The 57,039-nt window shown below is 59.4% G+C and carries 50 protein-coding genes and 4 pseudogenes (2 of these 54 running past the window's edge); 36 read left to right on the top strand and 18 right to left on the bottom strand.

Features of this window, described 5'->3' with window-relative positions:
- The 8 genes from BS300_RS17710 to htpG form a co-directional block, all read left to right on the top strand.
- Positions 1-228: the final stretch of a type VI secretion system tip protein VgrG gene (locus BS300_RS17710; protein WP_071914353.1), read on the top strand. 1,860 nt of this gene lie to the left of the window's left edge; 228 of the gene's 2,088 nt are visible here — the last part of the coding sequence; the start codon falls outside the window, past its left edge; the stop codon is at positions 226-228.
- Positions 204-1,016 carry a DUF4123 domain-containing protein gene (locus BS300_RS17705; protein WP_071914351.1) on the top strand — a complete coding sequence of 271 codons (813 nt, stop codon included), beginning with the start codon at positions 204-206 and terminating at the stop codon, positions 1,014-1,016. Before BS300_RS17710 ends, BS300_RS17705 begins: the two co-directional genes overlap by 25 nt.
- Positions 1,016-4,114 carry a hypothetical protein gene (locus BS300_RS17700; RefSeq protein WP_071914349.1) on the top strand — a complete coding sequence of 1,033 codons (3,099 nt, stop codon included), beginning with the start codon at positions 1,016-1,018 and terminating at the stop codon, positions 4,112-4,114. Before BS300_RS17705 ends, BS300_RS17700 begins: the two co-directional genes overlap by 1 nt.
- A complete protein-coding gene (locus tag BS300_RS17695) occupies positions 4,111-5,127 on the top strand; it encodes a sel1 repeat family protein (RefSeq protein ID WP_071914347.1) in 1,017 nt (338 codons plus the stop codon). Before BS300_RS17700 ends, BS300_RS17695 begins: the two co-directional genes overlap by 4 nt.
- Before the next feature lie 76 nt (positions 5,128-5,203).
- Positions 5,204-6,190 carry a sel1 repeat family protein gene (locus tag BS300_RS17690; RefSeq protein ID WP_143241843.1) on the top strand — a complete coding sequence of 329 codons (987 nt, stop codon included), beginning with the start codon at positions 5,204-5,206 and terminating at the stop codon, positions 6,188-6,190.
- A gap of 96 nt (positions 6,191-6,286) precedes the next feature.
- Positions 6,287-7,309 carry a sel1 repeat family protein gene (locus BS300_RS17685; protein WP_071914344.1) on the top strand — a complete coding sequence of 341 codons (1,023 nt, stop codon included), beginning with the start codon at positions 6,287-6,289 and terminating at the stop codon, positions 7,307-7,309.
- A 298-nt stretch (positions 7,310-7,607) separates the two neighbouring features.
- Positions 7,608-8,210, top strand: a complete 603-nt coding sequence (gene recR / locus BS300_RS17680) for a recombination mediator RecR (protein WP_005346280.1) — start codon at positions 7,608-7,610, stop codon at positions 8,208-8,210.
- Between the two features lie 165 nt (positions 8,211-8,375).
- Positions 8,376-10,289 (top strand): molecular chaperone HtpG, encoded by a 1,914-nt coding sequence (htpG, locus tag BS300_RS17675; protein WP_071914342.1) that lies wholly within the window; start codon positions 8,376-8,378, stop codon positions 10,287-10,289.
- A 105-nt stretch (positions 10,290-10,394) separates the two neighbouring features.
- Here htpG and BS300_RS17670 read toward each other — a convergent pair whose 3' ends face one another.
- The 6 genes from BS300_RS17670 to pspF all read right to left on the bottom strand — a co-directional run bounded on the left by BS300_RS17670 (position 10,395) and on the right by pspF (position 16,821).
- The gene (locus BS300_RS17670; protein WP_033114706.1) at positions 10,395-11,180 is read right to left on the bottom strand and encodes an ABC transporter ATP-binding protein; all 786 of its coding nucleotides are present in this window, start codon (positions 11,178-11,180) and stop codon (positions 10,395-10,397) included.
- Positions 11,181-11,212: 32 nt separating this feature from the next.
- Positions 11,213-12,211 carry an oligopeptide/dipeptide ABC transporter ATP-binding protein gene (locus BS300_RS17665; RefSeq protein ID WP_041210364.1) on the bottom strand — a complete coding sequence of 333 codons (999 nt, stop codon included), beginning with the start codon at positions 12,209-12,211 and terminating at the stop codon, positions 11,213-11,215.
- On the bottom strand, positions 12,211-13,104 hold the full coding sequence (locus BS300_RS17660; RefSeq protein WP_033114661.1) for an ABC transporter permease subunit: 894 nt from the start codon (positions 13,102-13,104) through the stop codon (positions 12,211-12,213). Before BS300_RS17660 ends, BS300_RS17665 begins: the two co-directional genes overlap by 1 nt.
- 35 nt (positions 13,105-13,139) lie before the next feature.
- The gene (locus BS300_RS17655; protein WP_041210362.1) at positions 13,140-14,099 is read right to left on the bottom strand and encodes an ABC transporter permease subunit; all 960 of its coding nucleotides are present in this window, start codon (positions 14,097-14,099) and stop codon (positions 13,140-13,142) included.
- A 2-nt stretch (positions 14,100-14,101) separates the two neighbouring features.
- Positions 14,102-15,697, bottom strand: coding sequence for an ABC transporter substrate-binding protein SapA (sapA, locus tag BS300_RS17650; protein WP_071914339.1), 1,596 nt, complete (start codon positions 15,695-15,697; stop codon positions 14,102-14,104).
- An 83-nt stretch (positions 15,698-15,780) separates the two neighbouring features.
- Positions 15,781-16,821, bottom strand: coding sequence for a phage shock protein operon transcriptional activator (pspF, locus tag BS300_RS17645; protein ID WP_043850261.1), 1,041 nt, complete (start codon positions 16,819-16,821; stop codon positions 15,781-15,783).
- A gap of 196 nt (positions 16,822-17,017) precedes the next feature.
- On the opposite strand from pspF, the gene pspA reads away from it, so the two are divergent.
- The 15 genes and pseudogenes from pspA to BS300_RS17570 all read left to right on the top strand — a co-directional run bounded on the left by pspA (position 17,018) and on the right by BS300_RS17570 (position 27,242).
- Positions 17,018-17,692 carry a phage shock protein PspA gene (gene pspA / locus BS300_RS17640; RefSeq protein ID WP_071914337.1) on the top strand — a complete coding sequence of 225 codons (675 nt, stop codon included), beginning with the start codon at positions 17,018-17,020 and terminating at the stop codon, positions 17,690-17,692.
- Between the two features lie 3 nt (positions 17,693-17,695).
- A complete protein-coding gene (pspB, locus tag BS300_RS17635; RefSeq protein WP_041210358.1) occupies positions 17,696-17,932 on the top strand; it encodes an envelope stress response membrane protein PspB in 237 nt (78 codons plus the stop codon).
- Positions 17,929-18,333, top strand: coding sequence for an envelope stress response membrane protein PspC (gene pspC / locus BS300_RS17630; protein ID WP_041210357.1), 405 nt, complete (start codon positions 17,929-17,931; stop codon positions 18,331-18,333). Before pspB ends, pspC begins: the two co-directional genes overlap by 4 nt.
- A gap of 171 nt (positions 18,334-18,504) precedes the next feature.
- Positions 18,505-19,911 carry a YcjX family protein gene (locus BS300_RS17625; protein ID WP_071914336.1) on the top strand — a complete coding sequence of 469 codons (1,407 nt, stop codon included), beginning with the start codon at positions 18,505-18,507 and terminating at the stop codon, positions 19,909-19,911.
- Between the two features lie 53 nt (positions 19,912-19,964).
- The gene (locus BS300_RS17620) at positions 19,965-20,999 is read left to right on the top strand and encodes a TIGR01620 family protein (protein ID WP_043850257.1); all 1,035 of its coding nucleotides are present in this window, start codon (positions 19,965-19,967) and stop codon (positions 20,997-20,999) included.
- 394 nt (positions 21,000-21,393) lie between these two features.
- Positions 21,394-22,188, top strand: a complete 795-nt coding sequence (gene phhA, locus BS300_RS17615; RefSeq protein WP_071914333.1) for a phenylalanine 4-monooxygenase — start codon at positions 21,394-21,396, stop codon at positions 22,186-22,188.
- Positions 22,189-22,241: 53 nt separating this feature from the next.
- Positions 22,242-22,580, top strand: a complete 339-nt coding sequence (locus tag BS300_RS17610; RefSeq protein WP_071914331.1) for a 4a-hydroxytetrahydrobiopterin dehydratase — start codon at positions 22,242-22,244, stop codon at positions 22,578-22,580.
- Positions 22,581-22,611: 31 nt separating this feature from the next.
- Positions 22,612-22,701 (top strand): annotated as a pseudogene (locus tag BS300_RS17605) (4a-hydroxytetrahydrobiopterin dehydratase); the annotation flags it as partial.
- 31 nt (positions 22,702-22,732) lie between these two features.
- Positions 22,733-22,822: pseudogene (locus tag BS300_RS17600) on the top strand (4a-hydroxytetrahydrobiopterin dehydratase); the annotation flags it as partial.
- 31 nt (positions 22,823-22,853) lie between these two features.
- Positions 22,854-22,943, top strand: a pseudogene (locus BS300_RS17595) (4a-hydroxytetrahydrobiopterin dehydratase); the annotation flags it as partial.
- 31 nt (positions 22,944-22,974) lie between these two features.
- Positions 22,975-23,064, top strand: a pseudogene (locus BS300_RS17590) (4a-hydroxytetrahydrobiopterin dehydratase); the annotation flags it as partial.
- A 134-nt stretch (positions 23,065-23,198) separates the two neighbouring features.
- Positions 23,199-24,746 (top strand): transcriptional regulator TyrR, encoded by a 1,548-nt coding sequence (gene tyrR, locus BS300_RS17585; RefSeq protein ID WP_042032033.1) that lies wholly within the window; start codon positions 23,199-23,201, stop codon positions 24,744-24,746.
- A gap of 182 nt (positions 24,747-24,928) precedes the next feature.
- Positions 24,929-25,489 carry a YfiR family protein gene (locus BS300_RS17580; RefSeq protein ID WP_042032034.1) on the top strand — a complete coding sequence of 187 codons (561 nt, stop codon included), beginning with the start codon at positions 24,929-24,931 and terminating at the stop codon, positions 25,487-25,489.
- On the top strand, positions 25,486-26,727 hold the full coding sequence (locus tag BS300_RS17575; protein ID WP_071914325.1) for a diguanylate cyclase: 1,242 nt from the start codon (positions 25,486-25,488) through the stop codon (positions 26,725-26,727). Before BS300_RS17580 ends, BS300_RS17575 begins: the two co-directional genes overlap by 4 nt.
- 26 nt (positions 26,728-26,753) lie before the next feature.
- The gene (locus tag BS300_RS17570; protein WP_071914323.1) at positions 26,754-27,242 is read left to right on the top strand and encodes an OmpA family protein; all 489 of its coding nucleotides are present in this window, start codon (positions 26,754-26,756) and stop codon (positions 27,240-27,242) included.
- A gap of 78 nt (positions 27,243-27,320) precedes the next feature.
- Here the strand turns inward: BS300_RS17570 and BS300_RS17565 are convergent, their stop codons facing one another.
- Positions 27,321-28,055, bottom strand: a complete 735-nt coding sequence (locus BS300_RS17565; RefSeq protein ID WP_041210344.1) for a TerC family protein — start codon at positions 28,053-28,055, stop codon at positions 27,321-27,323.
- Between the two features lie 108 nt (positions 28,056-28,163).
- Here BS300_RS17565 and BS300_RS17560 point away from each other — a divergent pair, with 108 nt between their 5' ends.
- The 3 genes from BS300_RS17560 to BS300_RS17550 all read left to right on the top strand — a co-directional run bounded on the left by BS300_RS17560 (position 28,164) and on the right by BS300_RS17550 (position 31,419).
- On the top strand, positions 28,164-29,279 hold the full coding sequence (locus tag BS300_RS17560) for an ATP-NAD kinase family protein (RefSeq protein WP_071914321.1): 1,116 nt from the start codon (positions 28,164-28,166) through the stop codon (positions 29,277-29,279).
- A 99-nt stretch (positions 29,280-29,378) separates the two neighbouring features.
- On the top strand, positions 29,379-29,657 hold the full coding sequence (locus BS300_RS17555) for a YfcL family protein (protein WP_041210342.1): 279 nt from the start codon (positions 29,379-29,381) through the stop codon (positions 29,655-29,657).
- A 97-nt stretch (positions 29,658-29,754) separates the two neighbouring features.
- Positions 29,755-31,419 carry an AMP-binding protein gene (locus BS300_RS17550; protein ID WP_071914319.1) on the top strand — a complete coding sequence of 555 codons (1,665 nt, stop codon included), beginning with the start codon at positions 29,755-29,757 and terminating at the stop codon, positions 31,417-31,419.
- 112 nt (positions 31,420-31,531) lie between these two features.
- Here BS300_RS17550 and BS300_RS17545 read toward each other — a convergent pair whose 3' ends face one another.
- From BS300_RS17545 to BS300_RS17535, 3 genes are all read right to left on the bottom strand, one after another.
- On the bottom strand, positions 31,532-32,695 hold the full coding sequence (locus BS300_RS17545; RefSeq protein ID WP_071914317.1) for a PLP-dependent aspartate aminotransferase family protein: 1,164 nt from the start codon (positions 32,693-32,695) through the stop codon (positions 31,532-31,534).
- A gap of 139 nt (positions 32,696-32,834) precedes the next feature.
- The gene (locus BS300_RS17540; protein ID WP_071914315.1) at positions 32,835-33,878 is read right to left on the bottom strand and encodes a 2-oxoglutarate and iron-dependent oxygenase domain-containing protein; all 1,044 of its coding nucleotides are present in this window, start codon (positions 33,876-33,878) and stop codon (positions 32,835-32,837) included.
- Positions 33,879-34,335: 457 nt separating this feature from the next.
- Complete coding sequence (locus BS300_RS17535) at positions 34,336-34,974, bottom strand: NAD(P)-dependent oxidoreductase (protein WP_071914313.1); 639 nt, start codon at positions 34,972-34,974, stop codon at positions 34,336-34,338.
- 101 nt (positions 34,975-35,075) lie between these two features.
- Between BS300_RS17535 and BS300_RS17530 the strand changes: the two genes are divergently transcribed.
- Complete coding sequence (locus tag BS300_RS17530; RefSeq protein WP_071914311.1) at positions 35,076-35,960, top strand: LysR family transcriptional regulator; 885 nt, start codon at positions 35,076-35,078, stop codon at positions 35,958-35,960.
- Between the two features lie 28 nt (positions 35,961-35,988).
- Here BS300_RS17530 and BS300_RS17525 read toward each other — a convergent pair whose 3' ends face one another.
- From BS300_RS17525 to BS300_RS17515, 3 genes are read right to left on the bottom strand one after another with little or no spacing between them, the layout of a single operon-like run.
- Positions 35,989-37,215, bottom strand: coding sequence for an MFS transporter (locus BS300_RS17525; RefSeq protein ID WP_143241840.1), 1,227 nt, complete (start codon positions 37,213-37,215; stop codon positions 35,989-35,991).
- The gene (locus tag BS300_RS17520; protein ID WP_071914309.1) at positions 37,212-38,111 is read right to left on the bottom strand and encodes a pirin-like C-terminal cupin domain-containing protein; all 900 of its coding nucleotides are present in this window, start codon (positions 38,109-38,111) and stop codon (positions 37,212-37,214) included. The genes BS300_RS17525 and BS300_RS17520 overlap by 4 nt, the downstream gene beginning before the upstream one ends.
- 59 nt (positions 38,112-38,170) lie before the next feature.
- A complete protein-coding gene (locus BS300_RS17515; protein WP_041210334.1) occupies positions 38,171-38,908 on the bottom strand; it encodes an isochorismatase family protein in 738 nt (245 codons plus the stop codon).
- A 192-nt stretch (positions 38,909-39,100) separates the two neighbouring features.
- On the opposite strand from BS300_RS17515, the gene BS300_RS17510 reads away from it, so the two are divergent.
- Positions 39,101-40,036, top strand: a complete 936-nt coding sequence (locus tag BS300_RS17510; protein ID WP_071914307.1) for a LysR substrate-binding domain-containing protein — start codon at positions 39,101-39,103, stop codon at positions 40,034-40,036.
- Positions 40,037-40,042: 6 nt separating this feature from the next.
- Here the strand turns inward: BS300_RS17510 and BS300_RS17505 are convergent, their stop codons facing one another.
- On the bottom strand, positions 40,043-40,951 hold the full coding sequence (locus BS300_RS17505; protein ID WP_071914305.1) for a LysR substrate-binding domain-containing protein: 909 nt from the start codon (positions 40,949-40,951) through the stop codon (positions 40,043-40,045).
- 305 nt (positions 40,952-41,256) lie between these two features.
- Here BS300_RS17505 and metE point away from each other — a divergent pair, with 305 nt between their 5' ends.
- Together metE and BS300_RS17495 are read left to right on the top strand one after the other, a co-directional pair.
- Entirely contained in the window at positions 41,257-43,521 is a 2,265-nt protein-coding gene (gene metE, locus BS300_RS17500; protein ID WP_071914303.1) for a 5-methyltetrahydropteroyltriglutamate--homocysteine S-methyltransferase, read from the top strand.
- Between the two features lie 176 nt (positions 43,522-43,697).
- Entirely contained in the window at positions 43,698-44,447 is a 750-nt protein-coding gene (locus tag BS300_RS17495) for a transporter substrate-binding domain-containing protein (RefSeq protein WP_071914301.1), read from the top strand.
- A 98-nt stretch (positions 44,448-44,545) separates the two neighbouring features.
- Here BS300_RS17495 and BS300_RS17490 read toward each other — a convergent pair whose 3' ends face one another.
- Positions 44,546-45,661: a glycosyltransferase family 9 protein gene (locus BS300_RS17490; protein ID WP_071914299.1), complete on the bottom strand. Its 1,116-nt coding sequence runs from the start codon at positions 45,659-45,661 to the stop codon at positions 44,546-44,548.
- 70 nt (positions 45,662-45,731) lie between these two features.
- Entirely contained in the window at positions 45,732-46,613 is an 882-nt protein-coding gene (locus BS300_RS17485) for a LysR family transcriptional regulator (protein ID WP_071914297.1), read from the bottom strand.
- Between the two features lie 157 nt (positions 46,614-46,770).
- Here BS300_RS17485 and BS300_RS17480 point away from each other — a divergent pair, with 157 nt between their 5' ends.
- From BS300_RS17480 to pflB, 4 genes are all read left to right on the top strand, one after another.
- On the top strand, positions 46,771-48,204 hold the full coding sequence (locus tag BS300_RS17480) for a glycoside hydrolase family 1 protein (protein WP_021231363.1): 1,434 nt from the start codon (positions 46,771-46,773) through the stop codon (positions 48,202-48,204).
- A gap of 201 nt (positions 48,205-48,405) precedes the next feature.
- Positions 48,406-50,166 carry a 30S ribosomal protein S12 methylthiotransferase accessory factor YcaO gene (gene ycaO / locus BS300_RS17475; protein ID WP_071914295.1) on the top strand — a complete coding sequence of 587 codons (1,761 nt, stop codon included), beginning with the start codon at positions 48,406-48,408 and terminating at the stop codon, positions 50,164-50,166.
- A 392-nt stretch (positions 50,167-50,558) separates the two neighbouring features.
- Positions 50,559-51,407 (top strand): formate transporter FocA, encoded by an 849-nt coding sequence (gene focA / locus BS300_RS17470; RefSeq protein WP_041210327.1) that lies wholly within the window; start codon positions 50,559-50,561, stop codon positions 51,405-51,407.
- Positions 51,408-51,453: 46 nt separating this feature from the next.
- Positions 51,454-53,736 carry a formate C-acetyltransferase gene (gene pflB / locus BS300_RS17465; protein ID WP_033114694.1) on the top strand — a complete coding sequence of 761 codons (2,283 nt, stop codon included), beginning with the start codon at positions 51,454-51,456 and terminating at the stop codon, positions 53,734-53,736.
- Between the two features lie 277 nt (positions 53,737-54,013).
- Here pflB and BS300_RS17460 read toward each other — a convergent pair whose 3' ends face one another.
- Positions 54,014-54,448 (bottom strand): YcgN family cysteine cluster protein, encoded by a 435-nt coding sequence (locus BS300_RS17460; protein ID WP_042032055.1) that lies wholly within the window; start codon positions 54,446-54,448, stop codon positions 54,014-54,016.
- Positions 54,449-54,703: 255 nt separating this feature from the next.
- Entirely contained in the window at positions 54,704-55,189 is a 486-nt protein-coding gene (locus BS300_RS17455; protein WP_071914293.1) for a cell division inhibitor, read from the bottom strand.
- A gap of 230 nt (positions 55,190-55,419) precedes the next feature.
- On the opposite strand from BS300_RS17455, the gene BS300_RS17450 reads away from it, so the two are divergent.
- Both BS300_RS17450 and BS300_RS17445 read left to right on the top strand, forming a co-directional pair.
- Positions 55,420-55,617, top strand: coding sequence for a DUF4250 domain-containing protein (locus BS300_RS17450; RefSeq protein ID WP_043852128.1), 198 nt, complete (start codon positions 55,420-55,422; stop codon positions 55,615-55,617).
- Between the two features lie 377 nt (positions 55,618-55,994).
- Positions 55,995-57,039 carry the beginning of a glycogen/starch/alpha-glucan phosphorylase gene (locus BS300_RS17445; protein ID WP_071914291.1) on the top strand. Its footprint extends 1,430 nt past the window's final position, so only the first 1,045 of its 2,475 coding nucleotides appear in the window; the start codon lies at positions 55,995-55,997; the stop codon falls past the right edge of the window.

Genomic DNA, 57,039 nt, shown 5'->3' with positions numbered 1-57,039 from the left:
AACTCCGGCGGCAGTCCTGGCTCGGGCTCAGGGTGGGCGGGTCAGATGCCCGGCCTGCCGGGGGCGGTCAAGGCGCCACCCTATCTTGCGCCGCCAAGGCCAGATATGCTCGAAGCGCTGCTGAGGTCGGCCAAGGCCGGGGTCGTCTCTATCCCCATGTGCGGTAAAAAAAGCGATGGCAGCTGTGGTCGGGGGGATTGCCCATGCAAATCGACTGGCAACGCTTGAGTAACGACAGCACCCTTTCGCAAGAAAAGGGCGTGCTCACCCATTTGCTGATAGATCAGGGGTGCTGGCCAGAGATCCAGCAATATCTCTATGAACATCTGGAACACCCCGAATTTAGTCTGCTGTTTGCCACCACATGCCATGAGCCTCTGTTAGCCGCATCCCCCCTGTTGTTGCAGTTGCCTGCAAACGAGGGGGTATGCCAAGAACTGATGCTGGAAATGGCGACGCGCCTCGCCGGGGTTGGTTTGAACAGCTCACGCCCCCTGGCGGAACTGGCCGCGCACTTCAGAACGTTCTTGACCGTGGCGGACGCGGCGGGAGAGAGCTACTTGCGTTTCTATGATCCCGCTATTTTCGCAGCCCTGTGGCTGAGCAATATGTGCGCTGCCTTGGGGCACGGCGTGGCGACCTGGTGGTTGCCGGACTGGGGCAGGAAGGGGTGGCGCCTGTTTTCCGTCCCCCCAACCATTGGGGATGAAATGATGCCCCGCATTACCGCTGAACTTGAGGAGCACGCCACGTTTGTCCGCCTGCTTTACCTGACGCCTCCACAGCCATTTGTTGATCATGCATGGTTGGCGCTCTGCACCATGCAGGTGATCAAAAGCGGATTGACCGAACATTGGGAGTGGCACCCCTGGTATCTGGTTTTGGCCAAACATGTGGCACATTTACCGGCCATCTGGCCCCATTTAACCGAGGATATCGTATTGCAGTCAGACCCGGAGTCAGCGCTGGCCTCTCTGTTAAATGCCCACCCTGTGAACGATGAGGTCGTATCCTGATGAGCTCTTCCACTTCCTCTGTCAACCAGCTGGTTGACACCCGTCTTTGTGATGATCCGCTCCTTTTGCACTCTGCCGAGCCAATGGAGCCCACACCGGCTGATTCGTTTGCCAAGGCAGCTCACCCCTGTCAGGCCAAGGAGTTCAAAGATATTTTCTATGTCAGCGGCAGCAACTGTTTCTGGCTGGTGCCCGAGAAAGCCTTCAAGAAGATCAAGCATGCCGTGACGATCTTCGAGACCAAGGTGCTCAAGGCCAGTAACAAACTGGCAGCCCTGTCACTGCAAGATATTCAGCTCGACTCACTGATGGTCAGCCCCTCGGTCAGCCACTTTTTTACCCCGGAGCAGCAGGCTGAGTGGCAGCAACTTGAGGCGAAAGTACGGGCTTTTAACGATGACCCGACGAGTTATAGGGCCCCTATCGATTTTGCTCGGGCTGTAAATGAAAACGAGCTGCTGGCTGCGCGGATGCAGAAACTCAAAGAGCAAGCCATCAAGCAGGCCAAAGAGCAGAAGTATGAAGTCGATGCCGCTGGTCGCTTCTATGATCCGCGCCAGGTCAAGATCCGCTCCCTGCTTGCGCAGTACAAGAAGGCCAGGAGCGCCTTTGTCGAGACATCTCCCCCCGCCAGCCAGATAGAGGCGCTGCGCCGCGAACTCCAACAGATCCAGACCCTGATGCAGGAACATAGCATGAGTCTGGCATGGCCAGCCCCCAGCTATTTCGAAGAGAAGCGGCAACGGCTGGAGAACATGGAGAAGAGTGTGCAGGAGCTCCTGCAGGTGATCGAGCAGCTGGCGGCGCTGGGGATCGCGGTCCCTGAGTGGGCCCTCACTGGCCAGAGTGGCTGTGTCGACGGCGCCAGCTGTTACGCTAACTGGTTTGCCTATCTGGACGAGAAGGCGAAAGCGGAAGCGGAGCTCAAGCGCACCATCGAGGCCTTCCTGATGGCGCTGGGGAGCGGCTACGCCACCACAAAAAACGAGCAGGCTCCCAAGCCTCCGCGTCAAGTATTCAAGCCTGCACTGGCGGCCATCGAGCAGGCCGAACAACAGGCCGTCGCCATTGAGAAACTGGCCCGGCAAGCGGCATCCCGGCTGGTGCCGCCCCGCATTCTGGCATGGGGGGGAGAGTACGAACTACGCCCCATGGATGCGCTCACCAAGGGTGACTATCCGCTGCGGGAGATCTGCTCGGCAGCCCTCTCTGCCGAGCGCTTCTGCTACTTCAGCCTATGGCAACTGCCGGTGGAGCAGACCGAGCGGTCAGGGGATCTGCTCAAGCTGGATCAGGATCCGGTGCTGCTCGCCCTGCTGGCGCAGGATGGCATTGTCCGCCTGCCCCTTGAGCCGGGCTGGTTTATCAAAGAGAGCGGCGCCCTGCGTTTTGACAAAGTGGAGGAGACGCTGGCACAGCGCGGCTGGCAAGTCGACTCCCTCCTGACTCACCGCTCCCGTTTCGAGAAACATCTCTCCACCATGCTGTTGCGACTGGACAAAGAGAGCCCGACCGGGCTGCTTGATGAGAGCCCCCAGGCCCAGCTGATGCGATTGATGAGTTACTCCACCTGGTCTGGCAAGCTGAGCAGCCAGGCGGGGGTGGAGCATGAAAAGCTATTCCTGCAGATGGGTGATACCAAGGTTAAGAGCAGTGCGACCACTCTCAATGCCTCGCGTCCGCTCACGGGGGGAGGTGGTAAACAGAGCGGGTTGAACCAGCGTTCGGTGGCTTCGGTATCGGTGGATGCAGAGTACTATCCCCTGCGCGGGGAGATAGACCTCTTTCGGGTCAAGCTGCCGCAGGCGCCAAGCGAACTGACGATCAAGGTGAAGGGGCAGCGCAGCGGCAAGCTCTACGATTTTAATCTGGGGGCCTGGTCACTGTTGCTCCATGCCAAGGCGTGGGGCAAGGCGGGGGCCATGATGGCTGCGGGGCGCGAAATCAGCCTCAGTCATACTCTGGGTGGGGTGAGCCTGAGCGGCAAGGATTGGGTGAGCAAGGTGGAGCAGAAGGGCAAGTTCGAGGGCGAGGTGGGCATTGAAGTGGGGGCCAGCGTCAGCGGGGCGCTGCTCTGGCGCCCGTCGCGGCTGAGCTGTCAGCAGCTGGATATCTCCGGTGAAGGGAAGCTGCCGCTGCAGCTCTGCAAGGCGACCACGGGGCTGAAGGCGTCGCTCAAGAAGTCGTTCGAGTCACCCATCGTGCTGAGCTGGCGCGGCAAGTGGCTGCGTCTGGGCATTCGGGCCGGTTGCTTTGGTGGTGCGGCCTCAGCCAACGCCTATCTGGAGTTTGAGCTGGACTGGCAAGGGGCGGGCTATGTGGTGGCCCTGTTCCAGCAACTGCTGCGCGACTGCCAGTATGAGCGGGTCGACCTCTTTGCCGATGACGAAAGCTATCAGCGCCTCTCGCGGGCCAGCCAGCTGGCGCTGGTGTTGGGGCTGGAGCTCGGTCAGGTGGTGGCCACCGGCAAGGACTTTGTCGACCGGGTCTATGGCCAGCTCAACCAGAGTACCAATGCCGGGCTGATTGCCTGGACCCTCTCCGGCCACCGTTTGCCCCGTAGTGATAATCCATCAGTCAATGTGGCCGCCATCTCGCCGGGGGAGGCCCGGGAGCTAGAGGTCAAACTGCAGGAGTGGGTGGATCAGCTGCTGCCGGAGGCGCTGGGCTCTTTGCTGGAGACCATGATTGCCAGGCCGTCAAAATTGTCTATGGACAGATTGAACGTCAGGCTGGATGAAAAGCAGGTTCATGCTTTACAGCAAATCACCATTGCCCGCCTGCTGGGCTGGCTTAATCAGCGCGACTACTCGGCGCTACAGCGCAATCGCCATAAGTTGACCGAGGCGGTGGTCAGAATGCACTCGCTGGAGGTACACGATAAAATCGCTGCCTATCTGAGCAACCTTAAAGAGTTGAATATGTTTATGGAACAACCTGCCATAAATAATCCAGTAGTGAGGGCCAGTCTGACACAATATCATCAGGCGCGCGACGCATTACTTGAACACTCTTACTGGGAAGCTCGGCGTGTTTTAGGTGAAAGTGGCAAAGATTATCCCAAGGTAGTTCCTACAGACTGGAGTTCTTCAGAATGAAAACACTCTTTTTAACTGCCCTGCTGCTCGCTACTCCGGTATGGGCAACCCAAGAGCGCGCCCAAGCGCTCTATGATTTGGCTGTTATTCCTTGGGAGCAGGGAAAAAAGGAAGGCTGGGAGGCAATGTTAAACGCGGCTGAAGCGGGCCATGTGGAAGCGCTTTGCACGATTGCCCGAGCCTATCAAGGAACCTCGTTGATTGTCTCGGAAAAGGCTGATGAATATTTTGAAAAGGCCGCTGAGCGCAATGGTTTATGTGGCATGCTGGCGCTTGCCAATATCGGAAGTGGCCCTATATTGAGCAATAATTTAGGCGCGGTAAAAACACATACCGACTGGCGACAAAAGGTGGTGGAATTAGCCAAGTCTCAGGCGGAGCAGGGCGATATCTATGCTATCAAGACCTATGCCTTTATACAGGGAGCAACGGGTAGTGATAACGGTTATTGTCAGTGGATGGAGAAAGCGGCCAAATTGGGTGATGCCGATGCGATGAAGCAGCTGGCTTCAGCCATTGAAGATGGTTGTGGCTGGTATCTGATCCCCGGAGCTCGTCACAAGGCTGTGCGTTACTGGATGGAACAGGCCGCGATCCATGGGCACCCGGACGCTATAGCTGACATGGCGCTTAAGCAATGCGAGAAAAATGATTATGAAGGTTTTTTTAAGTGGTTTAACAAGGCTATTGATATGGGGGACTACTCTGCGTTAGATACAATGAGCTCTGTGTTAAGGGGCGATAAAGACTTGGCCGTGTGTGTAGTTCCTGAGCAATATTTGGATAAAGTGAGGGCATACTCCTATATGTATGCACTACATAAACAGGTTCCAGAGTTAGAAAAAAGTAGGGCAGCACTTCTAAATGAGGAGTTTAGCAATCCTTACCTAATGTCAAAACTTGAAAAAGAATTAACCATAGAGCAGGTCAACAGCGCTAAAGAGTGGGCGAAGCAGTGGATGGAGAATCATCAGATCCGTACATATGGTCTGGTTTTTCATCGTTTTTTGTAGAAAAAAGTGGCTCACCACCTAATGTACCGGTTATTAAGCATTCTTAATAATGCATTTGAGGGGGAGCCTTCTTGAAATGAAAACACTATTTTTAACCGCTCTGCTGCTCACCCCCCCGGTATGGGCAACCCAAGAGAGAGCCCAAGCGCTCTATGATTTGGCTGTTATTCCTTGGGAGCAGGGCACCAAAAAAGGGGCCGATCTGATGTGGCAGGCAGCGGATGCAGGGAATGCCAGGGCGCAATGTTTGATTGCCAAGAGCAACCTGACATCGGTGTGGGTATGGTCTGATATCTCATATAAATATTTTAAAATGGCGGCAGATCAAGATGCGCTTTGTGGATTATTGGCGCTCTCCGTCGGGGCTGAAGGCGGCGTGCCCATTATGCGCCCTAAACAATTCGAAACAGATAACATTTCAACTGCCGAATATGAAAAGCGGTTGAATACTATTCTGGCCGAGCAGGTTGCGAGAGGGGATGCCGAGGCGCTGAAACTAAAGGGTTTTCTGAGCGACAATAAAAATGAGGAGTGTGCCCTGTTTGAAAAGGCAGCACAAAAAAATGACCCCGATGCCCAGTTTAGACTGGCCAATAAAATTGAAGATGGTTGTGGCTGGTATCTGATCCCCGGTTCCCGTAAAAAGGCGGTCCACTACTGGATAGAGCAAGCGGCCAACCATGGCAACCCCAGAGCCATGGAAAGAATGGCGAGATTTGCCCATGATGCGGGCGACTTTAAAGGGATGCTGGCGTGGTTTGATAAAGCGATTGCAACCGGCAATGAAAATAGCCTAGCTATGGCGAGCTATTTTTTGATGGAGGATGACATTACATCCATGCCACTTCCCGAGCAGTATCAAGATCCCGTAAAAGCCTACGCCCTTAACTATATTTTATGGCAATACAATCCCAACAATAACGACGAAGATTTTTCACCGTATATAAGTTTAAAAAAACTTGATAAGAGGTTAACCAAGGCAGAAAAAGAGCAGGCTATTACGTGGGCTAAAGAGTGGATGAAAAACCATCAGGTGCGCACCTACGGGCTGGTTTTTAATTGAGGCTTTCATCATCAATGAGCATGAAATGAACAGTCAAATATTCATTATGAAAAAAAACCTCTTTAACATGTATGGATCTCTGGTTCCGGATGGTGAATGTTAAAAGTTAAGCAGTTTTCAATGTTCGTGTTGAACGCACTATTAGCTGCTTCATTTGCAAACGCAGCTGCAGATAAGGTGGTGACAGCAGATGAGCTTTATCAACAAGCGGTGATCCCTTATGAGCAAGGTTGGAATAAAGGGCTTGATTTGATGTGGCAAGCTGCTAATGCAGGAAATATCAAGGCGTTGTGCCTGATTGCCAGAGGTTATCAAGGTACATCTTTGATTGTTAATGTTGATGCACAAACATATTTTAAAAAAGCAGCAGAATTAGGCGGGCTATGTGGCATGCAAGCATTATCTAATCTCGGTAGTGGCCCCATTTTAGATGCGTCATTATCAGATCATTCCGGCGATCAAAATTGGACCGAAGTTTTGCTTGAGACAGCTAAAAAAAGAGCAGACGAAGGTCAGTTGGATGGTCTGCGGTCGTATGCGTTGATACAGGCAGCCAAAGGGAATGGCAATGGTTTCTGTAAATGGATGGAAAAAGCGGCAGATTTAGGGGATGCTGATGCCATGAACCAATTGGCAGGAGCAATTCGTGATGGCTGTGGCGGGTATATGATTCCTGGCTCACGTGATAAGGCTGTGCGTCACTGGATAGAACAAGCCGCCAACAATGGAAATCCAAGAGCAATGGATCAATTAGCTGTCTATTATCAAGAGGCTGGAGATGTAAAATCGATGCTTCATTGGTATGGCATGGGGGCAAACATTGGCAATGTAAACTCCATTTTATTTTATTCTGGTTATTTAATGTCCGCACTTGAGTTAGGTGTTGAGGTTCCCCTTGAATTACAAGATAAAGTAAAGGCCTATGGGTTGTTGAATGCCGTTGTAAGCCAAATTACTGAGGATGATAATGTGTTCTCCGCTTATCATCAAGCTATTGAACGTATGCGTTTTTTAGAGAAAGTTTTGACTGCTGAAGAACTGGATGAAGCGAAAAAGTGGTCCAATGAATGGATGAAAACACATCAAGTAAGAAGTTACTTCCTAGAATTCGGAATGTAACAGAGCTTGTTGTTACTGCAAAAAACACCAGATAGGTGTACAGATCTGGTTATCACAAGACACCGGCCTTAAACCGGTGTATTTTTTACGCTACTTTCATGTTTCATGCGCTCCTCCTTCGGTATCAATTTCAGACCCTTTTTGAACATGTGGGCTGACCACTACAAAGGGTTTTCAGTCTCATCGGATAGCGCGCTGGCGCGGGCTCGGGTATAGTCCTGCGCCAGTTGCGTTATCCAGTTCAGCTGACCTGCGGTTATCCAGAGAGTGGTGCGGGTTGGCCAGTGTGAGGTGTGTTATGAAATTCAGTCCCCTGCTCGACGAGATGATGAAAGCCCTGCAGGTACTGCCGGGGGTGGGGCCCAAATCGGCGCAGCGGATGGCCTTTACCCTGCTCGAGCGCGAGCGCAGCGGCGGTTTGCGGCTGGCCCAGCTGCTATCCCGCGCCCTGACCGAGATTGGCCACTGCAGCCACTGCCGCACCTTTACCGAAAACGATCGCTGCGATATCTGCGCCAATCCCAAGCGGGAAGAGAACGGTCTGCTCTGTGTGGTGGAGAGCCCGGCGGACGTGGCCGCCATCGAGCAGACCGGCCAGTTTTCCGGTCGCTACTTTGTGCTGATGGGCCATCTGTCGCCGCTGGACGGCATCGGCCCTGAGGAGCTGGGACTCGATATTCTGGAGCGCCGCTTGAAAGATGAGGCGATCAGCGAACTGATCCTCGCCACCAACCCCACCATCGAGGGGGATGCCACCGCCTGGTATATCGCCGATATGGCCCGTGCCGCCGGGGTGGAGGTGAGCCGCATCGCCCATGGCGTACCGGTGGGGGGCGAGCTGGAGCTGGTGGATGGCACCACGCTCTCCCACTCCCTGATGGGGCGTCAGCGTCTCAAATAAGGGGCTGGATAGGGCTGTATCATTGCGGCCTGATCAGAAAATCGGCAGTTGAATGGAAAAAGGGGGCGACTGAGCAGGATTGCACATTCGCCCCCTTGATATTTGGATCGCTGTCCCCATCTAGGTTGGGCGTATGTTCAACCCGATGTTTCTGAGGATTGGTCCATGACCCAAAGTGTTCATGCCGAAACCCACGGCTTTCAAACTGAAGTCAAACAACTGCTGAGCCTGATGGCTCACAGCCTCTACTCCAACAAAGAAGTATTCCTGCGCGAGCTGATTTCCAACGCATCCGATGCGGCGGACAAGCTGCGCTTCAAGGCGCTTTCCGATGCCTCTTTGTTCGAAAACGACGGCCAGTTGCGTGTGCGCCTGGTGGTGGACAAAGAGAAGCGTACCCTGACCATCTCCGATAACGGGATCGGTATGACCCGCGATCAGGTGATCGAGCACCTGGGTACCATCGCCAAGTCCGGCACCGCAGAATTCTTCAAAAACCTCTCCGGCGATCAGGGACGTGACTCCCAGCTGATCGGCCAGTTCGGGGTTGGTTTCTACTCCGCCTTTATCGTTGCCGACAAGGTGACCGTGGTTTCCCGCGCCGCCGGTACTGCTCCGGAGCAGGGCGTGCAGTGGGAATCGGAAGGGGAAGGCTCCTTCACCGTCGCTGACGTGACCAAAGAGGGTCGCGGTACCGACGTTATCCTGCACCTGCGTGCCGAAGAGGACGAGTTCCTCGACGACTGGCGTCTGCGCTCCGTGGTGAGCAAATACTCCGACCATATCAGCGTGCCGGTGGAAATGTACAAAGAGGGCACCCCGGATCGTGAAGAGGATGGTGAGACCATCGTCGGCACCCCGGGCGAGTGGGAGCAGGTCAACCGCGCGACTGCACTGTGGACCCGCAACCCGAAAGATATCAAGGACGAGGAGTATCAGGAGTTCTACAAGCACGTCGCCCACGACTTTGAAGATCCGCTGCTCTGGGGCCACAACCGGGTGGAAGGGGCGCAGGAGTACACCAGCCTGCTCTACGTACCGGCCCGCGCACCGTTCGACCTTTACAACCGCGAGCAGAAGCACGGTCTGAAGCTCTACGTACAGCGCGTCTTTATCATGGACGACGCTGAGCAGTTTATGCCGACCTACCTGCGCTTCGTCAAAGGGGTGCTGGACTCCAACGATCTGCCGCTCAACGTCAGCCGTGAAATCCTGCAGGACAACAAGGTGACCGCCTCTCTGCGCAAGGCTTGCTCCAAGCGCGTCCTGACCATGCTCTCCAAGCTGGCGAAAGATGATGCCGAGAAGTACGCCAAGTTCTGGAGCGAGTTCGGTAACGTGCTCAAAGAGGGCCCGGCCGAGGATTACGCCAACCGCGAAGAGATCGCCAAGCTGCTGCGCTTTGCCAGCACCGCTGGTGAGGGCGAAGCCCAGACCGTCTCTCTCGAGGATTACGTTGGCCGCATGAAGGAAGGTCAGCAGAAGATCTACTACATCACCGCCGACTCTTATGCCGCTGCCAAGAACAGCCCGCACCTCGAGATCTTCCGCAAGAAGGGTGTCGAAGTGCTGCTGATGTGGGAGCGGGTGGACGAGTGGCTGATGAGCCACCTGACCGAGTTCGACGGCAAGCAGCTCATCTCCGTCACCCGTGGTGAACTGGATCTCGGCGATCTGGAAGATGAAGCATCCAAGCAGGCGCAAGAAGAGGCCGAAAAAGCCAACGCTGGTCTGGTTGAGCGGGTCAAGAAGAGCCTCGGTGAAGCGGTGAAAGAGGTGCGTGTCACCCACCGTCTGACCGACTCCCCCTCCTGCATCGTGACCGACGCCTACGGCATGAGCACCCAGATGATCAAGCTGATGCGTGCCGCCGGCCAGCCGGTACCGGAGCAGAAGTACATTCTGGAACTCAACCCCGACCATGCGCTGGTGAAGAAACTCGACACCATCGAAGACGAGGCGCTGTTTGGTGAGTGGGTCACCCTGCTGCACGAACAGGCCCAGCTGGCCGAGCAGGGCGGGCTGAACGATCCGGCGAGCTTCGTCTCCCGCATCAACCGCCTGTTGCTGCAAGCTTAAGCCGCGACTCCGATAACAAAAAGCCCACTGCATGCAGTGGGCTTTTTTGATCCTGCCGTGTGAGAACGGCGAAATACAGTGGCAAAGGAGGCGGCCAGCGCCTCTCTATTTGCGATATTCGTTGTTGTAGTTCTGGATGAGACGGCGGGTCACCTCGTGCTGGGGATCGGCAAACACCTTGAGGGTCTTGCCGCGTTCCACCACCCGCCCTTCATGCATTACCAGCACCTCGTCGCTGATATGGCTGACGATACCCAGATCGTTGGCCACCAGCACATAGCTCAGCCCCATGGTCTCCTGCATCTCCAGCAGCAGGTTGATGATCTGGGAGCGTACCGAGATATCCAGGGTGGTGAGCGCTTCGTCGGCCACCACGATTTTGGGGTTGAGGATAAGCGCGCGCGCCAGCGCCACCCGCTGCTGCTGACCGGAGGAGAGCATCTGCGGGTAGAAGAGGGCGTGATCGGGCAGCATGCCCACCATGCGCAGGGTCTGCACCACCTTCTCGCGGCGCTCCTCCTCGGTCATTTCGGTGTTGAGGCGTAGCGGCGTCTCAAGGATCTGGCCAACCCGGATCTTGCGGTTCAGCGAGGTATTGGGATCCTGAAAAATCATCCGCAGCAGCTTGCAGCGAGTCTGGTAATCGCCATGCACCATCAGCTGGCCGTCGATGGCGATGTCGCCGCTGGTGGGCTCAATCATCCCGGCCAGAATGCGGGCCAGGGTGCTCTTGCCGGAGCCCGCTTCACCGACGATGGCCAGGGTCTGGCCCACTTCAAGGTCAAACGAGAGGGGCTTGATCGCCTCCACAGCCTGACGACGGAACAGGCCGGTACGATTCTGGTAGGTTTTGCTCAAGCCCCTCACTTGCAGCAGGGAGGGCTCAATCACATGATCCTCTCTGGCGGGGGCGTTGCTGGTCATCATTTTTTCGGCTCCTCCATGTTCAGCGGGAAGTGGCAGCTGAACTGGTGTCCCTTCACCTTGTTCATCACCGGGGTCTGCACGCACTGCTTCTGGGCATAGGGGCAGCGCGGGCCGAGCCGGCAGCCGATGGGCAGATGCTGCAGCGGCGGGATGACGCCGGGCAGGGTTTCGAGGCGCGATTTGTGGCGCACCAGCTTGTCAAAGTCGGGGATCGACTTGAGCAGCGCATCGGTATAGGGGTGATGCGGTGTCTCGAGGATCTGCTCGCGGGTGCCCACCTCCACCATCTGGCCGCAGTACATCACGTTGATGGTATCGGTCAGGTTGGCGATGGCGGCGATGTCGTTGCTGATGATGAGGATGGTGGTGTTGCCCAGCTTGTTCATCTTGTCCAGCAGCCGCAGGATCTGGGAGTGGGTGGTGGACTCCATGGCACTGGTGGGTTCGTCGGCAACCAGCAGGCGCGGCTGGTTGGCAATCGCCATGGCGATCATCACCTTCTGGCACATGCCATCTGACAGCTCATGGGGATAGGCGCGCATCACCTTGCGGTGATCCTTGACCCCGACCCGGTGCAGCAGGGCTATCGCCCGCTTCTTGCGCCACTGGAAGCGCTGCCAGAACTGCCCCTCGAACGAATCGGTCGGGATCGCCTCTTCCAGCTGGGTGCCAATCTCCTCGGAGGGGTCGAGACAGCTGATGGGATCCTGGAAGATCATGGCGATCTCGCGGCCCATGATGCGGCGCCGCTCGCGGGGCGCCATGGTCAGCAGATCCATGTCGTTGAAGCGCATCCGGTCGGCGCGCACTGTCCAGTTATCCTTTTCGATGCCGACGATCACTTTGGCGATCAGGCTCTTGCCCGAGCCGGATTCGCCGACCAGTCCGCGGATCTCCCCCTCGTTGAGGGTGAGGCTCACCTTGTCTACCGCCTTCACCTTGCCCTGCGGGGTGTCTATCTCGATGGTGAGATTGCGAATATCTAGCAACGGCATCAGTCATTCCCCTCTTTGAGCGCTTCACGGATGCCCTCGCCAACCAGGTTGGTCACCAGCACGCTGAACAGAATGGCGATGCCGGGCAGGGTGACGGTCCAGGGGGCGAGATAGATAAGATCGCTCGAGTCAGCCAGCATGGCGCCCCACTCCGACTGGGGCGTCTGGGCGCCAAGGCCGAGAAAACCGACCGCGGAGATATCGAGGATGGCGGCCGAGAGGGTGCGGGTGGTCTGGGCCACCAGGGTCTCGACGATATTGGGCAAAATGGCCAGCCGCATGATCCGCAAGGGGGGCGAACCGTCGAGCCGGCTGGCGATGATGTACTCCTTCTGCATCTCGGCATGCACCGCGTTGTAGGTAGCCCGGATAAATGGCGGGATCAACGCGAGAGTAATGGCGATCAGGGTGTTGCCAAGGCCTGGCCCCATGATGGCGACCATGATGATGGCCATCAGCAGGGAGGGGATGGAGAGCAGGGTATCGAGCAGATGGTGCAGCACGCTCGATTTGAGCCCCTTGCTCATGCCGCCGAGAATGCCGATGGCAGAACCGACCACCATGGCGATCACCACCACGATGAGGGCGCAGCCGAAGGTGAGCCGCGCGCCGACCACCAGCCGGGAGAGGATATCCCGTCCCAGATCGTCGGTGCCGAGGAAGAAGTCGATATTGCCGTTGTTGGCCCAGGAGGGGGCCAGCAGCAGATGCTCGGCATGCTGCTCATCGATACCGTAGGGCACCACCAGCGGGCCGAACAGGGTGATGATCAGCAGCAGCAAAAAGCCCCACAGTCCTGCCATGGCAAGCGGATTGCGGCTGTAGGAGGCCCATGTCTGCTCCAGCGGCGAGAGGATCTTGAGCTCGGGATAGATGTTCGATTTATCTTGCATAGGGTACCTGGCTCCTGGTCACGCCATGAGCGCGTTCAATCTTGTTTGGCATAGAGCTCTTTGCGCCGTGCCGGATAGATAAGAGTGGTGAGCAGCTCGGTGCTGACACTGATCAGGATGACGAAACTGGCGATGACCAGGGTCGCGCCGCGAATGGCGGCGTAATCCTGCAGGGCGATGCTGCTGACCAGCCAGCGGCCGATGCCATGCCACTCGAACACCACCTCGGTGATCATGGCGGAGGTGAGCACGCTGCCCAGTTGCAGACCGAGCAAAGGCAGTACCGGAGGCAGGGCATTTTTCAGGCCATGGCGCCAGACGATCTGCCACTTGGAAAGGCCACGGCTCGCTGCCGCCCTGATGTAGTTCTGCTTCATCACGTCGATGAGCGAGCTGCGCACATGGCGGATCACCTCGGTCGTCGGTACCACCGCCAGCACCAGCGAGGGGAGGATGAGGTGGCGCAGGGCATCGTGCAGCGCCGCCTGACGCCAGGGCTCCTGACTCAGCAGCACGTCGATGACGGCGATGCCGGTGATGGGCGGCACGTCATAGAGCAGGCTGATCTGGCCTGACGCCGGCAGCCAGCCGAGATCCAGCGAAAATAGCATCACCACCAGCAGCGCCAGCCAGAACACCGGCACCGCATAGCCGATAAGGCCGGCGGTCATGATGGAGAGATCCAGCGGCTTGCCCTGTGACAGGGCGGCCAGGGTACCGAGCGGGATCCCCACCAGCAGCGAGACGGTGAAAGCGGCCAGACAGAGGATCAGGGTTGCCGGGAAGTAGTGGCGAATTTCGTCCAGCACCGGCAGGCCGGAGACGCTGGAGAGGCCGAGATCCCCGGCCAGAATATGGCGCAGGAAGTCGGGATAGCCGCTCCAGAAACTCAGCTGATGGCCGAGCAGGCGATAGTCCAGCAGGTAGGCGACAAAGGTCAGGGCCAGCAGGGTAATGAGCAGCAGGTTGATGCGACGCAAGGTGTATAAAAGCATGCTTACTCCCGGTGAGCCTGATTGAAGGAGGTGCCGCCAAAGGGCATCAGGATCAGCCCCTCGATGTCACTGCGGCTGACCTGGGTGCGCAGGGCATGGGCCAGCGGAATGAGGGGCAGCTGCTCGTTGAGCAGGGTCTGGGCGTAGTAGTAGTTGCGCAGCCGGAAGGCCAGCTGGGGCGTGGTGACCGCATCGTCCAGCAGCTGATCGAAGGCCGGGCTGCACCAGCGGCTGTAGTTGTTGCCGCGCTCGACCGCCGAGCAGCTCAGCAGCTGGCGGAAGAAGTTGTCCGGGTCGGCGTTGTCGGCAATCCAGCCAGAGAGCAGGCTGTCGTACTGACCGGCGGCCAGGCGTTTCTCGATGACGGGCCACGCCTGCTGGACGATCTTGAGCTTGATGCCCACCTTGGCCAGATCGCTTCGCATCAGCTGGGCGGTCTTGAGCGCATCCGGGTTGTAGGGGCGGGCGTCCGGTTGCACCAGCACCTGCATCTCGAATCCCTTCTCGAGCCCTGCTTCCTTGAGCAGCTTGCGGGCCAGCGCCAGATCTGGCTTGCGCATCGGCAGGCTGGGGTTATAGCCCCACGAGAGCGGTGGCAGCAGGCTGTTGGCCGGTAGACCGGTATCGAAATAGACCGCTTGCAACAGGTTGTCGATATTGATGGTGCTGGCAATGGCCTGACGCACCTTGACGTTGTTGAACGGCGGCTTGCGGGTATTGAGGGCCAAAAATGCCACGTTCATCCCCGACTGTACCGAAAGGCTGAGGTCGGGATGTTGCTTGATCACCGAGAGCTGGCTGGCGGCTGGCGTGCTCATCACGTCGCACTCGCCGGTCAGCAGTTTGGCCAGCCGCTTGGACGAGCGCGGGGTGATGTCATAGACCAGTTGCTCGATCCGGGCAGGGCCGTTCCAGTAGCCGGGATGGCGCAGATAGCGGATGAACTCGTTGTGGCGATACTCCTTGAAGCTGAACGGGCCGGTGCCGATGGGGCGGGTATCGAGCAGCGCCGGGGTTCCCGCCTTGAGCATCTGCTCGGCGTATTCGGCGGAGAGGATCACCGCATAGTCGCTGGCCAGGGTCGCGAGGAAGGAGGCGTTGGGCTGGTTCAACTCGAACACCACCTGCTGCGGCCCCTTCTTGTAGACCCGCTTGATGAGCTGATCCTGCCCCAAGCTGTAGAAGAAGGGGTAGTCGCCGCCGGAGACGTTGTGATAGGGGTGGTGCTCGTCGAGTTGACGGGCGTAGGTAAAGACCACGTCATCGGCATTGAGGGTGCGGCTTGGCTTGAACCAGGGGGTGTGGTGGAAACTCACCCCCTTGCGCAGGGTCAGGGTATAGGTGAGGCCATCCTCGCTCACATGCCAGTTGGTGGCGAGCGCCGGCTCCAGTGCCAGAGTATTGGGGTTGACCTCCAGCAGGCGGTCGTAGAGCGGACGAGCGCTGGCATCCAGCGTAACCCCGGTGTTGGAGACATGGGGGTTGAAGGAGAGGGGAGAGCCCTCAGCGCAGTAGATGAGTCCGGTCTTGGAAGCTTCGGATTGCTTGTTGCAGCCGGTGAGCAGAACCAGCAGACCGAGCAGCAAGGGTGTGAGCATTCTCATTGTTGAACCATGTTTTTGATACGCATCTGTTTTTATATGAATGCGCCAGCACTGTGCTGGCTTTGTTGGTGCCGGTGTCAGTCGGACTCTTTCTGGTCTTGTTCCGTATCGTTGTCGCCATCCTGCAACTGATACTTGCGTAGCATGCCACGAAACTGGTGATAGCTTAAGGCCAGCAGTTGGGCGGCTTTGCGCTGATTATACTGGGATTGCTGCATCGCCTGCTTGAGTAAATTAATCTCGAACTCCGCCACAGCCTGCTTGAGATCGAGCGGCAACGCCCCGGTTGTCGCACCTTGCGGCTCGCTTTTACTCTCCTGACTGCGAGCGGCTACGGGCCGCCAGGGGGAATCAAACGGATTGATCACCAGCTCGGCCAGCGGCAACTGGGGGTTGCCCTGGCGGTAGATGCTGCGCTCCACCACGTTTTTCAGCTCCCGCACGTTGCCAGGCCAGGGGTAATCGAGCAGCAGCTGGGTTGCTTTACGCGAGAAACCGGCAAAGAGCGGATAGCCCAGCTCCCGGGTCATGCTGTGGGCGAAGTGCTCCGCCAGCATCAGGATATCTTCCCGCCGCTCCCGCAAGGGGGGGAGGGTAATCACATCAAACGCGAGTCGGTCCAGCAGATCGTGGCGAAACAGCCCCTTGTCGGCCAGTGCCGGGAGATCTTCGTTGGTCGCGCAGACCAGACGCACATCCACCTTGAGGGGCTTGGCCCCGCCCACTCGCTCGAACTCGCCATACTCGATGACCCGCAGCAGCTTCTCCTGTACCCGGGCGCTGGTGGTGGCCAGCTCGTCAAGGAACAGGGTGCCGCCATCGGCCCGCTCGAAGCGGCCTTGATGGCGCTTGGCTGCGCCGGTAAAGGAGCCCGCCTCGTGACCGAACAGCTCGGTCTCCAGCAGACTCTCGCTCAAGGTGGCGCAGTTGATGGTGACAAAGCTTTGATCCCAGCGCGCCGAGAGATAATGTAGGCGGTGGGCGATGAGCTCCTTGCCCGTTCCCCGCTCACCGATGATCAGCACGGGTTTGCGCAGCGGGGCGAGCCGTGAGGCCTGCTCGATGATCTCGAGGAATGCGTTGGATTCCCCCAGCAGGCTTTCCGTGGCCGTGGTCATAGTGATCCCTGTCGGTTGTTAAAGCTGGTCAATCTTACCAAAAGTTGGTGATTTTTATCACCAACTGCATGGCATCTATTGAAACGGGGCAAAGCAGCCCCATATAAATCAACAAGTTAAATTTCGCTCCAGATTGGCACACAAGTTGCCATTGTCAATGGAGAAACAACGCCATGCCATTAACAGGAGTGCAATCATGAGTATTTTTTCCCGTCTGGCCGACATCATCAATTCCAACCTGACGGCCCTGCTCGACAAGGCAGAAGATCCCCAGAAGATGGTGCGCCTGATCATCCAGGAGATGGAGGACGAGCTGGTCAAGGAGCGCTCCAATCTGGCCCGCTTCCTCGCCAGCCAGAAAGAGATTGGCCGTCAGGTCGCCCGCCATCAGGAGCGGGTCGACGAGTGGCAGGCCAAGGCCGAACTGGCCCTGACCAAGGGGCGTGAAGATCTGGCCCGCGCCGCCCTTATCGAGAAGAAGAAACAGAGCGAGTTGTCAGAGACCCTCTACCGCGAGCAGCAGGCGGTCGACAGCGGCATCGAGAAGCTGGGTGAAGAGATCCGCCAGCTGGAAGCCAAGCTGGAAGATGCCCGAGCCCGCCAGAAAGCGATGGCCATTCGCAGCGAAGCGGCCAGCAGCCGTCTCAACGTGCAGAGCCAGGTTGCCCGTGGTGACAGTCAGGCGGTGGTGAGCAAGTTCGAGCGGATGGAGCGTCGCATCGACGAGATGGAGGCTCGCGCCGATCTGGGTCAGTCCGACAAGGCGCTGGCGCAGCAGTTTGCCGAGCTGGAAGTGGACGATCAGATAAGCCGCGAGCTTGAGGCGATGCGCCAAAAGCTGGGTCAGCGTGACGGCCAGCAGGGGGAGTAAGCGATGGAGAGTCTGCTGGGTGTATTGATGGTTCCCATGGTGGTCTTCATGGTGGTGGTGGCACCCATCTGGCTGGTGCTGCACTACCGGGCCAAGGGGCGAATCGGCGCTGGTCTTGCCGATAGCGAGCGGGAACAGCTGCAAGGGTTGCTGGCTCGCACCGAAAAGATGCAGGAGCGAGTCGGTGCGCTGGAATCGATTCTGGATGCGGAAGTGCCCGGTTGGAGGAACAAGGTATGAGCAGTGTCAATCGTGAGGGGCGCAACCTCTATCGCGATCCCCGGCAGGGCAAGATTGCCGGAGTTTGCGCCGGTTTGGCAGAGTATTTCGGGGTAGAGACCTGGATCGTGCGGCTGCTCGCCATCAGCGGCCTTATCTTCGCCGGGTTCATCACCTTCACCGCTTACATTGCCGCCTGGTTTTTGCTCGACAAAAAGCCGGTCACCCTCTATTCCCACGAGGATGCCGATTTTGCCGAGGTGCGGATGAAGGCGCGCAGCTGGCAGGCGGGGGTCACCCCCCAACAGGCGCTGAGCCGTGTCGCGCAGGAACTGGATGCACTGGAGCCCAGAGTTCAGCGGATCGAGAAGCTGGTGACCTCCCGCGAGTTCACCCTGCAGCGGGAATTTCGCAAGCTGTAGTGCTTGCCGAAAGTGCCTGCCAAGCACTCAATGTCGATGGTGGAGCCTTCAGTGATGCCCCATCATCGACGCTACTCAGGCTGATTGACCATCCCGATGCGGATAGCCAGTTTGCCTTGTCGCACGGCCAATCACGCCGGATGCAACCACCAAGGGAGAACGGGTCAAGCCTTGATACTCAATAAACTGGAACAGAAGTTGACTCGCCTGCAGAGCAAGGCGAACGACGTGGTGAACCGGGTGCGGGATCGCCATATCCGGCTGGCGGTGACCGGCCTCTCTCGCAGCGGCAAAACAGCCTTTATCACGGCGCTGGTCAACCAGCTGGAACACGCGGCCATCGATGGCCGTTTGCCGTTGTGGGATGCCCTGCGTCAGGGGCGTATTCTCGGTGCGCGCCGGGTGCCGCAGCAAAATGCCCACATCCCCACCTTTGCCTACGAGCGCGGCCTCGACTCCCTGTTTGGTGATCCGCCGGCCTGGCCCGAGCCCACCCGCGGCGTGGCCGAGGTGCGCCTCGAAATTCGTTATCGCACCCGCCACCCCCTGCGCAAGCATCTGGGGGAGATCTCGACCCTCTACGTGGATCTGGTGGATTACCCCGGGGAGTGGCTGCTCGACTTGCCGCTGCTGGATATGAGCTACGAGCAGTGGAGCGAACAGGTGCGTGATCAGCTGCGCCGCCCCGAGCTGCAGGCGCTCGCCGCCAGCTGGCTGACCCCCGGGTGGCAGGCAACGCAACCTTTTGCCGAGCGACCGGTGGCTGAACTGGCCGAGCGCTACACCGCCTATCTGCACGCCTGCAAACAGGAGCTGGGACTGCACCTGATCCAGCCCGGCCGCTTCGTCTTGCCGGGGGAGTATGCCGGTGCCCCCATGCTGCAATTTGTCCCCTGGGTGTGGGATATGCCCGCCGGCGAGCCCGCCGATGGCACCCTCTACGCCACCCTCAGGCAGCGCTTCGAGCAGTACAAGCAGCATCTGGTGCAGGGTTTTTATGAGCAGCACTTTGCCGGCTTTGATCGTCAGATCGTGCTGGTGGACTGCCTGCAGCCCCTCAACGCCGGGGCGGCCAGCTTTGGCGATATGCAGCAGGCCATCGCCCGCATCATGGAGAGCTTTGCCTACGGCAAGAGCAACTGGTGGCGGCGACTCTTCTCGCCCCGTATCGACAAGCTGCTGTTTGTGGCGAGCAAGGCCGATCACGTCACCCCCGAGCAGCATGGGCCCATGGTCTCCCTGCTCCAGCATCTGGTGCGCAGCGGCCGCGGCCAGGCCCGCTTTGAGGGGATCACCACCGAGTGTCTGGCGCTCGCCGCCATCAAGGCGACCGAGGTGGGCAAGGGGGTGGCCAATGGCCGTGAGTTCCCTGCCATCCGTGGCACTAGCCTGAGCGGTGAGCCGCTGCTGCTCTTCCCGGGGGAGGTGCCGCCCCATATTCCGCCCGCGCAGTGGTGGAACAATCAGGGTTTTGATTTTCAGGCGTTTCGCCCCATGCCCATGAGCGCCCATCAGGCGCTGCCCCATATCCGGCTCGATGCGGCGCTGGAGTTTCTGCTCGGGGATCACCTCGAATAACGGTGTGCGGTCTTGGCACCTGAGCCGAAGGCTGCGCACAGGAGAACAATGCGATGAACGATCAGATAAAAGAGCGGCCACCGTTGCAGGGCAAGGTGATCCTTGAGCCTGCCTTGACGGTGGCCAGTGACGAGCGCCCGCCCGCACCGGCCCAGAGGCTGGAGGAGGCGAGTTTCGAGCGTCTCGACGAGCTGGACGATTTCACCGAGGTGGAGAGTGCCCTCGTCATCAAACCGCGTCGCCGTCATCGGCTACTGGCGTGGGGGCTGGGGGCGGTCGGTCTGCTCTCGTTGGGCCAGTATGGCGCCTTTCTTTACGATCAATTCCTCACGACTCCGCTCTGGGGTAGCGCCTGGCTGGCGGCCTCTGCGCTGGTGGCGGCGGGGACCGCCAGCGTGGTGGGGCGCGAGTGGCTGCGGCTGCGCACCCTCAAGCGGCGTCAGGATGTGCGCTCGCGGGCAGAAGATCTGCTGGCCCATCAGGGGGTCGGGCAGGGGCAGGCCTTCTGCGAAGGGTTAGCGGTCAAAAGTGGCGACAAGGGGCGCGAGGGGTATCAGACCTGGCTGGCCCAGCTCGACGAGAGCCACAGCGATCGGGAGGTGCTGACCCTCTACAGCCAGCTGGTACTCGGCGAGCGCGACAAGCTGGCGCAGGCGCGGGTGGCCAAATGGTCGGGGGAGGCCGCCGTGCTGGTGGCGTTGAGCCCGCTCGCCACCGTCGACATGATGCTGATGCTGTGGCGCAACCTGCGGATGATCGAGGATATCGCCGATGTCTACGCCATCGAACTTGGCTACTGGAGCCGCATACGCCTCATCCGTCAGGTGTTTCGCAACATGCTTTACGCCGGTGCCACCGAGCTGGTGACCGAGGTGGGGATGGACTTGCTGGGGGCCGAGCTTACCGCCAAGCTCTCTGCCCGCGCGGCGCAAGGGGTGGGGGCGGGCCTGCTCACCGCTCGCCTTGGCCTGCGCACCATAGAGGCGTGCCGCCCGCTGCCCTGGTGTGCGGACGAGAAGCCGAAATTGGGCGAGCTGCGCAAGCGGCTGGTGGGTCAGCTGGCCGGTTATCTCAAGGGGACGAGCTAACCCCGGATCGGAGCTCGGCAGTTGGCGCATCCTGATGGGGGCCAGGCATGCCGAGGATCTACATTGTTTTGCTGGTGAAACACGCATCCACTTTTTTCGGCGTTTTTTGCAACAATCTGCGCCGGGCGGATGGGCTATCACGGTATAACGCGGGCAACGGAGCTGCTCCGCTTTTATCCCGTCACCTTCAGGTATTGGGTGTACAAGGGGCAACAAGGGTTTGGCTCACTCTGAATGAGTCAGCTCGCCATCAGGCTTGAATGTCACATTTTATTTACATCTCTCGCCAGCAGCCGACCACAGGGTCGGCTGCTTTTTTTGTTGCCGGTTCGTTACAGTGATCCTGTGACCCAATGGCAAGGCGCCCCAACCGGCGCAGAGGATGGAACCACTTATGGCAACCCTTTATACCGCTCACCAGCCGGATGCCCGGGGGATGATCCACTACTCGGCCGAAGAGCACGGCACCTGGCAGATCCTGATCGAACGCCAGCTGGCGGCGCTTGAAGGCAAGGCGTGTGACGAGTATCTGGCGGGCCTTGAAAGACTGACGTTGCCGCGAGATCGCATCCCCCAGCTGGCGGAGCTCAACGAGGTATTGCTGGCGACCACCGGCTGGTCGGTGGCGGCAGTGCCGGCGCTTATCTCATTTGACCGCTTCTTTGCCCTGCTGGCCAATCGCCAGTTTCCGGTGGCGACCTTTATCCGGCGCCGGGACGAGCTCGACTACCTGCAGGAGCCCGATATCTTTCACGAGATCTTCGGGCACTGCGCCATGCTGACCAACCCCGCCTTTGCCCACTTTACCCACCTCTATGGCCAGCTTGGCCAGCAGGCGAGCAAGGAGGAGCGGGTCTTTCTGGCCCGCCTCTACTGGTTCACCGTGGAGTTTGGCCTCCTGGCCACGGCGGACGGGCTGCGTATATACGGCGGTGGCATTCTCTCCTCCATCGGCGAGACGGCCTATGCCCTTTCCGGCAAGCCGCTGCTGCAACCCTTCGATCTGCTGGAGGTGCTGCGCACCCCCTATCGCATCGACATCATGCAGCCCACCTACTTTGTGCTGCCCGAGCTCGATGCCCTCTACCGGCTGGGTGAGGTGGAGATCATGAACGGGGTGGCGCAGGCGCGCCAGCTTGGCCTGCATGTGCCGCGCTTTGAGCCGGTTGCAGGCAAGCAGGCGAGTTGATTTATCCGTTATTTCACATCAGATATTGCACATTCAAAACAGAGGAGAGACCCATGTCCGAACTGGCCAGCCAGCAGTGTGAAGCGTGCCGCGCCGATGCCCCCAGAGTGAGCGATGAGGAGCTGCGCGAGTTGATGCAGCTTATTCCCGACTGGCAGCCGCTGGTGGTGGCGGGGGCGTTGCAGCTGCGGCGCGAATTTGCCTTTCGCGACTTCAAGGAGGCGCTGGCGTTTACCAATCGCCTGGGGGAGCTGGCGGAGGCGGAGTTCCACCATCCGGCCATTTTGACCGAGTGGGGCAAGGTAACCGTCAGCTGGTGGACTCACAAGATCGGTGGGCTGCATCGCAATGACTTCATCATGGCGGCACGCACGGATGAGCTGTTGAAGTGAAGACGCCATCACTCACCGAGTGGGCGATATGGTAACGGTCAGCTGGTGGACCCACAAGATTGGCGGGCTGCACCGCAACGACTTCATCATGGCGGCACGCACGGATGAGCTGTTGAAGTGAAGACGCCATCACTCACCGAGTGGGCGATATGGTAACGGTCAGCTGGTGGACCCACAAGATTGGCGGGCTGCACCGCAACGACTTCATCATGGCGGCACGCACGGATGAGCTGTTGAAGTGAAGACGCCATCACTCACCGAGTGGGCGATATGGTAACGGTCAGCTGGTGGACCCACAAGATTGGCGGGCTGCACCGCAACGACTTCATCATGGCGGCACGCACGGATGAGCTGCTGAAGTGAAGACGCCATCACTCACCGAGTGGGCGATATGGTAACGGTCAGCTGGTGGACCCACAAGATCGGTGGGCTGCACCGCAACGACTTCATCATGGCGGCGCGAACCGACCAGCTACTCAAATAAGCGGCAACAACTGACTCGGGCCTGCCCGGCGAAAGCGGGGCAGGCCCGCATTTTTGTGGGCTAGCGCTCGCACTGGGGGGATCGAGTCTGTATTATCCGCTCATTCATAGAGTTAGCTAGGAAGTGTGTCCCGAATGCGTCTTGAAGTCAGCTGTGAAGACCGCCTGGGCCTGACCCGGGAACTGCTCGACCGCCTGGTGGAGCACAATATCGATCTGCGCGGCATCGAAATCGATACCTCAGGCATCATCTATCTCAACTTTCCCGAGCTGGAGTTCAGCGATTTTCAGCATCTGATGCCGGAGATCCGCCGCATTCCCGGCGTCTATGACGTCAAGACCATCCCCTACATGCCCTCCGAGCGGGAGCACCACGAGATTGAGGCGCTGCTCAAGGCGCTGCCGGATCTGGTCTTCTCGCTTGATGCTAAGGGCAAGGTGACCCAGGCCAACCAGTCGGCCCTCACCACCCTCGGCTTGCCGGTGGAGGAGGTGCGCGGCGTGGCGCTTGGCTCGCTGGTCAAGGGCTTCTCCTTCAGCCGCTGGCTGGAAGCGAGCGACATCCGGCCGCAAACCTGCAAACTCAGTTTCAATGGCGAAGAGTATCTGGCGGATCTGCTGCCGCTCTTTGTCGATGAACAGAAGGGTAAACAAGCGCTGGCGGGGGCCGTGGTGGTGCTCAAATCGGCCCGTCGGGTCGGTCTGCACTTCAGCGCGCTCCACGCGGTAGAGGCGGAGGGGTTCGAGCATCTGCAGGGCGAGAGCCCCAAGATGAAAGAGGTGCTGGCGCAGGCGCGCAAGCTGGCGATGCAGGATGCGCCGCTGCTCATCGTCGGCGAGACCGGTACCGGCAAGGAGCTGCTGGCTCGCGCCTGTCACGCTGCCAGCCTGCGTTCCAGCCACCCCTTCATGGCCCTCAACTGCGCCGCCATGCCGGATAACGTGGCCGAGAGCGAGCTGTTTGGCTATGCGCCCGGCGCCTTTGGCAACAATACCGAGGGCAAGCGCGGGGTGCTGGAGCTGGCGAGCGGCGGCACCCTGATGCTGGACGAGATCGGCGACATGTCGCCCCATCTGCAGACCAAGTTCTTGCGGGTGCTGCAGGATGGCGTGTTCCGCCGGGTCGGTGACGAGCAGGAGGTGAAGGTCAATGTGCGCTTTATCTGCACTACCCAGAAACAGCTGCTCGATCTGGTCAACGATGGCTCCTTCCGCGAGGATCTCTACTATCGCCTCAACGTGCTGAGTCTGGCGCTGCCGCCGCTGCGCGAGCGCAAGGCGGATGTCATGGTGCTGGCCCAGCAGTTTGTCTCGCGCTTTGCCAGCGAATTGCAGCGTCCGCGCCCGCGCTTTACCCGCAACATGGCAGACTATCTGACTGCTTATCGTTGGCCGGGCAACGTGCGCCAGCTGCGCAACTGCCTCTATCGCGCCATGACGCTGCTGGAGGGGGACGAGCTTGGCCCCGAGCAGATCGATCTGCCGGTAGCGGCCGATAGCGCGCCGCTTATCGACGAGTGGTTCGAGGGCAACCTCGACGATGCGGTGAAGCGCTTCGAGAGCCAGCTGCTGGCCCGGCTCTATCCTGCGTTTCCCTCGACCCGCCAGCTTGCCAAACGACTGGGTGTGTCGCACACCGCCATCGCCAACAAATTGCGGGAGTACGGGATCAGCAAAAAGTGATACCCTGTCCGTTGAGGTGAACAGAGAGCCCGTTGCAAAACGGGCTCTCTGTTTTTATTTACAGCTCTGTCAGCTGAGTCTCACGTCAAGGCTTGTCAGGCTGTTGTCCGGCCACTTACTATCTGAGTTCATGTACCCGAACCGCGCTGCTGCGGTGTTGTAGAGGCGCCTATCCCCTGATCATGTCGTCACACTTCTCATTCCGACTCGTCGTTGCGCTGCTGGTGCTGTTGCCCGGGCTGGCTTGCTCCCGTGCCGCGCTTGCCGACGCGCAGACCACTGCAGAGAGCCGGGCCAATGCGGTCAAAGAGCTGGTGCTCGATATTCTGAGCTACACCCGCTGGCCAAAAGAGCCGCCGGTGCTGCATCTGTGCATCGCCGCGCCCACTGAATATGCCGGTGTGCTCTCCACCATTACCCGGCAGGGCAACGGCCGGCCGGTGCAGGTCAATCGTTATGAGGTGACGGATCCGGCCATTGCCGGCCAGTGTCATGTGCTCTATCTGGGGGTGATGGACGAGTCAACCCGGCTGGCGCTCTTCTCCCGTTTGAAGGGGCATCCTGTTCTCAGCATCAGTGAGCAGAACCCGGAGTGCAGCAGCAGTCCCGTCTTCTGTCTGCAGCCGGACAGCCGTAGCGGGCGGTTGCGTTTCAAAGTGAATCTGGATGCGCTGGCGCTCAGCGGTGTGCGGGTGCACCCGGCCGTGCTCAAGCTGGCCATGGCTGATCGGGGTGTGCCATGACGCCATCGTCCGATCGCCATGACGCGCGGCTGACCCTGCGTCAGAGTCTGGGGCGCACCCATCTGGTGACCGCCTTTACCTCGGCTTGCGTGGCGGGGATCCTGCTGACCCTGACCGCCCTGCTGGTGATGCGTTTTTACGCCGACCACAATCTGGAGCTGGTGGCACGCGCCATCAGTTATACCACCGAGGCGGCCGTGGTGTTTCAGGACGAAGAGGCGGCGGGTGAGGCGCTGCGGGCCATTGCCGAGCGCGAGGAGGTGGCCGAGGCGCGCATCTATCTGCCCGATGGCAAGTTGCTGACCAGCTGGTCGCGCACCATGAACACCCCGATCGCCGAGCTGGAGGGTTATCTTGCCCAGTTGATCCTGCCCGGGCCGGTGCGTGAGCCCATGCTGCGTGGCAGTGAAAAGATCGGCGAGGTCGAGCTGATCGGCCATGGCGAGTCGCTGCTGATCTTCCTGATTGCGGTGCTGCTGGTGATGCTGATCTGCCTGCTCTTGAGCGCCATGGGGGCCCTTTACGTGGCGGGGCGGATGCAGGTCTCCATCATTGGCCCCCTGCGAGAGCTGGCCCGGGTGGCCCACTCGGTGCGCCGCCAGCGAACTCTGGGGATGCGGGCACCGCCCGCCGGTATTGTCGAGCTCAACGAGCTGGGGGATGACTTCAACTCCCTGCTTGACGAGTTGCAGGCGTGGCAAGCCCATCAGGCACGGGAAAATGCCAGTCTGCTTCATCAGGCCACCCACGATGTGTTGACTGGACTGCCCAACAGGGTCTTGTTTGACGCTAGACTGGCACAGGCGATCACCGAGGCTGAACAGGGTGAGGGGGATTTTGCGCTGCTTTACCTCGATTGCGATCGCTTCAAACAGATTAACGATACCCTGGGCCACAACGCCGGTGACGATGTGCTGATCACCCTGGCAAGGCGGGTGGAGCATCAGCTGCGGCCGCAGGATCTGGTGTGCCGTCTGGGGGGGGATGAGTTCGCCATCTTGCTGAGCCCTGTGCATCTTGAACAGGATGTGGAGGAGGTGATCAACCGCATTCAGCAGGCGATGAGTGAAACCGTGGTATTGCGGGATGGGCAGCAACTGGTGGCTGGGATCAGCATCGGTTATGCCATTCATCAATCCGGGGTCAGTGCCAGCGAGCTGTGCGAGCTGGCAGACAAAGCCATGTATTTGGCAAAACGTGCGCGCCGCGAGGAGGTGGATGCCACCGAACCGGCGTGAATTGATGTCGTTAAGGAGACATAACAATGAAAATATCCCTCTCCCTCAAGACCTTGCTGCTGGGGTTGATCTTCTCTCTGCTGGCAGGTTGTCAGAGTGCCCCGAAGGGGCTCACCCCTGAGCAGCTGGCGGTATTGAAGGAGCAAGGTTTTTATCTGACAGACGAGGGTTGGACGCTGGATCTGGCCAACCGGGTGTTGTTTGCCAACAACGTCGGGGAGCTCAATCCCCAAACCCGTCAGACCGTGGAAAAGCTGGGCAAAGCCCTGCTTGGGGTAGGGCTCGACAAGGCGCGGGTTGACGGTCACACCGACAACACCGGCGAGAGCAGCTACAACCAGCAACTCTCCCTGAAGCGGGCCCAGTCGGTGGCGGATGTGCTCATCTCGGTCGGTATGAAGCCTGCCAACCTGGAGGTCCGTGGTCGCGGCGAAACTGCGCCGGTAGCGGACAACAAGAGTGCCGCCGGACGGGCCGAAAATCGCCGGGTGGCCATCGTTATCGCCAACCAGTAAGCGACTGTCCTGCCAAGCGTGCCGTGTGCATAGCAAAAGAGCGCCAAAGAGGCGCTCTTTTTGATCCGGCCGGCGAGCTTATGATTCGCTCTGCTCGTTGGCATCGGTGTGCTTGCGCAGGCGGATGTTGATCATCTCCACCACCAGCGAGAAGGCCATGGCGAAGTAGATGTAACCCTTCGGAATGTGCAGATCCATCCCCTCCGCCATCAGGGCGAAGCCGACCAGGGTGAGGAAGGAGAGGGCCAGCATCTTGATGGTAGGGTGGTTATCGACGAAATCGCCGATCGCCTTGGCGGCAAACATCATGATGAAGACGGCGATCATGATGGCCAGCACCATGACAGGAACGTGATCGGCCATGCCGACGGCGGTGATCACCGAATCCAGACTAAAGACGATGTCGAGAATGGCGATCTGGATCAGGGTGCTGATAAAACCGGAGGCCGCACCAGCCACCTTTTCCGGCTCTGCCGCCCCTTCCAGGGTGGCGTGGATTTCCAGCACGCTCTTGCCGATGAGGAACAGGCCCCCCAGCAGCAGGATGAGATCGCGGCCCGAGATGGCCTCGCCCAGCACGGTAAAGAGCGGAGCCGTGAGACGCATGACCCAGGCCAGCGAGAGCAGCAGCAGGATGCGGGTACCCATGGCGAGGGCCAGACCCAGAATGCGGGCGCGCTGGCGCTGCGCCTCGGGCAGACGGCCGACCAGAATGGAGATAAAGATGATGTTATCGATGCCCAGCACGATTTCGAGCAGGGTCAGGGTGGCGAGCGCTACCCAGGCAGAGGGATCCAGAACCCATTCCAGCATGATTGAACCTTGGTTGAAAAAAAGAAGCGGAACATTTTAGCAGGGGGGAACCGCTTGTCCCAGAGGGGGGAAAAGATAAAAATGGTGGCCATCGCAAGGGAGGCAGGCATGTTTCGATTAGGGTTCATCATTAATCCGGTCGCCGGGATTGGCGGCGCAGTGGGGCTCAAGGGCAGTGACGGCGTGGTTGCCGAGGCGCTGGCCCGAGGCGCTGTGCCCAAGGCGCAGGAGCGGGCGCGGCAAGCCTTGTTGCCACTGTGCGAGCTGAGCGTCCCGTTTGAACTGCTGACAGTAGCGGGAGAGATGGGGGAGGCGGTGGCCCGCGAGCTGGGGTTGCCCTGTCGGGTCATCTATCAACCGGCCGGGGAGAGCACCTCGGCCGATGATACCCGCCACGCCGCCGGGTTGATGCGCGAAGCCGGGGTCGATCTGCTGCTGTTTGCCGGTGGCGATGGCACGGCGCGAGACATCTGCGCCGCGGTGGGGGAGTCCTGCCATGTGCTTGGGATCCCGGCTGGCTGCAAGATCCACTCCGGCGTCTACGGGGTGACGCCCGCCGCCAGCGGGCGGGTGGCGGCGCGGATGATCGCCGGTGAACTGCTCAGCCTTATCGATGCCGAGGTGCGCGATATCGACGAAGAGGCGTTTCGCGCAGGCAAGGTGCGGGCTCGTCACTATGGCCAGCTGCTGGTGCCCGGCGATCTGCGGTACGTGCAGGCGGTCAAGCAGGGGGGGCGGGAGTCCGAAGAGCTGGTGCTGGCGGATCTGGCAGCCGGTGTGGTCGAGCAGATGGAGCCAGATACCCTCTATCTGATGGGCTCTGGCAGCACGGTGGCAGCCTGCATGGCTGAGCTCGGTCTGGAAAATACGCTGCTTGGTGTGGATCTGGTGGAAAATGGCAGGCTTATCGGGCAGGATCTCAGCGCCGCCGAGATCCTGACCCGGATCCGTGGCCGTCGCTGCCGGCTGATCATTACCCTGATTGGCGGACAGGGACATCTGTTCGGGCGCGGAAATCAGCAATTGAGTCCCGAGGTGATTCGGTGTGTCGGGCTGGAGAACATCCAGGTGCTGGCAACCAAGAGCAAGCTGGCTTCCCTGCAGGGGAGACCACTCCTGGTCGATACCGATGAGCCTGAATTGAACCGGGCGTTGAGTGGTTATCTGCGCATAACCACGGGATACAAGGATCAGGTCATCTACCCGGTGGCCAGCCCGGAATAGGACGCCATGGAAGCTGCTGGCCTGGCGCCAGAGAGCTGCAATCAACCGGATTGCGGTTCCATACCCCCGAATTATTTGCCGCAAATGAGGCTGCGTTACATGACGATTCACGATTTTGAGCACAAGTTGTTGGGACTGATCGACGGCATGGTTGCTACCGCGAGCGAAGATGAGCTCTTTGCAGGTGGTTACCTGCGAGGCCATATTTCGCTGGCGGTCGCCCGTGCCGAGCTGGAGGGCAAGACCCTGGTGCGGGATGTCAAAAGCTATGTGTTGCGCAGCCTCAACGAGGCGATTTTGCAAGGCGAGCTCTCCGAGCAGGACGAGCAGCTGGTGCAAGCGATGTGGATTCGTTTGCAGCAACAGGCAGAAGCTTGATCGGATACACATTTCAAACTGAAGTTTGAGTTTATTCTTCCCTGAAGTTAGTGAAAGGTTAATAATAAGTTTCGCCTTTTGTTTCAGGGATTAAACTATGGCTTCAGCCTCACGTATTGCCAAAAAACTGCCGCTCGAGATGCTCTATCACTGGGAGCGGCAGTGTCCTGATCGAACCTATCTGCGTCAAACCATCAACCGCGAATATATCGATTTCACCTGGGGTGAAGTGGCCGATGAAGCGCGGCGCATGGTGACGGCCCTGCGTCATCTGGGGCTGGTTGCCGGCGATAAAGTGGCGCTGCTTTCCAAAAACTGCGCCCAGTGGTTTATCGCCGATCTGGCGATGCAGATGGGGCAGTACGTGAGCGTGCCCATCTACCCGACCGCCAACGTCGATACCATCGAATATGTACTGCGCCACAGCGAGGCCAAGGCGATCTTCGTTGGCAAGCTCGATGACTGGAAGAGTCAGGAGGCGGGGGTGCCTGCCGATCTGCTGCGTATCGCCTTTCCCTACGACACCATGCCGGCCAGCTACCAGTGGGATGATCTGCTGGAAACACACGAGCCCATCCCCGACAGCCCGGTGCAGGAGCCTGATTCCCTGCTGAGCCTGGTCTATACCTCCGGCAGTACCGGCAAGCCGAAAGGGGCCATGCTGACCGTCGAGCGTTATGCGTGGTCGTGCGAGAAGTTGGTGGAGACGGTGAACCTGACCCAGGCTGATCGCGGTTTCTCTTACCTGCCGCTGGCCCACATCACCGAGCGGGTCTACATCTACGGCGGCAGCCTGTTTGGCGGCGCCACCATCGCCTTCCCCGAATCCCTCGACACCTTCGTTGAAGACGTCAAGCGCTGCCGCCCTACCGTATTTATCTCGGTACCGCGGCTGTGGGCCATGTTCCGCATCAAGATCCACGAGAAGCTGCCCCAGAAGAAACTCGAACTGCTGCTCAAGATCCCGCTGGTCTCCAGCCTTATCAAGAGCAAGCTGAAAAAGGGGCTGGGGCTGGATCAGGCACGGGTGTTGGGCTGCGGTTCTGCGCCGGTCTCCCCTGCGCTGCTTGAGTGGTATCTGAGCATCGGTCTCAAGGTGACCGAAGCGTGGGGCATGACCGAGAACCACGCGTTTTCGACCATCAACTACCCGTTTCGCGCCGACAAGATCGGTACCGTCGGCAAGGCGGGGCCCGGGGTGACCATCAAGATCTCCGACGAGGGAGAGATCCTCTGTCGCTGTGAAGGGATGATGGTGGGTTATTACAAGGATCCCGAGCACAGTGCCGAGGCCATCGATGCCGAGGGGTGGCTCCACACCGGCGACATGGGCAAGCTGGACAAGGAGGGTTATCTCACCATCACCGGTCGGATGAAGGATGTGTTCAAGACCGCCAAGGGCAAGTATGTGGCGCCGGTGCCCATCGAAGGGATGCTGGGGCAGGAGCCCATTATCGAGCAGCTCTGCGTGATTGGTTATGGCATGCCCCAGCCTGTCGCGCTGGTGCAGCTGGCCGAGAGCGCAGCCAAAGGAAATCGGGATGAGGTCGTGGCCAGACTGGAGGCTGCGCGGGTGCGGGTCAACGACCAGCTGGAGTCCCACGCCAAGATCCGCGGCATTCTGGTGGTGAAAACTCCCTGGAATATCGAGAATGGCGTGCTGACTCCCACCATGAAGATCAAGCGCCACCTGCTGGAGCAAAAATATGCCCATGTTGGGGAGCGCTGGCCTTCATCGCAAGTGGTGGTGTGGGAGGAGTAAATCCCCCATTTTCCACATCGCGACAAACAACAACGGCCCTTGATGGGCCGTTGTTGTGTCTGGGGGTTATTCACTCGCCGCTGTTTTGTCGGCGAGTAAAAAGCGCGCCCGGTTAGATCTGCGCCAGTGCGGCAGCCAGATCGGCGATCAGATCGTCTGCATCTTCCACCCCGATACTGAAGCGGATGAGGTCGTCATTGACCCCGGCGGCGAGGCGACTTGCCTCGTCCATGGCGGCGTGAGTGGTACTGGCCGGATGGCAGGCAAGACTCTCGAGATCGCCCAGGCTCACCGCCTGCACGAACAGTTGCAGGTTGTCGAGCAGGGTGGCGCAGCGTGCAAACCCTCCTTCAAGTTCAATGCTCACCATGCCGCCAAAGCCGCTGGCGAAGGCGCCGAGGGCATCATGGCCCGGATGGTTGGCAAGCCCCGGGTAGATCACCCTCTTCACCGCCGGATGGGCGGCCAGAAACTCGGCCACTTTCTGGGCATTGTGCAGGTGGGCATCCATCCGCAGCGGCAGGGTCTTGACCCCGCGCTGCAGCAGGTAGGCCTCCTGCGGGCCGATGGGGGAGCCGATATGCTTGAGGGCCACGGTGCGGATGGACTTCATCAGGGCGTGAGAGCCCGCCACCACCCCGGCGATGATGTCGCCGTGGCCGCCCAGATATTTGGTGCCGCTGTGCATCACCACGTCGACCCCGAGCTCCAGCGGGCGCAGCAGGTAGGGGGTGAGGAAGGTGTTGTCACACACTGTGATGGCGCCCACCTTGCGGGCCGCTTCCACCACCAGCCGCGGATCCACCACCTTGAGGGTGGGGTTGGTCAGGGTTTCGAACAGTACCACCTTGGTGGCAGGGCGGATGTTGGCCAGCAGATCCCGATCGCTCTCGTAGGCGGTGACCTTGATACCGGCGCGGCTGAAAGTCTGCTTGAGGAAGGCATCGGTGCCGCCGTAGAGTGGGCCGATATAGGCCACCTCATCGCCGCTGTCGGCCAGCGCATACATGATGGCGCTCACTGCCGCCATACCGCTCGCCACCACCAGCGCCTCATCTGCACCTTCGAGGGCTGCCAGCTTCTGCTCCAGCTCGGCGGTGGTGGGGTTGCCAAAGCGGCTGTAGATAAAGCCGGGGGCTTGACCTGCAAAGCGCTCCTTGCCCGCCTGGGCGTTGAAGTAGCTGAAGGTGCTGCTCTGGTAGAGCGGGGTGGTGAGGGCGCCGGTCTGGGGGTCGATCCGCTGGCCGCTGTGTACGCTCATGGTCTTGAATTTCATCGTGTTGCTCCGTGATGGCCAGGCTCTGGCCATGACTGGTTGTGTTTTGTTGTTCGTTACATGTTGTGTTTTGTCTGGGCGGGTATATCCATGCTGCTTGTGGCTCATGCATATACCCGCCTAGGGATCTTTGCGCTGCTTAGGCCGGTACCGCTTCGCTCTCTGTGCGTGGGAGGCGCGCTGGTTCCACCGGCCCATAGTGACGCGCCGCCACATCCGGGTGGGAGCGCAGCCGCCCTTTCAACACGTTCTCCCCAACCTGATAGAAGAGCGGGTTGGTCGGGTCACTCTCCGGCCCTTTCGCCTGCGCGGCCAGCTCGGGGGAGAGGCTGAGTAGTGGCACGCTGGCATCGAGCCGCGCCGCCATAAAGAAGGCGCAGGAGAGGCGCGAGACGCCGGGCGGCGGGCTTACCACCCGATGCAGGGTCGCCTTGAGATAGCCGTTGGAGGCCAGCTCAAGCAGCTCGCCGATATTGACCACCAGCGCACCCGGCAGGGGGGGCGCGGAGATCCAGCCGTTGGCCGTCTCGACCTCAAGCCCCGAATGATTGTCCTGCATCACCAGCGTCAGGTAGCCGGGATCCTTGTGGGCGCCGACCCCCTGACTGCTGCCGCCCGCCTCTTGCCCCGGGTAATGAATCAGCTTCATGTGCTGGTAGGGGGCGCCGCGGATGCTGTCGTCAAACACGTTGGCCGGTTGCTCCAGCACCTCGGCAAAAGCGGCCAGCAGGGTGAGAGTGATGTCGCTCAGCCGATCCTGCCACGCCAGCAGATGGGCTTTCATCTCTGGCAGGGCGGTCGGCCACTGGTTGGGGCCGATCAGCCGCTGCCAGGGTTCACGGATCAGGGCCGCAGGCAGGGCTTGCGCCTCATTCATGATATCGAACTGCTCCCGCAGATCCGGCCGCGCTCGGGTCAGCTCGGCACCGACCCGGTTGTAGCCGCGAAAGTGGGGGCTGTTGACCATCTGCACTGCCAGCTTCTCCTGCTCCGGCAGGGCAAAGAAGCGCTCTGCCAGCGCCAGAGTCTCTCGCTGCTCGGCGTCACTCAGGCCATGCCCTGTCAGATAGAAAAAGCCGACGTCGCGGGCGGCCGCGGCCAGCCGGGCCAGCATAGGGCGACGCAGGTCGGGTGCCCCGTTGAGGGCAGCCAGATCGATGATCGGCAGTGGTGAATGTTCCATGTGCACCTCCTCACTCTTTCGTTATCTCTGGCGCCATCTCTTCTGCTGCCTCTGGTGCGGGCAGGCTTGATGAGCGGCAAACGGGATGGCGCGACAGTGTGGCGGTATGCGCTTGCGGTGTGGCGCCATCTGGAATGAAGGGGATGCTACTGTTCGGTGTTATAAGACGGAAACAACGAATTATTCTTAGTTATATACAAAATTCGAAATGGAATTCGGCGCTTGATGGGCTGACGGGTTTTTGCGCAGCCATTGCGGGGTAAAGGTGAAATAAAGGTGAAATGATGAGGGGGAGAGTGATAACCAGAGGCAAGCTACCAGCGGCGATAATGACCAAAACAGAAAATGGCCAAAACAGAAGGGAGGCGGATGCCTCCCTTCTGTTTGCGCGGGTGTTCACCTGACCGGGTGCTCAGGCGAGTGACCGCGCATTCTGGCCTTAACCGGTTGCTGGCTCTCAGTAACCCAGGGTAAAGCGCTGGCGCAGGTGAGCCGGTTTTTCCACCTCGTTCAGCACGCCATCGGCCAGATCTCCGGCGGTGATCCCGGCAGGCTGTTCGCCACTAAAGAGCACCTGATCGCCACCAATCCGATAGCCGCCGCGCTTCTCACCCGGCTCCAGGAACACCGGAGGAGAGACAAAGCGCCAGTCGAGGGCGGTTTCACGACGCAGGGCGGTGAGACCGTCGCGGGCCGCCAGCGCCCCCTGTTTCCACTCGGCCGGAAACTCCGGGGTATCCACCAGTTGTACGCCGGGGGCGACCTCCAGACTGCCGGCGCCACCTACTACCAGCAGCCAGCTGTTGGCCGCTTTGGCTGCTGCGACAATCGCGTTGGCACCCTTGAGGTACTGGTCGTAGATATCCGGTGTGGTCCAGCCCGGGTTGTAGGCGCTGATCACCCGATCGTGCCCCTTGAGCACCTCGGCCAATGCCTGCGGGTTTTGGGCATCCACCGCCACGGCGGTGACCTGCGGATGGGCGGCCACCTTGCTGACATCGCGGACGATGGCGGTGACGTGATGGCCACGGTTGATAGCCTCGCTCAGGATGGCTGAACCGACAAAACCACTGGCACCGATCAGGGCAATCTTCATGGGGAACTCTCCTTCACTGTTGGAATGGGGCTATCCTACGCCGCCAGTTATGATTTAATAATCGCCTATAAAATGCATTCACTTGTAAGCTGGATTTAATAATGGAGCAGCTCAGACGTTACGCCATCTTCGCCGCCGTGGTGGAGGCGGGCAGCATGACAGGGGCGGCCAAATCCCTCGGCATGACCCCCTCTGCCGTCAGTCAGCATATCAGCCAGCTGGAGAGCCTGCTCGGGCTGCCCCTGCTCCATCGCTCCACCCGTCGCCTTAGTTTGACCGAGGCGGGAGAGGTGGTGTGGCAAGGGTGCCGAGCGTTGCAGCAGACCCTGAGCGAGACCGAACTGCGCCTCTCGGAGGTGCGCGACGCCCTGCTCGGTGAAGTGCGGATCACCGCCCCGGTGGGGATGGCGGGCCAGCCGCTGGCCCTGGCATTGTCCCCGCTGTTGCAGGCCCACCCCGGCCTCACTATCCAGATCATCGCCGACGACGAGAAACGGGATCTGATAGCCGAGCGGATCGACGTGGCATTGCGGGTCGGCACCTTGCCAGATTCGACCCTGGTGGCCCGCAAACTGGGACAAACCCGGATGCTGCTCTGCGCCGCTCCCGCCTATCTGGCGCGCAAGGGAACGCCGCGCACGCCCGCCGATCTGGCCACCCACGACTGGCTCTGCGGCGACATGCTGGGCAACGGTTTGCTGCTGCTTGACGAGAAGGGGGGTGAGCACAGGGTGAGGTTCAAGGCCAAGGTGCTCTGCAACAACGTGTTGCCCCTGCGCCAGTTTGCGCTGGCGGGGCAGGGGATCTCGCTACAACCGGAGGGAGAAATTGGCGAGGATCTGGCGCAGGGGCGTCTGCTCGAACTGCTGCCCGGTTTTCGGGTTGCGCCGATGGAGATCCACGCCATCACGCCGCAGCGGGAGATCCCGGAGAAGGTGCGGCGGGTGGTGGAGGCGCTGCGCAGCTACTTCGCAGGCGCCTCCTGACACATATCAATGCGGCTTGGCCTGGCTGTCAGTTGGGCTCTTGCCCGCCAACGAACGGGCGGCGCCACAGATAGAGTCCGATTGCCAGCAGCAAGCCGCCCAGAAAGAGCCAGCGAGCGCTCCCCCATTGGCCGTTGTCCGTCATCAGGGCCGCCAGCAACAGGGGGCCAAGCAGCTGACCGAGGTTGGCGAGCTGGACAAAAAATCCCTGCACGATGGCCAGTTGTACCGGCCCCTGACTCACTCCCTGTGCTGACGAGAGGATAGCCGGCGGCGCCATACCACCCGACAGGGAGAGGACGAGGCACAATCCATAGGCCCACCACGGCGACAGGCCGGGCCAGAAGGCGAGCATGCCGCACAGCGCCATCAGACTCAGTGCCCAGCAGATGAGCCGATCTCGCGCCACGCCCCGGCGCAGCAGCCATGCCCCCATCAGGTTGCCGGGAATATTGGCGACCACCGCCAGCGCCGAGAGCAGGGCGATCTGGCTTTGGCCAATCCCGGGAGTGCCTTGCAACATGGTTGGCAGCCAGACAAAGAGCGCCCATAGCATCAGGCTGTAGAGCGTGAACGCCAACCCGTAGCGCCAGAGAGCCTTCTGCCGGAGCACCGTGAGTTGGCGCAGCGGGTGGCCCGAGTTGATCGAGTGTTGGGGTGCCCAGACCCGCAGTTTATCTGCCGAGCGACTGGCGAGCAGAAGCAGCAGGGCCGAGAGTTGCAGAGCCATCAGGATCAGCCAGGCCAGTCGCCAGCCACCTTGCGCCGTGAGCCAGGGGGTGAGCAGCATACCCGCCGCCGCACCGAGGGGCAGGTTGACCGCCCACAGACTCAGGGCCAGTCGCTTATCCTCCTCCCGGGTCACCGCCACGATAAAGGCGGGCATGGCCACCGAGACCAGCAAAAAGCCAATCCCCTCGACAATGCGCGACAGCAGCATCATGGCCAGCCCGGTGGCGGGCAGTGCCAACGCCCCGCCTGCCACGATAACCAGCAGCCCGACAACCCCGGTTTGCCGCCCACTCCAGCGAGTCAGCAACAGGCCGAGAAAGAGGCTGCAGAGGATCGCCAGCGTATTGAAAGCCGAGGCGAGATAGCTGGCTTCAACCAGTGTCAGCCCCAGCTCGCTGCGCAGTATGCCGAGCACGGCGGGCACTTTGCCAAGGCAGAGGGCGCCGCTAGCACCGGCGAAAATGGCGAGGAAGACCAGAGGCCAGCGCGTGCTTTGTGGCTGGTGGCCAGCGAGCGTGTTCATGGCTGAAATTGGCCGTTGTGCAGCCACTCATCGTTGAGCTGGCCAAATTCGCCGCGCTGATAGGCATGCAGCCGATCCGCAATGGCGTCGTGGCTGTTCATCACGAAGGGGCCATGTTTGACCAGGGGTTCATTGAGCGCCTGGCCTGAGAGCAGCACGAAGTGACAGCGCTCGGTGGCTTCAAGCTGCAGAGCCACCGCCTCGCCGCCGTCGGCAGGGAGGCTTATCCCCATCCCGTGACTTGCCGGGATGAGGTGCCGCTCTCCCTCAGCCTGCAGGGTCAGCGATCCGGTCAGGGGATAGATCATGGCATTCCAGCCAGCCGCCAGCAGATGGGTGAAGCGGCTACCTGCCTCGCTATTGCCATCGAGCAGGGTAAAGGGTTGGGGCAGTTCTGCCGAGTGTGGTGCCGTTATGTCGTTGCTGTGGCCTGCGACCACCCGTACTCGCACCCCTTTGCCATGAAATTCGGGGATGGTGGCAGCGGCTGCGTGGACGGCAAAAGGCGACGCCATCTTCTGACGAGCAGGCAGGTTGACGAAGATCTGCAGGGCGTGGACATAGGGCGATTCCCCCTCCGGCTGCTCGGTATGCACGGCCCCGCGCCCGGCCGCCAGCCAATGCAGCGCTCCCGGTTCGATGGGGCCCTGATTGCCGAGGGAGTCGTAGTTGACGTGGGGGCTCGTCGAATCTTCGAACAGATAGGTGACGGCAGAGATCCCGGCATGGGGGTGGGGCTCGAAGGTGGGGGCGGTCATCTGGAAGTGATCCACCATCACCACGGGGTCTATCAGACCGTTGAAAAAATGTTCGCCAAAATGGCGGGCTTCAAAGCCGCTGCCAATGCGCAGCGGTTGGCCCTTGACGGGGTCGGAGAGAGTCAGGCGTCTGGTCATCGATATAACCTCTTGAAGACAAAAGAAGCCTTCGGTCATCTGACCGAAGGCGGGGCGAGTTACGACTTCTTGGCACCCTCTTGCATCTGCCACACCAGGGTGGCGAAAGGCATGTCGAGGGCGCTGTAGACATCGTGCGCCTTGGGGTCGACGTTGCTGCGCAGCATCTCGACCGCGGCGGAGGCGTAGTCGGTGACCGGGATACCGGCCCCCAGCAAGCGTTGCAGCCCAGTGGTGCGCTTGGCTTCGTTGAAGGTGCCGGAAGCATCGAGCACCACCCGGGCATCATAGCCGGCAGCCTTGGCAGAGAGGGCCGGGAAGCTGGCGCAGATCTCGAGGGATACCCCGGCGATGATCAGTTGTTTGCGGCCGGTCTTCTCAATGGCGGCGCGCACGGCAGGATCGTCCCAGGCGTTGATGACGGTGCGGTTGATCACCTTCACATCCGGCAGGGCACTGGTCAGTTCGGGCATGGTGGGGCCCCACATCCCATCGGGCATAGTGGCGGTCACGATCACCGGCACGCCGAGGGCGCGGGCGGCGTTGGCCAGCGCCACCACGTTGTGCTTGAGCTCGCCCACCGTGGTGTCGCGCACGCCGCTCAGCAAACCGACCTGATGGTCGACCAGCAGCAGTACCGCATTGTCTCGGGAGAGCATCTCCAGATAGCGGTTCGGTGATACGGTCGGATGGCTGGCAGCCTCGGCGGCCATGGCCGGTGTCGCTGTGGTGGCCAGCGTGGCGGTCAGGGTCGCCAGACCGAGCAGGGTGGCAGAGCAGATTTGTCGCAGTTTCATGGTGAACTCCTTGTGATATCGGAACAGTCAAACGGCCTTTGCTGGTGGGGCGGATTGCCCGCGCAGCAACCGTCTGATGGGGACAGGGCCATTATGATGGCTGCAAAAATGGCGACAATCTGGTGAAATAGGTTCTTATCGTTCCGCCAATGGAACGATGTGAATGCACCTCACCCTGACCAAGGCAGCCCGATGACACCACTGGAACTTGATTTGAATGATCTCTATCTCTTCACCCATGTGGTGCAGCGGCAGGGATTCACCGCTGCCGCGCGGGCACTTGGCGTACCCAAGTCGCGGATCTCGCGCAGGATCAGGCTGCTGGAGGAACGGCTGGATGCCCGGCTGCTGCAACGTACCTCGCGCCAACTCAGCCTGACCGATGCCGGTGAGGTGCTCTATCGCCACTGTCAGGCGATGCTGGCCGAGGCGCAGGCCGGAGAGGCGGCTGTGCGGCAACGGCAGCAGGAGCCGAGCGGTCTGGTGCGGATCAGCGTGCCCATTACCATTGCCGATGCGCTGCTCGCCCGCTTGCTGCCCGTGTTTATGGCGCAATACCCCAAGGTGAGACTCACCGTGCAAGCCAACAATCGGCAGGTGGATCTGCTGGAGGAGGGGCTGGATGTGGTGATCCGCGGGGTGGCCTTCGAGCAGCCCCCCTCCAGTCTGGTGCAGGTACCGCTCTGTACGGTGCAGTGGGGCGTGCTGGCTGCCCCAACGTGGCTCTCTCGCCACGGTGCATTGATGCATCCGCGCCAGCTGGAGGGAGAGGATGCCCTGCTCTTCAGCTCGCTGGAGCGTCAGGCCGATCTGTTGCGGCTGCGGCACGACAGTGGGGAGAGTGAGGAGGTGGCGGTCAATGTGCTGTTGCGCAGCGACAATATGCAAACCCTCAAGCAGGCGGCGCTGGCGGGGCTAGGAATGGTGGGCTTGCCACTTTACGCCTGCGTGAATGAGCTGGCGGATGGGCGGCTGCAACAACTGCTGCCCGAGTGGCGTCCCAAAGATGGCAAGCTGGTGATGCTCTACCCAGCGCGGCGCGGCCTGTCACCGGCGGTCAGAGCCCTCATCGACTTTATCAAGGCAAAGTTGCCTGCACTGCTCGCAGAGGTCGGCCAGCCCCGCTGAGGAGGGTTATCCCTCCATCTTGGTGCGAATGCGCTCGAACAGGCTCTGCAGGCAGGCTTGATCCCGATCGGCGGCCCGTACCGCGCCATACATATGACGGCGAATACCGCTGCCGAGGGGGCGGGAGCAGAGCATCCCCTGTCTGACAAACTCGTCGCTGGCCCAGCGCGGCAGGGCGGCGACCCCGAGTCCTGCTGCGGCCATCTGCAGCATCACCGAGGTGTTGTCCACCGGCTTGCAGCGGGCGGGCTCCACCCCGGCGGGTTGCAAAAAGCGGCTGAAGATATCTATGCGGCTGCGCTCCACCGGGTAGACCAGCAGCACCTCCGGCACCAGATCGCCCGGCTCGATGCGGCTCTGGTGGCAGAGGGGGTGATCCGGCGCCATCACCAGAGTCAGATCGAAGGAAAACAGCGGCTCGAAGTGGAGATCGCCGCGGGCCTGCACATCGGAGGTGAGCAGCAGATCGAGTTGACCGCCGAGCAGGGCATTGATGGCATCAAAACCCGGCACCGACTCCACCTCCAGATCCACGCCGGGCCACTGGCGGCGAAATTCCGGCAACAGCGGCAGCAGCCACTGGATGCAGCTGTGGCAATCGAGCGCCAGATGCAGCCTGCCCGCATCGCCGCTCTGTAGGGCCTGCAGCTGCTTCTCGGTCTGGGCCAGGGCGGGCAACACCTGACGGGCGAGGGCGAGCAGCTGGCTGCCCGCTGCGGTCAGCACCAGCGGGCGGCTCTTGCGCAGGTAAAGCTCCAGATTGAGACGGGTCTCCAGCTCTTTGAGCTGGTGGGAGAGGGCGGACTGGGTGAGGTTGAGGGTCAGCGCCGCACCGGCCAGCGAGCCCTGTTCGGCCAGCGCGGTCAATGTTTTCAAGTGTTTGATCTCTATCCCTGCATTGCTTGGCACTGCCATAAGATGGCTCCTTGTGAGATTGCGTCTGGCGCTGATAATGCTGTAGGCGGTGGCTTGGCCTTTAGCCTCCTGCGCCTCTTTATCCTGCCTTCTTGCTTGCTCCTGCACTTCTTTGCACATGCAAAATCGGCCTCTGTATCCTCGCGGTGAACCTGTTCGGCGGTCAGTTGAGGATTATTTGAGAGCCACTTGAAGAGGATTCAATAGCCAGCGTCACCTTATCTTGTCATTTTGGATGTGTAAACATCTGGATGGCTAAATCATCCAGTTTCCCATCAGATGAATGAGCATAAGGAAATGAACCTATGACACGAGCACACACCCTGGGCTTCCCCCGTATCGGCGCCAAGCGCGAGCTGAAATTTGCCCTCGAATCCTACTGGCGTGGCGAGACCACTCAGGCCGAACTCGTTGCCGTGGGCAAGACGCTGCGTGAGCGCCACTGGCAGGCCCAGCACGGCGCCGGGGTCAATCTGCTGCCGGTGGGCGACTTTGCCTGGTACGATCAGGTGCTCGGCACCAGCCTGCTGGTGGATGCGGTGCCTGCCCGTCACCGTCATGGCGAGACCGATCTCGACACCCTGTTCCGGGTGGCCCGCGGCCGTGCGCCGACCGGCCCGGCGGCGGCCGCCGCCGAGATGACCAAATGGTTCAACACCAACTATCACTATCTGGTGCCGGAATTCAGCCGTGATCAGCGCTTCAAACTGGGCTGGAGCCAGCTGTTTGACGAGGTAGAAGAGGCCAAAGCGCTGGGGCTGCCGGTCAAGGCGGTGCTGCTGGGGCCGGTCTCTTACCTCTGGCTTGGCAAGGAGAAAGAGAGTGGCTTCTCTCGCCTTGAACTGCTCGATCGCCTGCTGATTGTCTATCAGGAGATCCTGGCCAAGTTGGCCGCCCAAGGGGTGGAGTGGGTACAGATCGATGAGCCGGCGCTGACGCTGGACTTGCCGGACGAGTGGCGCCTCGCCTACCTCAACGCCTACGAGCGCCTCGCGGGCCCCTGCAAGCTGCTGCTCACCACCTATTTCGGCTCGGTGGCCCATCAGCGCGACATTATCACCAGCCTCAAGATAGATGGCCTGCATCTGGATCTGGTGGCTGCCCCCGAGCAGCTGGAGACCCTGGTGCCGCATCTGCCCGCCCAGTGGGTCATCTCCGCCGGGGTGATCAACGGCCGCAACGTCTGGCGTGCCAATCTGTCCAAGCTGGCGCCGACTCTGAAGGCACTGAAAGCCAGACTCGGCGAGCGGCTCTGGGTGGCCTCATCCTGTTCCTTGCTGCATAGCCCGGTGGACTTGACCCTGGAGCAGGAGCTGGATCCCCAGACCCGCAGCTGGTTCGCTTTCGCCCTGCAAAAATGCTTCGAGCTGGGACTGCTCAGAGAGTATCTGGATGGGGGAGAGCTCGACAAAATCACCGCCTACAGCCAGCCCATCGTGGATCGGGAGTCTGACAGCCGGGTGCACAAGAAGGCGGTGCAGTCACGGCTCGCCAGCCTCACCAACAGCGATTTTGATCGCCACAGCCCCTATCCGGTCAGGGCCGAGCTGCAGCGCTCGGATCTCAAGCTGCCGCTGCTGCCCACCACCACCATCGGCTCCTTCCCGCAGACCTCGCAGATCCGGGTATTGCGGCAGGATTGGCGCGCCGGTCGCATCGATGACAGCGCCTACGAGGCGGGCATTAAGGCGGAGATCCGCGATGCCATCGCGCGTCAGGAGGCCATCGGGCTGGACGTGCTGGTACATGGCGAGGCCGAGCGCAATGACATGGTGGAGTATTTCGGTGAACTGCTGGATGGCTTTGCCATCACCCGTTTCGGCTGGGTACAGAGCTATGGCTCCCGCTGCGTCAAGCCGCCGGTGATCACCCGCGACATCGACCGCCCGACCCCCATGACGCTCGAATGGACCCGATTTGCCCAGAGCCTGACCGACAAGCCGGTCAAGGGCATGCTGACCGGTCCTGTGACCATCCTCTGCTGGTCCTTCCCGCGCGAAGACGTGAGCCGCGAGCAATCCGCCCTGCAAATCGGGCTGGCCATTCGCGATGAGGTGGCAGATCTGGAAGCCGCTGGCATCAAGATCATCCAGATCGACGAACCGGCGATCCGCGAAGGTTTGCCCCTGCGTAAGCAGGATCATCAGGCTTATCTCGACTGGGCGGTGCGCGCCTTCCGTCTGAGCGCGAGCCCGGTGGCGGACAGCACCCAGATCCACACCCACATGTGCTACAGCGATTTCAACCTCATCATCGAGGCGGTGGCGGCGTTGGATGCGGATGTGATCACCATCGAGACCAGCCGCAGCCAGATGCAGCTGCTCGAAGCGTTCGAACGCTTCAACTACCCCAACGAGATTGGCCCGGGCGTCTACGACATCCACTCGCCAAATGTGCCGAGCCAGAGCTGGATTGAGGGGTTGCTGCGCAAGGCCGCCAAACAGATCCCGGCCGAGCGGCTCTGGGTCAACCCGGATTGCGGCCTCAAGACCCGCGGCTGGGAAGAGACGGAAGCCGCCCTCAAGGTGATGGTCGATGCCACCAAGGCACTGCGTGCCGAGCTGGCGTAACCGGCAAGCCGTGACCGCTATCGGTAAGGTGGCGTGCTGAAAAACGAACGAGAGAGGGGAAGCCACTGCTTCCCCTCTCATTTTTCGTTGGCCACTTTTTCCACAGGATCCTGAACCTTGCTGCAGCCCGCTTTGCACTAGGCTCAGAGTTGGCAGGAGTGGATGGAGTCGCGGCCATGGGTGTTGGTATTAGGATCGCAATCCTGTGGGGATTGCTGATGTGGCAGAGTGTCTGGGCGGTGCCAGCGGCCGAGTTGAAGATGGTCTATTTTGACGACTTTGCCCCATATTCGTGGCGTGACGAACAGGGGAATATGCGCGGGCTGATGATCGATGTGATGGAGCGGGTGGTCGCGCAGATGGGGCTGCGGGTGCACCACGAAGGCTATCCGTGGCAACGGGCGCAGAAGATGGTGCGTCTGGCGCAGGCCGATGGTTTTGTGACCGTTGCCACCCGCGAGCGGCGCAGCTATACCCTGGTTGTGGAAGAGCCGGTCACTACGACGACCCTGACGATATTTACGCCGCGCGCTCATCCCCATATGCAAGAGTTCCTGCAAGCCAAACATCTGGGGGATCTCAAGGCGTTCACCTTTCTCGACTATCTGGGCAATGGCTGGGGCAAGGAGAACCTGGCCAGCTTCACCGTTCATCAGACCATCAATGTTGATAACGTCTTCAAAATGCTGGCTGCGGGTCGTGGGGACCTGATGGTAACAGACCCACTGGTCGCACGCTTCAAACTCAACAAGCTGGGGCTGGCCAATCAGGTGGTTGAAGTGCCACTGGTGCTTGAGTCGACACCGTTTAACCTCTGCATCGGCAAACACTCCCGCTTCAATACTCGGATCACCGAGTTCAACAGGGCTTTGCAGCAGTTGCGGCAAAGTGGCGAGCTGGCGCGCATTGAAGCCCGCTATCGTTGAACCCTGATGACACAAGTCGTTTCAACCTGGGGGCTAAAAACGAAAGAGGGAAGGAGCAAGCCTTCCCTCTTTCGCTGCATCAACGACAAGCACCGGGATTAGCACGCTTGCTGCAGATTGAGTGGCTGGGGGGCGGATTGTTCGATAAACAGTGGCGCGGACGGCAAGGATGGGCGCTCACGCTCCAGCACCCTGTTTAGCCACTGGCGGTCGAGGGCGATCTGGTTGCGATCAGTCACCACCAGATTGTGGTGCTGGGCACCGAGGCAGCCGTAGTGGCGCGGATCTGTCTGGGTAAAGAGGCCAAGACAAGGGACACCACTGGCGGCGGCCAGATGCAGCGGACCGGTATCGCAACTGACAAAGAGAGTGAGCCCAGCGGTGACGGCCGCAAATTCGCACAGACTGGTGAGCGAGAGGGTGGCATCGCCGACCAGAGGCAGTGGCGCTGCCGGGTCGTTGAACTGGATCATCACCGCATCGGGAGCTTGCCGGCGCAATTGGGCCAGCAGTCGTTGCCACTGAATGGGGGAGAGCCCCTTGCCTTTGCGGGCGCCGGTAAAAAAGCCGATAAGCGGTTGCCCCGGGTGCGCTCTGGCCAGCTCCGCCAGCTGGGGATGGCAGGTCGCCATGGGCAGTCCCAGCGCTATCTGCTGCTCGGGACCCGCATCCACACCCAGCAGGCGCAGCGGGCGGTAGGCGTAGTGGCGATCTTCTTCGATGGGGTCCGGACGGGCGAAGATCGCATCCCCTTTGGCATCGTCAAATCCCCGTTTTTCGCAGCCACGCACCCAGGCGGCCAGCAGGTGGTCGGTGCTGGAGGCGAACGGCACATATACCCGGTCGTAGCGCTGCTGGCGCAGTTGCCAAAGGGCGGGCAGGGCACTGATCAACCCTTTCCCCTGCAATCTGATCAGATGAATGCGGTGCAGGTTGAGGGCAGTAAACAGGGGGAGCAGTGGCCCCTTGCTGCAAACCAGCTCGATCTCGGCGCCGGGGTGGGACTTTTGTACTTGCTGCAGGAAGGGGAGCAAAAAGAGGTTGTTGCCAATCCGGTTGTTGCTGCGAACCACAAGAATGCGGCGAGGGGGCGCTTCACCGGGTGGCAGCAGGGAGCCTCGGGCCAGCCAGGCGAGGAGCGAGCGTTCGATGCCGGATGTCCATTGGCGGCGCTGACCGTCGAAGCGGCGCAGTATGTCTCTGACTTTTTTCATGGGGGCGTACTCGGGCTGAGAAGAATGCCCCCTAAATAGACACAGGGATTCTTAAGAAATTATTAATTTTTTAATCAGAAAGGAGATTTTCCCCCGTTATGTGATCGGTAACCGTCTGCCAGAAGGCGTCAGCCAGTGGCGAGTGACTATTTGGCGGACGGATGAGGCCAATCGCCCAGCATGCCTCGCTCTCCGTTAAAGGCAGGGTGATCACATCCGGGTGCTCTATGGTGGTGGAGGAGGGCACCAGGGTCCAGGCGATCCCGGCGGCGGCGGTGGCGACGCCCGCTGCGAAGTCGTTTACGTACTGGATCCCCTGAAAGCGCAGCCCGCTCTGGGCCAGATAGTTCATCAGGTGATCGTAAAACGATGGCGCCTTGTCCCGGCGCAGGATTGCCAGCGGCTTATCCACCAGATCTGCCAATTTCCTCACCTCCCGATAGCTGGCGGGCAGCACGGCGACGAAGTGGGCTCGCTCGACCGGCATGGCGTGCCACCCCTTGGGGGCAGGCAGGCGGCAAAAACCGAGATCCAGCTTGCCCTCGCTCAGCGCCAGCAACTGGTGGTGGGTGGAGAGATCGTTGAGCTCAATGGTCACCTGCGGTCGCTCGGCGCGAAAGCGGGCGATGACCGCAGGCACCAGGATCTTGGTGGCCACGCCAAAACCGATACGCAGGGTGCCGACATTGCCCGCCAGCACATCGCGGGCGGTGCGGGAGAGCTGCTCGCTCTGGATGACCACTGCGCGGGCATCCTCATACAGCGCCCTGCCCAGTCCGGTGAGGCGAGTGGTACTGGCATTGCGCTCGAACAATTCGCCACCCAGCTCCTCCTCCAGCCGCCTGATCTGTTTGCTCAGGGCCGATTGAGTAACATGCTGGCGCACCGCCGCCTGGCCGAAGTGCAGTACCTCCCCCAGAGTGACGAAGGCTTTCAGATCCCGTAGCTCCACAGCGGCTCCTTTCATTCCTGTTAGGAATGTTGAGTGGTCATATTTGTCATTGGACGGAATTCTAGAACTGTTCGATGCTATTGCCAATTCAATTGGGTGCCGCCAGCCGGCGCAATCGAGGTGGCCAGGACCACCGCCGCAGAAGGAGCAACACCAGATGCATCACCACAAGTTCAACGACTTCCCGAGCGATTTTCTGTGGGGCGCCGCCTCCGCAGCCTATCAGGTGGAGGGAGGCTGGAATGCCGATGGCAAGGGGCCCTCGGTGTGGGATCTCTTCACCAAGCTGCCGGGCAAGACCTTTGAGGGGAGCAACGGCGATGTGGCGGTGGATCACTACCACCGCATGGAAGAGGACGTGGCGCTGATGGCCGAGATGGGGCTCAAGGCCTATCGCTTCTCGGTGAGCTGGCCGCGCATCTATCCCACCGGTCGGGGGGAGGTGAACGAGGCGGGTCTGGCTTTCTACGAGAAGCTGATCGACACCCTCTTGGCCCACCAGATTGAGCCGGTGCTGACCCTCTACCACTGGGATCTGCCGCAGGCGCTGCAGGATGAGTACGGCGGCTGGGAAGACCGACGCATTATCGAGGATTTCGAGCGCTACTGCGTAACCCTCTATCAGCGCTTTGCCGGCAAGGTGAAGTACTGGGTCTCCCTCAACGAGCAGAACTACAACCTGACCAACGCCTATCAGCTCGGCACCCATCCGCCTGCCGTGCAGGATCGCAAGCGCTTCTTTGCCGCCAACCACATCGCCTTTCTGGCCAATGCCCGGGTTATCAAGGCGTTTCGCCAGCATGTGCCGAATGGCTTGATTGGCCCGAGCTTTGCCTACTCTCCTGCCTATCCGGCATCGTGCGACCCGAAAGATATGCTGGCTTACGAGAACGCCGAGGAGTTCAACAACCTCTGGTGGCTGGACGCCTACTGCTTTGGCCGCTATCCGCAGGCGGCGCTCGCTTACTTGCGGGAAAACGGTGAGGCGCCCGAGATCCTGCCGGGCGATATGGAGTTGCTGCGCGAAGGGACGCCCGACTACATTGGCGTCAACTACTACTACACCCTGACCTACACCGATAACCCCTTGGGTGGTCAGACCCTGCAGCGGATCAACACCACCGGCAAGAAGGGCACCACGCCGTCCAGCGGCATTCCCGGCCTCTACAAGACGGCGCCCAATCCGCACCTTGAGACCAGCAACTGGGACTGGGCCATCGACCCGACCGGGATGCGCATCGCCCTGCGTCGCCTCTCTTCCCGTTACGGTTTGCCGCTGATGATCACCGAGAACGGCCTTGGCGAGTTCGACAAGCTGGAGGCGGGCGACAAGGTGAACGATGAGTACCGCATCGATTATCTGCGCAGCCACGTCAAGGCGTGCCAGGAGGCGATGCAGGACGGGGTGGAACTGCTCGGCTACTGCGCCTGGTCGTTCACCGACATCCTGAGCTGGCTCAACGGCTACCAGAAGCGTTACGGCTTCGTCTATGTAGAGCGTGACGAGCAGGGGGGCTCCCTTCGCCGGATCAAGAAGGCGAGTTTCCACTGGTACAGCCAGGTGATCGCCAGCCAGGGCAAGCAGCTCTGACGATGTATCGCTTTGCGTAACAAGCGGGCCCGGGTAATCCCCGGGCCCGTTTGCTTTGGTTGTCATCTTTGGCCGAGAGAGGAGAGGGGGCCGGAAGTGGGGTGCATTGCTTACCGTTTGCTGATTTTTGTCCTGCCAAAGCCGGCGACCCCTGCTATTATCTGCGGCCAAACATGAGCCAATAAAAATCAGGATATCGTGATGACTGACCACACTTTTATTCCCGGCAAGGACGCGGCGCTGGAAGACTCCATCGAACGCTTCCAGACCAAGCTGCAAGCCCTGGGCTTTGATATCGAAGAGGCCTCCTGGCTCAACCCCGTGCCGAACGTCTGGTCGGTGCATATTCGGGACAAGGAGTGCTCCCTCTGCTTTACCAACGGCAAGGGGGCCAGCAAGAAGGCGGCACTTGCCTCCGCTCTGGGTGAGTATTTCGAGCGTCTCTCCACCAACTACTTCTTCGCCGACTTCTATCTGGGCGAGCAGGTCGCCAACGGCGATTTCGTTCACTACCCGAACGAGAAGTGGTTCCCCATCGAAGGGGATCAACTGCCAGCTGGTCTGCTCGACAGCTTCACCCGCAAGTTCTACAACCCGGATGGCGAAGTGACCGCCGAGATGCTGGTGGATCTGCAATCGGGAAATGAGGAGCGCGGCATCGTCGCTCTGCCGTTCGAGCGCCAGTCCGATCACGAGACCGTCTACATCCCGATGAACATCATCGGCAACCTCTATGTTTCCAACGGCATGAGCGCTGGCAACACCAAGACAGAAGCGCGCACCCAGGCGCTCTCCGAAGTGTTCGAGCGCCACGTGAAGAACAGGATCATCGCCGAGGCCATCAGCCTGCCGTTGATCCCGGACGAGGTCATTGCCCGTTATCCGGGGATTGCCGCCTCCATCGCGGCGCTCGAAGCGGAAGGCTTCCCCATTTACAGCTTCGATGCCTCTCTGGGTGGCCGTTATCCGGTCATCTGCGTGGTGCTGCTCAACCCGAGCAATGGCACCTGCTTTGCCTCTTTCGGCGCCCACCCGCGCTTTGAAGTGGCCTTCGAACGTACCGTGACCGAGTTGCTGCAGGGCCGTGGTCTCAAGGATCTCGACGTGTTTGTGCCGCCCTCATTCGACAACGAGCAGGTGGCGGATCACCACAACCTCGAGACCCACTTCATCGACTCTTCCGGCCTTATCAGTTGGGATCTGTTCAAGGAAGAGGCCGACTTCGAGTTTGCCGACTGGGACTTCCGCGGCACCTCGCAGGAAGAGTTCGATCACCTGATCGGCATCTTCCACGAGCTGGAGCAGCCGGTCTATATCGCCGATTACGAGCACCTGGGCGTCTACGCCTGCCGTATCCTGGTGCCCGGCATGTCCGACATCTATCCGGCCGAAGATCTGCTGCTGGCCAACAACACCATGGGAGCCCATCTGCGCGAGACCATCCTGGCGCTGCCATCACTTGATTGGGATGCCGAGCAGTATATGGCGTTGTTTGATCAACTGGACGAAGAGGGGCATGACGAGCGTACGCGGGTGCGCGAGCTGCTGGGCATCGCTGCCGCCAAGGGCACCGCGCTGCACACCCTGCGTGTTGGCGAGCTGAAAGCCATGCTGGCGCTGGCTGCCGGTGAGCTGGAGACTGCTCTCGATCTCATCGATTGGACCATGGAGTTCAACCAGTCGGTGTTCCCGGCCGAACGTGCCAGCTACTATCGTGCCCTGCGCGCCTGCGTCGAGCTTTTCCTCGACGAGGAGCGCGACCCCGAGCAGTATCGCGCCGTGTTCACCCGTATGTATGGTGAGGAGACGCTGGCACAGGCCTGGGCCAACGCCAGTGGCGAAGCGCGTTTCCACGGGCTGGAGGCGGCTGACTTGTCGCTTTCCCAATTCCCGCTGCACCAGAAGCTGCTGGCGGCTTACGAGAAGCTGCAAAAGGCCAAGCGTGCCCATCAGTGGTCATAAATATACATTGACAATGTGTGAGTAAAGGAGGGGCCGGTTGGCCCCTTCTGTTTGATGCAGATAAGCGATGTCGTTGTTATTCAAAGATGAAATAAAAAACAAAAAATACCTCTAAGGGGGTTGCAGGCAGGGCAGGGGGCATGCTTCGGAACTGCAAAGATATCTTGCCAATGCATGGTTTATGTGGCGAACTATAAATTCTTTAAAATCATTACATTAAAAATCCAACACTTCTGTTTCAGCTGAAACCTGGTGTAAACTGGCGTAGCCATGCGGCTCAAATATTTGTAGTAAAATTACAATCGCACACTGATAAATTTGATCGATGTCAATTTTGGCCATTTGGCCCTTTGTTATGATTTCAACAGGCAAAACATTCAGGTAGATCATAATTGAAAGCTGAATCCCCATTCGATTGTCTCAAGCCCGAAGCCATCGCTGCACTGGCTGAAGACATCACCTACGCCAAGGCTACCAAGCCGGCATACAAGGTCATTCCACTGGCCATTACCGCAGGCGCTTTCATCGCCATCGCATTTATCTTCTACATCACAGTGACTACCGGAACCGGTTCCATGCCTTGGGGTATGGCCAAGCTGGTCGGCGGTCTCTGCTTCTCTCTCGGACTTATTCTCTGCGTACTGCTCGGTGCTGAGCTGTTCACCTCCACCACCCTGACGCTGGTAGCCAAAGCGGCCAACCGGATCAGCTGGGCCCAGCTGCTCAAGAACTGGGGGCTGGTCTACTTCGGCAACCTGATTGGCGGTCTGCTGATGGTGGCGCTGATCATCGTTTCTGCCGAGTACACAGCAGCGGACGGCCAGTGGGGTCTGAATGCCCTGAAAGTGGCTCAGCACAAAATTCACCACACCTTCTTCGAAGCGGTGGCGCTCGGTATCCTCTGTAACCTGATGGTATGTCTGGCTGCCTGGATGGCATTCGGTGCCCGCAGCGCGACTGACAAGGTAGTGGTTATGCTGCTGCCGGTTGCCATGTTCGTTGCCTCAGGTTTCGAGCACAGCATCGCAAACATGTTTATGATTCCGGTTGGCATCGCTATCCATAGCGTGGCTGGCCCGGAGTTTTGGCAGGCCATCGGCCAGGATCCGGCAACCTTTGCTGACCTGACCGTATCCAACTTCGTCCTACACAACCTCATCCCCGTGACCATCGGCAATATCATCGGTGGTGGCGTGATGGTTGGTCTGACTTACTGGTTTATCTTCCGTCGTCATCATTAAGGATGATTGCGGGATACTACATCAATACCGTGTGAGGTAATGAAAAATGGCAGAACTTAACGAACAGTTCCAAAAAGCATGGGAAGGCTTCGCGGCCGGTGAATGGCAGACCTCTGTCAACACCCGTGACTTCATCCAGAAGAACTACACCCCGTATGAAGGTGACGAGTCCTTCCTGGCTGGCGCGACCGAAGCGACCACCAAGCTGTGGGACAAGGTCATGGAAGGGATCAAAATCGAGAACCGCACTCACGCGCCGGTCGATTTTGATACTGACCTGCCCTCCACCATTACCGCACACGATGCCGGTTATATCGATCAGAGCCTGGAGCAGATCGTTGGTCTGCAGACTGACAAGCCGCTGAAGCGCGCCATCATCGCCAACGGCGGTATCAAGATGGTTAAAACTTCTTGCGAAGTGTACGGTCGTCAACTGGACCCGATGGTCGAGAAGATCTTCACCGAGTACCGCAAGACTCACAACCAGGGCGTGTTTGACGTTTACACCAAAGACATCCTGAACTGCCGTAAGTCTGGTGTTATCACCGGTCTGCCGGATGCCTACGGCCGTGGCCGTATCATCGGTGACTACCGTCGCGTCGCTCTGTACGGTATCGACTTCCTGATGGCCGACAAACTGGCCCAGTTCAAGTCCCTGCAAGCTGACTTGGAAAACGGCGTCAACTTGGAAGCTACCATCCGTCTGCGCGAAGAGATCTCCGAGCAGCACCGTGCCCTGGCACAGATGAAGGTGATGGCTGCCAAGTACGGTTGCGATATCTCCGTACCGGCCAAGAACGCCAAAGAAGCCGTACAGTGGACCTACTTCGCCTACCTGGCGGCAGTCAAGTCCCAGAACGGTGCAGCCATGTCCTTCGGTCGTACCTCCAGCTTCCTGGACATCTACATCGAGCGTGACCTGCAGAAAGGCCTGATCACCGAGCAAGAAGCCCAGGAGCTGATGGACCACATGGTCATGAAGCTGCGTATGGTTCGCTTCCTGCGTACCCCGGAATACGATTCACTGTTCTCCGGCGACCCGATGTGGGCTACCGAGACCCTGGCTGGTATGGGCGTTGATGGCCGTACCCTGGTCACCAAGAACAGCTTCCGTATGCTGAACACCCTGTACACCATGGGCCCGTCCCCTGAGCCGAACCTGACCATCCTGTGGTCCGAGAAGCTGCCGGTCGGTTTCAAGAAGTACTGTGCTAAGGTATCCATCGAGACCTCTTCCGTTCAGTACGAGAACGACGATCTGATGCGTCCGGATTTCAACAACGATGACTACGCCATCGCTTGCTGTGTATCCCCGATGATCGTTGGTAAGCAGATGCAGTTCTTTGGTGCTCGTGCCAACCTGGCCAAGACCATGCTGTATGCAATCAACGGTGGTATGGACGAGAAGCTCAAGATCCAGGTCGGTCCGAAAACCGAGATGGTCAAGTCCGAGTACCTCGACTACAACGACGTGATGGATCGTCTGGATCACTTCATGGATTGGCTGGCCAAGCAATACGTTGCTGCGCTGAACATCATCCACTACATGCACGACAAGTACAGCTACGAAGCCTCTCTGATGGCGCTGCACGACCGTGACGTATATCGCACCATGGCGTGTGGTATCGCGGGTCTGTCCGTAGCAGCTGACTCCCTGTCTGCTATCAAGTACGCCAAGGTCAAGCCGGTTCGTGACGAAGATGGCGTTGCCATCGACTTCGAAATCGACGGCGAATACCCGCAGTTCGGTAACAATGACGCTCGCGTCGATGACATCGCCTGTGACCTGGTTGAGCGCTTCATGAAGAAGATTCAGAAGCTGAACACCTACCGTGGTGCTGTTGCTACCCAGTCTGTTCTGACCATCACCTCCAACGTGGTATATGGCAAGAAGACCGGTAACACCCCGGATGGCCGTCGTGCCGGTGCTCCGTTCGGCCCGGGTGCCAACCCGATGCACGGTCGTGACCAGAAAGGTGCTGTTGCATCCCTGACTTCCGTTGCCAAGCTGCCGTTCGCTTACGCTAAAGATGGTATCTCCTATACCTTCTCCATCGTGCCGAACGCACTGGGTAAAGATATGGAAGCCCAGAAAGCCAACCTGGCTGGCCTGATGGACGGTTACTTCCACCACGAATCCAACGTAGAGGGTGGTCAGCACCTGAACGTTAACGTGATGAACCGTGAAATGCTGCTGGACGCCATGGAAAACCCGGAGAAATATCCGCAGTTGACCATCCGCGTATCCGGTTATGCCGTTCGCTTCAACTCTTTGACCAAAGAGCAACAGCAAGACGTCATCACCCGTACCTTCACCGCCGCTCTGTAATAGAGTCGCAGTGAGCAAAAACCGGCGCCAAGGCGCCGGTTTTTTTATGTCTCCATCTTGCCGGATTGGAGGGTTTTGTTAGTCTGCCTCTGCCTCTGCCTCTGCCTCTGCCTCTGCCTCTGCTTGGCATGAGTCTGATTGTGAGGGGCGGGCATGTGCATCATGCCCGTCAAATCAACGTGAATACTCTACCCGGATGGGCAGCATGTCTGGCAGAAACAACAAGGGCCGCACCATGTGCAGCCCTTGTTGTTTCAGATATTGCAGATTGAGCGCGTTAGCTGGCCCAGGTGATGATGTGGTCAATCCATTCACCCGCCTCATCTTCGTGGATCACCTTGCCACGTACGGATTGTCCCGCTTGATGCATGGCTGAACGGCTACCTGTCAGCAGGGGATGCCACTCTGGCAAGGGGTGCCCTTCGGCAAGCAGGCGGTAAGCGCAAGTGGAGGGGAGCCAGTCATACTCGGCAATCTTGTCGTGGGTGATCTGCAGGCAATCCGGTTCTTTCTTGAAGCGGTTCATATAGTCGGAGCACTGGCAGGTTTTGGTGTTGAGCAGGTTGCAGGCTACGTTGGTGAACACCAGCTCTTCGGTATCTTCATCGATCAGCTTGTTGAGGCAGCATTTGCCGCAACCATCGCAGAGGGATTCCCATTCGGATTCAGTCATCTGCTGCAGACTCTTGGTCTGCCAAAAGGGGGCTTGCATCATACCGCTCACTTAATACACCTGATAAAACGCGTGGTTATACCCCTTGTCCCCCGGCATTTCAAGATGAGCGTACCAATGGCGAGAAAATATGAGTGAACTCGATATATTGCCTGGAGCCATAAGGTGCCTGAGTTGGCGTCATGTTCATTGTACCGTCTGTTTTAACCATCTCTTTCCAGACTCTTTGAGTGCCTATCAACTTCACTCGAGTGGGGGTGAAGAAGGTGCTATCAAGAGGAGCTCGACCCTGGCTCAGTGATTGAGATAGATATCCTGCTCGCCATAACTCATCCGTTTACCGTTCACAGCAATACGTTTGGCGCCAAAGAAGCAGGCCAATATGCCTGACTGCTGGCCAAGACGCTGTAATTTTGCGTGATCCAGCTCGATCTGTTCGGGCAGCCAGGTAAAGACCGCTGCACAATGCCCCTGACAAAGGCTACGCTCCAGTGTCTGTTGCCAGTTCTTGATTTTCGGGCTGTGTACGATCAGCACCCGTTTCGGGTCTATACCACGCTCTTGCAAGCGGTTGGCCGCAGGACGGCCGGGTGGGGCGATCAACAGGATCCATCCGGTATGGTTGTTACCGATGCGGGTCAATTCATCCAGAAACTGTTCGTCAGAGTGAATACGCACGTTGGCTGTGGCCGATCCCGCTTTGCAGAGGATCCTTGTTGGCCATGGACGGCTGATGGTGCTGCTCATTACGACAGAGGGAGAGTGCAGAGTCTGGTTCATATTCTTTATCCTGTATGAAAATACAAGCTGTATGCGCATACAGTAGTTCTGTTCTGGGTACCTGACAAGTTGTTTTTAAAGAAATATGTGATCGCTACGATGCAAATATCCTTTAAGCGATTGATTTTAAATAGGTACATATTCTATTGAATGGTGGTGTTTTTTTGTTCTATGGACAAACGCTGGTGTACCACCCATGGTTATACAGGTCGTCAAGAGGAGGAGCCGAGATGGATATCAGCACGTTGCAGCGTCTGGATGCCAACATTTTGCTGGGCATCATCAATGAGAAATTGCGGCTTGAATGTGATGGATTGGAGGAGTTGCTGGCCTATTACGACATGAGTGAGGAGCAGCTGGCGGTGCGGTTGGGCCAGATTGGATATCACTATGATCCTTTGAGCAATCAGTTCAAGGCACACACCTGATGGTGCAATGCAGGTTTCATATTTGCCTTGTAGCATATATCGGCGCATTGAAATCGCTTTCAATGCGCCGTTTCAGTGTCTATTTTCAAGGATTTTCAAAGCCTGGCAATCGTTGAAAACCTATTCACGTTATTTTATTTTAACTTTAAACATAACCTATTGATAAAGGTGGTTATTTTTTATGAATGGCAACGAGTAAAAGGAAAGGGTTTTCACGCTTTCGGGGCGGTTTTCATCGGTTAAAGTGTGACTTGCGTTAACTTTTAATTGTGCGGCTTTCGTTAGTATTCTCACGCCGGTACATATTTTGAGATAACAACAGCGCCGGTCCCGATCCTCGGGATAACAATTTTATTTGTAACGAAGGAATATGGTTTATGGCTACCAAGAAGAAGACAGACCAGGATCTCCAACTGGATAAAGATCAGCTCAAGGCGAGTATCGTGCGTCACCTGCGTTCTACCTTGGGAACAAGCGAACAGAAAGCCTCTCACGATGCATGGTGGAAAGCCACCGCAGCGGCGGTCAACGAACAGGTTTACGAGCGCCTGACCCGCACTCAGCAGACTCACTTCAAGAAAGATACTCGTGCTATTCACTATCTCTCTGCTGAATTCCTGATGGGGCGTCTGACCTCCAACAACCTGCACAACCTCTCTCTTTACAAGATTTGTGAAGAGGCGCTGAGCGAACTCGGTCTGGATCTGACCGACCTGTGTGAACAAGAGCCCGATATGGCGCTCGGCAATGGTGGCCTGGGTCGTCTGGCAGCCTGCTTCATCGACTCGCTGGCAACCCTGAACTACCCGGCTGTGGGCTACGGTATCCACTACGAACACGGTCTGTTCCGTCAGGAGATCCAGGATGGCCGCCAGATTGAGCGTCCAGACTCCTGGCGTGAATACGGCAACCCTTGGGAGATCTGCCGTCCGGAGTCGGTACAAGAAGTCCCCCTCTATGGCTATGTCGAGACCGTCTTCGGTGATAACGGCGGTTTGAAGAAGGTGTGGCACGCGGGTCGCAAGATCAAAGGGGTGCCTTGGGATATCCCGGTCGTCGGTTTTGGCGGCAGTACCGTCAACATCCTGCGTCTGTGGGAATCCCGAGCCTCCGAGTTTTTTGACTGGGACGTGTTCAACGCCGGTGGTTACATTGACTCCCAGGCAGAGAAAGCACAGGCCGAAACCATCTCCAAGGTGCTCTATCCGAACGATGAGACCGATGCCGGTAAAGAGCTGCGTCTGATCCAGCAGTACTTTTTCTGCGCCTGCTCCATCAAGGACATCATGCGCCGCTACAAGCGGGTGCATGAGAGCGACTTCAGCAATTTCGCGGCCCAAATCGCTATCCAGCTCAACGATACTCACCCCACTATCGCCATTCCCGAACTGATGCGAGTGCTGGTGGATGAAGAGGGGCTGG

Origin of the sequence: Aeromonas sp. SCS5 (genome assembly GCF_001887375.1) — a bacterium.
Taxonomy (GTDB): domain Bacteria; phylum Pseudomonadota; class Gammaproteobacteria; order Enterobacterales; family Aeromonadaceae; genus Aeromonas; species Aeromonas jandaei.
This window is presented reverse-complemented; position numbering and strand designations above follow the sequence as displayed.

Bases quoted from the DNA above. Each gene is read 5' to 3' on its own strand.
- BS300_RS17705 (WP_071914351.1), top strand. From the start codon at position 204: ATGCAAATCGACTGGCAACGCTTGAGTAACGACAGCACCCTTTCGCAA.
- BS300_RS17700 (WP_071914349.1), top strand. From the start codon at position 1,016: ATGAGCTCTTCCACTTCCTCTGTCAACCAGCTGGTTGACACCCGTCTT.
- BS300_RS17695 (WP_071914347.1), top strand. From the start codon at position 4,111: ATGAAAACACTCTTTTTAACTGCCCTGCTGCTCGCTACTCCGGTATGG.
- BS300_RS17690 (WP_143241843.1), top strand. From the start codon at position 5,204: ATGAAAACACTATTTTTAACCGCTCTGCTGCTCACCCCCCCGGTATGG.
- BS300_RS17685 (WP_071914344.1), top strand. From the start codon at position 6,287: ATGTTAAAAGTTAAGCAGTTTTCAATGTTCGTGTTGAACGCACTATTA.
- recR (WP_005346280.1), top strand. From the start codon at position 7,608: ATGAAATTCAGTCCCCTGCTCGACGAGATGATGAAAGCCCTGCAGGTA.
- htpG (WP_071914342.1), top strand. From the start codon at position 8,376: ATGACCCAAAGTGTTCATGCCGAAACCCACGGCTTTCAAACTGAAGTC.
- BS300_RS17665 (WP_041210364.1), bottom strand. From the start codon at position 12,211: ATGCCGTTGCTAGATATTCGCAATCTCACCATCGAGATAGACACCCCG.
- BS300_RS17660 (WP_033114661.1), bottom strand. From the start codon at position 13,104: ATGCAAGATAAATCGAACATCTATCCCGAGCTCAAGATCCTCTCGCCG.
- BS300_RS17655 (WP_041210362.1), bottom strand. From the start codon at position 14,099: ATGCTTTTATACACCTTGCGTCGCATCAACCTGCTGCTCATTACCCTG.
- sapA (WP_071914339.1), bottom strand. From the start codon at position 15,697: ATGCTCACACCCTTGCTGCTCGGTCTGCTGGTTCTGCTCACCGGCTGC.
- pspF (WP_043850261.1), bottom strand. From the start codon at position 16,821: ATGACCACGGCCACGGAAAGCCTGCTGGGGGAATCCAACGCATTCCTC.
- pspA (WP_071914337.1), top strand. From the start codon at position 17,018: ATGAGTATTTTTTCCCGTCTGGCCGACATCATCAATTCCAACCTGACG.
- pspB (WP_041210358.1), top strand. From the start codon at position 17,696: ATGGAGAGTCTGCTGGGTGTATTGATGGTTCCCATGGTGGTCTTCATG.
- pspC (WP_041210357.1), top strand. From the start codon at position 17,929: ATGAGCAGTGTCAATCGTGAGGGGCGCAACCTCTATCGCGATCCCCGG.
- BS300_RS17620 (WP_043850257.1), top strand. From the start codon at position 19,965: ATGAACGATCAGATAAAAGAGCGGCCACCGTTGCAGGGCAAGGTGATC.
- phhA (WP_071914333.1), top strand. From the start codon at position 21,394: ATGGCAACCCTTTATACCGCTCACCAGCCGGATGCCCGGGGGATGATC.
- BS300_RS17610 (WP_071914331.1), top strand. From the start codon at position 22,242: ATGTCCGAACTGGCCAGCCAGCAGTGTGAAGCGTGCCGCGCCGATGCC.
- tyrR (WP_042032033.1), top strand. From the start codon at position 23,199: ATGCGTCTTGAAGTCAGCTGTGAAGACCGCCTGGGCCTGACCCGGGAA.
- BS300_RS17580 (WP_042032034.1), top strand. From the start codon at position 24,929: ATGTCGTCACACTTCTCATTCCGACTCGTCGTTGCGCTGCTGGTGCTG.
- BS300_RS17575 (WP_071914325.1), top strand. From the start codon at position 25,486: ATGACGCCATCGTCCGATCGCCATGACGCGCGGCTGACCCTGCGTCAG.
- BS300_RS17570 (WP_071914323.1), top strand. From the start codon at position 26,754: ATGAAAATATCCCTCTCCCTCAAGACCTTGCTGCTGGGGTTGATCTTC.
- BS300_RS17565 (WP_041210344.1), bottom strand. From the start codon at position 28,055: ATGCTGGAATGGGTTCTGGATCCCTCTGCCTGGGTAGCGCTCGCCACC.
- BS300_RS17560 (WP_071914321.1), top strand. From the start codon at position 28,164: ATGTTTCGATTAGGGTTCATCATTAATCCGGTCGCCGGGATTGGCGGC.
- BS300_RS17555 (WP_041210342.1), top strand. From the start codon at position 29,379: ATGACGATTCACGATTTTGAGCACAAGTTGTTGGGACTGATCGACGGC.
- BS300_RS17550 (WP_071914319.1), top strand. From the start codon at position 29,755: ATGGCTTCAGCCTCACGTATTGCCAAAAAACTGCCGCTCGAGATGCTC.
- BS300_RS17545 (WP_071914317.1), bottom strand. From the start codon at position 32,695: ATGAAATTCAAGACCATGAGCGTACACAGCGGCCAGCGGATCGACCCC.
- BS300_RS17540 (WP_071914315.1), bottom strand. From the start codon at position 33,878: ATGGAACATTCACCACTGCCGATCATCGATCTGGCTGCCCTCAACGGG.
- BS300_RS17535 (WP_071914313.1), bottom strand. From the start codon at position 34,974: ATGAAGATTGCCCTGATCGGTGCCAGTGGTTTTGTCGGTTCAGCCATC.
- BS300_RS17530 (WP_071914311.1), top strand. From the start codon at position 35,076: ATGGAGCAGCTCAGACGTTACGCCATCTTCGCCGCCGTGGTGGAGGCG.
- BS300_RS17525 (WP_143241840.1), bottom strand. From the start codon at position 37,215: ATGAACACGCTCGCTGGCCACCAGCCACAAAGCACGCGCTGGCCTCTG.
- BS300_RS17520 (WP_071914309.1), bottom strand. From the start codon at position 38,111: ATGACCAGACGCCTGACTCTCTCCGACCCCGTCAAGGGCCAACCGCTG.
- BS300_RS17515 (WP_041210334.1), bottom strand. From the start codon at position 38,908: ATGAAACTGCGACAAATCTGCTCTGCCACCCTGCTCGGTCTGGCGACC.
- BS300_RS17510 (WP_071914307.1), top strand. From the start codon at position 39,101: ATGACACCACTGGAACTTGATTTGAATGATCTCTATCTCTTCACCCAT.
- BS300_RS17505 (WP_071914305.1), bottom strand. From the start codon at position 40,951: ATGGCAGTGCCAAGCAATGCAGGGATAGAGATCAAACACTTGAAAACA.
- metE (WP_071914303.1), top strand. From the start codon at position 41,257: ATGACACGAGCACACACCCTGGGCTTCCCCCGTATCGGCGCCAAGCGC.
- BS300_RS17495 (WP_071914301.1), top strand. From the start codon at position 43,698: ATGGGTGTTGGTATTAGGATCGCAATCCTGTGGGGATTGCTGATGTGG.
- BS300_RS17490 (WP_071914299.1), bottom strand. From the start codon at position 45,661: ATGAAAAAAGTCAGAGACATACTGCGCCGCTTCGACGGTCAGCGCCGC.
- BS300_RS17480 (WP_021231363.1), top strand. From the start codon at position 46,771: ATGCATCACCACAAGTTCAACGACTTCCCGAGCGATTTTCTGTGGGGC.
- ycaO (WP_071914295.1), top strand. From the start codon at position 48,406: ATGACTGACCACACTTTTATTCCCGGCAAGGACGCGGCGCTGGAAGAC.
- pflB (WP_033114694.1), top strand. From the start codon at position 51,454: ATGGCAGAACTTAACGAACAGTTCCAAAAAGCATGGGAAGGCTTCGCG.
- BS300_RS17460 (WP_042032055.1), bottom strand. From the start codon at position 54,448: ATGCAAGCCCCCTTTTGGCAGACCAAGAGTCTGCAGCAGATGACTGAA.
- BS300_RS17455 (WP_071914293.1), bottom strand. From the start codon at position 55,189: ATGAACCAGACTCTGCACTCTCCCTCTGTCGTAATGAGCAGCACCATC.
- BS300_RS17450 (WP_043852128.1), top strand. From the start codon at position 55,420: ATGGATATCAGCACGTTGCAGCGTCTGGATGCCAACATTTTGCTGGGC.